Below are 57,671 nucleotides of genomic sequence, written 5' to 3'. Positions count from 1 at the left end.
ATCCCGATATCATCCTTCACAATGGCCGCGTCACGACGCTGGATCGCGCCAATCCCAATGCGACGGCCATTGCCATCAAAGACGGTCTGTTTGCGGACGTGGGCAGCGATGGCGATGTCATGGCACTTGCCGGACCGGACACGAAGATCATCGACCTCAAAGGCAAACGCGTCCTGCCCGGGCTGATCGACAACCACACCCACGTCGTGCGCGGCGGGTTGAACTTCAACATGGAACTGCGGTGGGATGGCGTCCGCTCGCTGGCCGATGCCATGGATATGCTGAAGCGGCAGGTGGCAAACACCCCTGCCCCGCAATGGGTGCGCGTGGTTGGTGGTTTCACCGAACATCAGTTTGCGGAAAAGCGCCTACCGACAATCGAGGAAATCAACGCGATTGCGCCGGATACCCCTGTGTTCCTGCTGCACCTTTATGACCGGGCGCTTCTCAATGGTGCCGCCCTTCGCGCCGTTGGCTATACCAGAGATACGCCCAACCCGCCGGGCGGCGAAATCACCCGCGATCTCAACGGCAATCCGACAGGGCTGCTGCTGGCCAAGCCGAATGCGGGCATTCTCTATTCCACGCTTGCCAAGGGTCCGAAGCTGCCGCTGGACTATCAGGTCAACTCCACGCGCCATTTCATGCGGGAGCTGAACCGACTAGGCATCAGCGGCGTCATCGATGCAGGTGGTGGTTTCCAGAATTACCCCGATGATTACGAGGTCATCCAGAAACTTTCCGACGAAAACCAGATGACGGTTCGTCTGGCGTATAATCTGTTCACTCAAAAGCCAAAGGAAGAGAAAGAGGACTTTCTCAAATGGACATCCTCGGTCAAATACAAGCAGGGTAACGATTACTTCCGCCACAATGGCGCGGGCGAAATGCTGGTCTTTTCAGCAGCCGATTTCGAGGACTTCCGTCAGCCGAGGCCTGAAATGGCCCCGGAAATGGAAGACGAGTTGGAAGAGGTCGTGCGGGTTCTGGCCGAAAACCGCTGGCCATGGCGCCTGCACGCCACCTATGACGAAACAATCACGCGAGCACTGGACGTTTTCGAAAAGGTCAACAAGGACATTCCGCTGGAAGGCCTGAACTGGTTCTTCGACCATGCCGAAACGATTTCGGATCGCTCCATCGACCGGATCGCGGCGCTCGGCGGCGGCATCGCCACCCAGCATCGCATGGCCTATCAGGGCGAATATTTCGCCGAGCGCTATGGCCACGGTGTCGCCGAAGCAACGCCTCCGATCCGCAAAATGCTGGACAAGGGCGTCCATGTCTCAGCCGGTACCGATGCCACCCGTGTCGCCTCCTATAATCCATGGGTGTCGCTGTCGTGGATGGTGACCGGCAAGACCGTTGGCGGCATGCAGCTTTATCCGCGCGCAAACTGCCTGGACCGTGAAACGGCACTGCGCATGTGGACGGAAAAGGTCACATGGTTTTCCAATGAGGAAGGCAAGAAGGGACGCATCGAAAAGGGCCAGTTCGCCGATCTCGTCGTGCCGGACAAGGATTTTTTCTCCTGCGCTGAAGACGAAATCTCGTTCCTGACCTCAGACCTCACCATGGTCGGCGGCAAGATCGTCTATGGTTCGGGTGACTTCAAGGCGCTGGATGAAAACGACGTGCCGCCAGCCATGCCGGACTGGTCTCCGGTTCGAAAGTTCGGCGGTTATGCCGCCTGGGGCGAACCGGAAGGTGCCGGTCAACGGTCGCTGCGCCGGACTGCCATAAGCTCCTGCGGCTGCGCCAGTGACTGCGGTGTTCACGGCCATGACCACGCAGGTGCATGGACGTCGAAACTGCCGATTGCCGATCTCAAGGGCTTCTTCGGGGCGCTGGGTTGCTCGTGCTGGGCGGTGTGATTGCCCCTGCTTTGGCGAACGGGCGTCGCCGCTCGTTCGCTCCCATAATTACAAAAAATGCAATTAAATCGAAACTATTGATGCAATTGTTGGCAGCAATGTTTCGGCGCAAGATCACTCCATCGCAAGACGACAGCCCGTCAAACCGGGCCAACCTGCAGGAGCAGCCATGACCTACCAAACACACACCACCAATCGACTGAAAACAGGTCTGGCGGGCATCATCGCGACGCCAGCGGTGCGTACCGTTGCGCTACTAGCGCTCTGCGCCGCCTATATTCAGGGGCCACTGACCAAGATATTCGATTTCAACGGTGCCATGGCCGAGATGGACCATTTTGGCCTGCATCCAGCGGCAGTCTTTGCAGTCATTGTCATCATTTTCGAGCTGACGGCGTCTGCCATGGTGATATCAGGCGTTCTGCGCTGGGCAGGAGCACTGGCGCTTGCGGGCTTCACGTTGATGGCCACATTCATCGCGCTCCGATTCTGGGAAATGGCTCCCGGCATGGACCGCATGATGGCAACCAACGCTTTCTTCGAACATCTCGGCCTTGCCGGTGCGTTCGTCTTCGTTGCGGCTTATGACCTCACCAAGGGAGCGAAGTGATGACCGCCCGCATATCATCCACCGGCGGAAGCTTCGCGCCGCTGCGCCAGCCTGTCTTTGCAGTCCTTTGGGCGGCAACGGTTCTGGGCAATACCGGCAGTTTCATGCGCGATGTCGCCAGTTCCTGGCTGATGACCGATCTTTCCGCCGCGCCCGCAGCCGTCGCTCTTGTTCAGGCCGCCGGTACGCTTCCGATCTTCCTTCTGGCGATCCCGGCTGGCGTCCTTTCCGACATTCTCGACCGCCGCAAATTCCTGATCGCCATCCAGCTTCTGCTTGCCAGCGTCAGCATATCGCTGATGACGCTGTCCTATTTCGGCATGCTCTCAGTCAGCGCATTGATCGGCCTCACATTTCTTGGCGGCATTGGCGCGGCCCTTATGGGGCCGACATGGCAGGCCATCGTTCCTGAACTTGTGCCGCGTGAAGATGTGAAAGGCGCTGTTGCGCTCAACTCGCTTGGCATCAACATTGCCCGGTCCGTCGGACCTGCGGCGGGTGGTCTGCTGCTTGCGGCGTTCGGGGCTGCTGTCACCTATGGGGCCGATGTTGCCAGCTATATTCTAGTCATAGCAGCCCTCATCTGGTGGCCGCGTGCCAAAAATGCCGACGACGCTTTATCCGAAAATTTTCTCGGCGCATTCCGTGCTGGACTGAGATATACCCGCGCCAGCAAACCGCTGCATGTCGTGCTGTTGCGCGCCGCTATCTTCTTCGCCTTTGCCAGTGCAGCCTGGGCACTCCTGCCCCTCGTCGCCCGCCAGCTTCTCGGCGGTGATGCCAGCTTCTATGGCCTTCTGCTCGGCTCGGTCGGTGCAGGCGCCATTGGCGGTGCGCTGGTGATGCCGAAACTGCGCGAGCAATTTGACTCCAACGGCCTGCTTCTTGGCTCTGCCATCGTGACAGCCCTCGTCATGGGCATTCTCTCTCTTGCCCCGCCGCAATGGTTGGCCATCGTCATCCTCCTGTTTCTCGGCGCATCCTGGATCACGGCGCTGACGACTTTGAATGGCGCAGCACAGGCCGTTCTGCCCAATTGGGTCAGAGGTCGGGGACTTGCGGTTTATCTGACGGTCTTCAACGGCGCGATGACCGCCGGCAGCCTTGGCTGGGGTGCAGTGGGTGAAGCCGTAGGTGTACCAGCAACGCTGCTCATCGGAGCCGCCGGATTGCTAGTCGCGGGGTTCATCATGCACCGCGTCAAGCTTCCCGCAGGCGATGCGGATCTCGTCTCTTCCAACCATTGGCCGGAGCCGCTGGTTGCCGAGCCTGTCGCACATGATCGCGGCCCGGTTCTGATCCTGATCGACTACCATGTCGAGAAGCACAACCGCACCAAGTTCCTGCATGCGCTCGATGAGATGTCATCGGAACGACGTCGCGATGGTGCATATGGTTGGGGCGTTACAGAAGACTCCGCCGACCCCGAGAAGATCACCGAATGGTTCATGGTGGAATCCTGGGCAGAACATTTGCGCCAGCACAAGCGCGTGTCCAATGCGGACGCGGATGTTCAGAGCAAGGTCATCGCATTCCATACCGGTCCGGACAAGCCCGTGGTTCGGCACCTTCTGACAATCAACAAGCCGGGCAAAGCAAAATGACGGCATTATTGCAATTATCGAAATATATTTGAGAGTTTTATTGCGATTGTTAGCCGTTCGTTTTCGGCGCATTCTCTTCACATAGACAAACGCACTGCACACGAAACCACTTCGAACCAACAGGGAGCCGTCATGGCCGACCACAATTTTCCTATGAGCCGCCGTGATGCACTTCTTGTCGGCGCTGCCATGACTGCGGGTGTGCTGCTTCCAACCCGCCCGGTCCATGCTGCACCGGCTGCCACACATCCAAATCCAACCACAGGAGACACGACAATGGGCTTCGTTAAAACCACAGACGGCACCGACATCTTCTACAAGGACTGGGGGCGCAAGGACGCACAGCCAATCGTGTTCCATCACGGCTGGCCTTTGTCTTCCGACGACTGGGACGCGCAGATGCTGTTCTTCCTCGCAAACGGCTACCGCGTTGTGGCCCATGATCGTCGCGGCCATGGTCGCTCGGCGCAGGTCTCAGATGGCCATGACATGGACCATTACGCTTCCGACGCGTTCGCCGTTGTCGAAGCCCTTGACCTGAAGAACGCCGTTCACATCGGCCATTCCACAGGCGGCGGCGAAGTTGCCCGCTATGTCGCAAAGCACGGCCAGCCTGCCGGTCGCGTTGCAAAGGCCGTGCTGGTCTCCGCCGTTCCGCCGCTGATGCTGAAGACAGAAGCCAACCCTGAAGGCCTGCCGATGGAAGTTTTCGACGGCTTCCGGTCAGCCACTGCTGCCAACCGCGCTCAGTTCTTCCGCGATGTTCCCGCCGGCCCATTCTACGGCTTCAACCGCGAAGGTGCGACCGTTCATGAAGGCGTGATCCAGAATTGGTGGCGTCAGGGCATGATGGGCAGCGCAAAGGCCCATTACGATGGCATTAGGGCCTTCTCGGAAACCGACCAGACCGAAGACCTGAAGGCCATCACCGTACCAACGCTGGTTCTCCACGGCGAAGACGACCAGATCGTGCCGATTGCAGATGCGGCTCACAAGGCCATCAAGCTGCTGAAGAACGGTACGATCAAGACATATCCTGGTCTCCCGCACGGGATGCTGACCACCAGTGCCGATGTCCTGAACGCCGACCTGCTGGCCTTCATCAAGGCGTAAGCCAACTCAACATGATGCCGACGGCCAAGTGTCGTCGGCATCATCAGCCTAGTGGCGGTTGCGCGAACGCCATTCGTCCGGCGTGATACCCACGGAATGCGCAAAACTTTCAATGAAGGTTGCTTGGTCGCTGAAGCCACAGGCATCCGCAACCTGATCGATACTCTCGCCTGTCTTGGTGAGGTAGGCCTTTGCCCTGGCAATCCGGCTTGCCAACAGCCACTCGCCGATGGACTGTCCTGTCGTCTCTTCAAAGCCGGAGGACAGCTCTTCCACGGAAAAGCCGCTGGCAATGGAGATATCCTCAAGGCCGATATCGCGGGAAAGATTGGTGTTGATATAGGCTTTGATCCGCTTTTCCTGCAGGGAGGTAAACTGCCCGGACGCCGAAAGATGTTGAGCGGGAGACCGGCCATATTTATGGGCAAGATGCGCGATGAAGGCGAGACCGATGTGGGGAACGAGCGTATCCCTTACCTCATCCGGCATGTCGAACATGGGCATAAGCGCTGCGCCCATATTGCGGATCACCTGATCATGCAAACCGCGACAGGTTAGGAAATCATCGATCTGCGGCTCGCCTGCTTCCTCGGTCAGTTCGGCAAGATGTGAAAACGGAACATGGAAGGCGAGCACATCCAGCCGACCGTTGATGGAAATCGCCGCACCCTGTTTGAGGCTTACAAGACAGATGGAGGCTTTGGGATAGATCTTGATCGGCTCTAACCGCTCGTCCAACCCAATATCGGAATGCTGGGCATCCTCAAGATATAGCATGACGAGGAATGCGTTGTCCGGCTCCAGAATGACGCGGCTGTTGCCATGCTCATACCATTGCTGAAGATGCACGACGGTGAGTTGGGCATCCCGTAACGGCCTGATGACCAATGCCCTTGCCGCTTTTACGCCAAAGCTCTCTGCAATTTTTTCACTGACTGCCAACCATTCACTCACATTCGTATCGTTCTTGCATAAACTACGTTGCAGGCCTGATTGCGGATCATCTATCGCAGTTTCCTACACATAATTTGTCACGCTATCTTGTATAAAAGCATTCTTGTAGAGTGGTAAGGGTCCGCAAACTGATTGCAATGCAGGAACCCGTTGGGCCTATCAACGAACACCGTTGCTGCAATCAAAAGGAAGGTGGGTTTCATGAGTGCCGGTCCAGACGATAAAGGCCTCCCCCTCCCCGGCAAAACCTCCGACAAGTTCGGCTGCACGTTGACGCAACTGTCGATCAACCAAAGCCTGTCATCCTCGAACATAGATATTTTCCGCAAGGCGACGCAATCCACCGCACTTGACCAGGTGAAGACATCGGCCAGCAATCAGGGTTTCGTGGTTGGAGTGTCATTGCTCGCGGGTCACGAGCGGAGGATTTTTCACGACAATCATGCGACCAGCCATGATTTTTCCGAGAACGCGATCTACATCCGAGATCTCTCCGACAATTACAAAGCCGATCTCAGCACGCCTTTCGATTTCATGCTGTTTCAGATTTCATCCTCTTCCCTTGCAAAGATAGCGGAAGATGCGGATGTGAGTGGCGTAACCCTGCTGACGACGGAAACAGCATCCAAAGACATCGTCCTCGCCAACCTGGCCCGCGCTCTGCTCCCCGCGCTTCACCGTCCAGAAGAAGCAAATGCCTTGTTCGTTGACCAGATGACGACGGCCATCGGCACCTATCTGGTGCAACGTTACGGCGGAAAGACCGCACCGACCGCCAGCAAAGCGCCGACATTGTCTCGCGCACATCTGGAGATGGCGAAATCGATCCTTCTAGAGCATCTCGAAGGCGAGGTATCGATTGCCGACGTCGCCGAAGCCTGCAACCTCTCACGCGGCTATTTCATTCGCGCCTTCCGCGAAGCAACGGGCATGACGCCCTATCAGTGGCTCCTGAACCAACGCATTGATCGCGCCCGGCACATGATCAGCGCCACCAGCACACCGCTCGCCGAGATCGCCGTGGCTTGCGGCTTTGCGGACCAGAGCCACTTCACACGGGTGTTTTCAAATATCGCAGGAACAACACCCGGCACTTGGCGTCGCAATTCATAAAATGCTCAGAGTAAATATAAGTCTCAACCCTTGAGTGACGGCCTGCCTGATGTCGCTCTAAAGCGCATGCCTGATTTCTGTATCAACCCATTCCAGTGCACGACCACCGACGGAAAGTAATTGAAGCGGTGCGACCGGGTCTTTTGTCTCGCTATCCACCAAAACGGAACGCCGTTCGTCGGCTCGATACAGATGCGCTTCGCCCCATTGCCTGAGCGCGACGATCACCAGAAAGAGGTTCCGCCCTTTTGTGGTGAGAACATATTCCCGGTAGGCGCTGCCATCGGAGGCAGACACCAGCTTAAGCACACCGGCTTCAACAAGATCGCGCAAACGCGATGACAGCATACCCTTTGCGATTCCGAGATTCTTTTGGAAATCGCTGAAGCGCGTGATGCCATCGAAGGCATCGCGGACGATCAGCAGTGACCACCAGTCGCCGATTGCATCAAGCGTGCGCGCCACAGGACATTCCGCTTCTCGAAAGCTTTTCCTTTTCACTCCATCACCTCCACTAAACTGGTTCTAAAATAGAACTAGAACACGTGTGTCGCAAGTGGTCTTATGTTGAGACCGGACTGGAGCATATCGATGGAAAAGATGACAGCAACCAAGCAGCCGCCTTACGATGAAAGAATGGAGCTACAGGCAACACCGGCACTGTTGCCAAGATGGCTGGTCATGATTTTCGCTGTCACCTGCGGCATCAGCGTCGCCAATATCTATTATGCCCAGCCGCTGCTCAATGCGATCGCCTCCGATCTAGCCATAAACCCGGCAAAAATCGGCCTCGTCGTGACGCTGACACAGATCGGCTACGCGGCGGGTCTTTTCCTCGTCGTGCCGCTGGGTGATCTTGTCGACCGCCGCAAGCTCATCCTTTCCCAGACCATCTTGTCGGCCATTGCACTCGCCCTTGTCGGTCTTTCGCCCAGCGCCAGCATTTTCTTTAGCGCAATGATAGCCGTCGGCCTTCTCGCAGTCGTCGTTCAAGTGCTGGTCGCCTTCACCGCAAGCCTCGCGGCTCCGGCAGAGAGGGGTCGCGCCGTCGGCCTGGTGACGAGCGGAGTGGTCACTGGAATTTTGGCTGCCCGGTCTATAGCCGGACTAATTGCCGACTTCGGAGGCTGGCGTGCCGTCTACCTCACATCAGCTACGCTGATGCTCGTGATGGCGACAGTCCTCTTCCGCGTTCTGCCTCGCCAAAAGGCGTCCAAGACCTCTGACACTTATGCCACCATCGTGAAATCCATCCCCGCGCTCTTCCTGCATGACGGTCTGTTGCGCCAGCGCGCAATATTCGCCTTTCTTACATTTGCAAGCTTCAGCACGCTATGGACAGCCATGGTGCTGCCGTTGAGTTCAGCGCCCTACGAGTTGTCGCACACCGAAATTGGCCTGTTCGGACTGGCCGGACTTGCTGGTGCATTGGCCGCGAATGCAGCTGGCCGACTGGCAGATCGTGGATTTGCGCGGTGGACGACAGGACTGTCGCTCGCTTTGCTTACCCTATCCTGGCTTGGGATCGGCTTTCTGCCTCAATCTTTGCTCGCCTTCCTCGTCGGCGTCATCCTTCTAGACTTCGCAGTCCAGGCCGTCCACGTTACCAATCAAAGTCTGATTTTCGCTGCGCGCCCTGACGCCCACAGCCGGCTGGTCGGCGGGTACATGATCTTCTATTCACTCGGCAGTGCGGTCGGCGCCGTCGCCTCGACAACCATCTACGCCAGCTGCGGATGGACCGGCGTTTCCATCCTCGGCGCCGCATTCAGCGGCACCGCTCTGTTGTTCTGGCTCGTGAGCCTGCCGCGTGCTGGACGAAAATTCCGCTCCTTTCCTAACTCTTGAAAAGATGCGCCTTACCAAGAATGGAAACGGAAACGGCTTCTCCGCTACCCATTGTTTCATGAGATGGAAGGTTCACATGGAAGGACGCACCAGTGCTGTTAAGCGTGACCCTTGCGGTGAAAGCTGGCCCGCAGAAGCTCACGTCATTGATTGTGCCAGATGACTGCTTGTTGCTGGTCGCTCTCGTTACGACAATCTGTTCCGGGCGGATCATGATCTGGGCTTTGCCGCGATAGAGGTCATCCTCGACAGGCAGCCGACCGAGCTCACTATCGGCATGGCCGTCAGCAACATCTGCCGAAACAATAATTGCCTCCCCTAAAAACGTTGCGGTCGCGGGATCGACCGGGCGGGCGTAAAGTTCTTGGGGCGAACCGACCTGAGCAAAACGGCCTCTTTGCATCACCACCAGCTGTTCGGCAAAGGCAAAGGCCTCACTTTGGTCATGCGTGACGAGGATGGTCGGAATGCCTGCGGCGGATAGAACCTCGGTAACCGCTTTTCGTGTGGCGACCCGCAAACCGGTGTCGAGCGCGGAAAAGGGTTCATCCAAAAGCATTAAGCGCGGCTTTCTCGCCAATGCACGTGCCAGCGCGACACGTTGCTGCTGGCCGCCCGAGAGCTGGTCGGGTTTGCGCGACAGCATCGCGCGGTCAAGCCCAACCATGTCCATCAACTCGGCTGCCTTGCTGTGTCTGACCGCCTTCTCGGCATTCACGCCAAAGGCAATATTGTCTGCGACCGACAAATGCGGAAACAGGCAGCCGTCCTGTGCAACTATGCCGATATTGCGGCGATGGGCCGGGACTTTCTGGCCATCACCGGCCATGACTTCGCCATCAAGGGTAATCGCCCCTGAATCGGGAACGTCAAACCCAGCCACGAGCCGCAGCAATGTGGTTTTTCCGCAGCCGGACGGGCCGACGATGGCGGTGCGGCTGCCAGCCTTCACGGAAAGATCGACGCTATCCAGTGCGACGACCGAACCATAGGATTTGCGGATGGCTTGAAGCTTCAGAAACGTCATCGCCCTGAGATCTTTCGAGATTGATTATGGAGCAGAAAAGTCATGGGCAAAGAAAAAAGCACCATCAGCAAGGCATAGGGCGCAGCGCCCGCATAATCGATTTCATTGGTCATCGACCAAAAGGCCATTGCAAGAGTGCGGGTGCCGTTCGGCGCCAGCATTTGCGCGGCAGTCAACTCGTTCATGATACCGAGAGCTGCAAGAGCAGCACCTGCCGCTGCACCCGGGGCCGCCAGCCGCACGGTCGTAGACCAGAGTGCGCGGGCTGGCGAACGTCCGAGACTTGCCGCAGCCTGTTCTAGCTCCACCGGCACCTTCGCTATTCCCGCGCGAAGGCTGACCAGTGCGCGGGGCAAAAACATGACGACATAGGCAAGAACGATGGTGGTAACGGTCTGATAAAGCGGCAGAATGACCCGAACGGTCACCGTTACAAGCGCCAGCGCAATGACTACACCTGGCATGGCGCTTGCCAGATAATAGCATTTCTCCAACAGGGCAGAGGCCCGCGTCGAACGACGGACCGAAAGCCACGCGATGGGCACTGCTGCGGCAGTAACGACCACACCGCCGATGAGGCAAATCTCCATGGTCTGCCAGAGTGCAAGGCCGATTGTATCTACCTTCCACACCCCTGCCCCACCCGCAATGAGCCAACGCCCGAGCGTGAGAGCCGGGATGCCAAGCGAGAACATGGAAACGATGATGAAAAGGGCAAAGGCGGGATATTTCCATCGCCCGAGCGGAACCAGCCCGTTGCGACCGGAAACGCCTGAACCCACACGCGCACTGCGACTTTTGCCACGCAACTTGGCCTCGAGGGTGAGGAGCAGAATGCAGCAGAACACGAGAACAACCGCCAGCATATTTGCTGCCGCGCCGCTATAGGTCGATTGGAACTGATCCATGATCGCCGTCGTGAACGTATCGAAGCGGATCATGGCGTAGAGCCCATATTCGGCGAGCAGATGCAGACCAACCAGAAGCCCGCCGCCACAGATTGCTAAGCGGAGTTGTGGCAGCACGACACGGCGAAACACCGCAAGCCGGTTCAGCCCCAGTGATGCTGCACAATCTTCAAGGGCTGGATCAAGCAATCTGGTCGCAGCCGACACAGGCAAATAGACAAATGGAAAATACGCCACAACCGAAATGGCAATACCGGCAGGCAGCCCGTTGAAGCTGGGCCACAGACCAACCCAGGCGTAAGAATGCACAAAAGCAGGCACCGCGAGCGGTGCAATGGCCAGCCATGACCAGATTCTAGCACCGGGAAGATCGGTGCGCTCCGTCAGCCAGGCCAGCGTCACGGACAGGAGTATGCAGATGGGAAGGGTAAAAAGGATCAACAGCACGGTGTTGACCATCAGACCGCCGACGCGGGCGCGGAAAATCAAATGGGACGCCGTTTCCCAGCCGGTTTCGATGCACGCCCACAAGACGAAGCAGAATGGCAAAAGCGCCAGACATGCAACAAAGATTGCGATCAGGATCGTCCAAGGCACATCGACCACCAGACGTGGTCTGAATATGGAAAAATGACCGGTTTCTACGACAGATTTCATCCGTGCCTCGAAAATCGAAAAGTCATCGCAGGCAAGCTGCGATGACTTTTGTCTGAGTTGAGGATTTAGAGCAGGCCAGCTGCCGTCATCAGATCGGTGACTTTGGCATTGTCGAGCGTAGATGCCTCTACCTTCGGCGCCTGAAGATCGGCAATCGGCACCAGCGCCTTGTTGGAGGCCTGACCGTTGCCAACAGCATATTCGAAGGAATCGCCGTCACGCAGGATCGTCTGGCCGCCCTTGCCGGTAACCCACTTCAGGAAAGCCTGGGCCTGTTCCTTGTGCTTTGAAGAGGCGAGAATGCCGCCGCCAGAGGTCGAGAGAAACGCGCCCGGGTCCTGATGTTTGAAGTAGTGCAGCGCGACATTCTTACTGTTTTCGCCAGTCTTTGCCTGATCGCCGAAGTAGTAATAGTGATAAATCAACGCACCTTCGACTTCACCAGCATTGACGGCCTTCATGGCTGTCGAGTTGCCGCGATAGGCCTTGAAGTTTTCCTTCATGCCCTTGAGCCATGTAGTGGCCTCCGCTTCACCCTTCAGCTGTACCAGTGCACCAATAATGGCCTGAAAATCCGCACCGGTTGGAGATGCAGCCCAACGGCCCTTCCATTCCGGCTTTGCGAGGTCCAGCATTGACTTTGGCAATTTGTCTTCTGTGAGCTTGGTCTTGTCATAGGCAAAAACGGTGGAACGAGCAGCAATGCCGACCCAATGACCATCCGCAGGGCGAAACTGCTCGGGAACCTGCTCAAGCGTGTCCTTAGCGACCGGTTCGAACAGGCCCTTGCTATCGACCAGCGCCATGGCTGGCGAGTTTTCCGTCAGAAACGCATCCGCTGGTGAATTGGCACCCTCTTGTACGATCTGGTTGGCAAACTCCATGTCGCTGCCCTTGCGGAGCGTGACCTTGATACCCGTTTGCTTCGTGAAAGCTTCTGCCCAGGCGATGCCCAGTCCTTCGTGTTGCGCGTTATAGACGACGATTCCATCGGCATCCTGCGCATGCACGGTGCCAGAAAGGCACGTCGCGGCAAAGGCAGCCGCTATCAAAAGAGTTTTTCCAGATAGTTTAGTCACGTATGTCTCCCGATCAAAACAGGCCGCGATGGACCATATTTTCCGTGCGATTTGAGCGTCCGAACGTGCGCCTGAAATGCGCTTAAAACTATTCGGATAAACTCCACTTATACCTGCGAAACGGTTCGAGCTATGGGGACTAAAGTCCCTATCGGGAGATGTGCTGAGAGGTCATTATCCCCGATCAGTCTTTTGATCGGGCTTCGCGCAGATAGATCGCAGCCTCGGTTCTGTTGCGCAGTTTCAGCTTCTGTAGAATGCGCGTCATATTGTGTTTGATGGTCTTTTCCTGAAGGTTCAACAGCCGGGCAATTTCCTTATTGCTGTTGCCAGCGGCCACGAGTTCAAGAATCTGCTCCTCTCGGGGCGTCAGATTGGCGAGGGCTTGCGCAGGGTGCCTGACGCTTTCCAGCGCCGCCACGGCATCTCGCGTCGAAAACGACGCGGCACAATCTTCACCAGCAGCAACGCCCGAAATCACTGCAACAAGCTCGGATACACCGACGCCTTTAAGAACATAGCCCTTTGCTCCCTCGGCAAGGGCTTGCGCGATATCGGCATCATGTTCCGAGGCCGTCAGAACGATGACGGAGGCAGCAGCGTCTCGCCTCAGAATGACGCGCAAAGCGGAATGTCCGCCACCGGGCATGGAAAGATCCAGTAGCAGGATGTCCGGACGGTGCTGGTCAAACAGCGAGATCGCATCGGCAGCACTGGCGCCTTCTCCAACCACTTCAAAACCCGGCTCATCTTCCAGACTGCGCGACAAGCCGCTTCGAAAAATCGGGTGGTCGTCCACGATCACGATTCTGATTACACCCGGCTTCATGCGTTAGCACCCCTGGGCAAAGTCATGGAGATCGATGTGCCCGATCCTACCTTGGAGACAATCTCAAGCCGTCCGCCAAGTCCTGCGACCCGCTCTTCAAGACCCGCCAGACCAAGGCCGTCCTCATCATCACGCCGAACAAAACCGATACCGTTATCGCGGACACTGATAACGATTTCGCCATTCTTTTCGCAAGCGGAAACAGCGATGTTAGCGGCCTGCGCATGCCGGGTGGTGTTGCTGAGAGCTTCTTGGAGGAAGCGATAAGTGCAGATTTTCATGGCCTGGGAAGTAATCTCCAGCGGAGCGACATCCGCTTCTACAGATCGTCCAGAATGCTTTTCGTGAGTGGAAATCACACGGCGTACCACATCCTCACCGGAAAGCCCTTCAAGCTCCGGCAAGGTCAGGCCGCGGCAGATACCCCTGATCTCTCTCACCGCTTCATCGATGGAATGTTGCACCATGGCTTCGTCATCGTCTCTTGCCCGTCCGGCGCGGATAGCTTCCAGCCGTAACGCGGCAAATCCCAATAGCTGGGCCGGGCCATCATGCAGCTCGGCAGATATTCTGCGCAGATAGCGCTCGTTGAGTGCTGCGGTGCGCTGCGTTGCCTGATCGATACGTCGGCGTAAACCTTTGTTGACCTCCAGCATGCGCGATAGTTCCGTTACCTGCAGATGCAGAGATCGTTTCTGCTCCTCGATCAAGCGGCTCCCTTTCGCGACGATACCAAACAGCAGCAGCAACATACCCGCTGTCACGCCAGCGACGACCAGCCAACTCTCGTAACGCACATTATCAAGCTCCGACATGAGATCGGCAGAGCGCTCATAAAATTCCGCAACGGCGATGACCCTGCCGGACACGGCATCGCGAATGGGGCTGTGAATTTCCAGCAGCATCTGGCCGCTTTGCTTCTCCTCGGCATGTTCTTCACCTTCAAGAGTATCAAAAGCGGCATGAACCGTGCCATTGAAGGCGGTGGAAAGCCCGACCGAACCGTCAAACCTCTTGCCGATCAGGCTAGGCTCGCTGCTGAAGACTATCGTGTTGTCCTTGCCCCATATTTTAAAGGAGAACAGTTCACCTCTCAAAGGCCCCTGATTGAGTGTGTCAAGGATTTTGCCTCGTGCATCGTCGCTGAGCGTCGAACCGGTCGCTAGTTCCTGCGTCAGCGGAGAGACGATGCCGGCAACATAGAGAGCCGTTCCGCTTGCCATGTTGCGCACGGCTGCGTTCTCGATTTTGGACGTTACCCATAGCCCGATCAGGATCATGCCGAGCAAAAGAACGACCGTCCCAGCCAAGGCGAATTGCCAGGCTAGCGTTGGCCGACGTCCAGACAGACGAAGAAACTGGCGTACAGCAAAATACTTCATGGTCGTTCCGGAGCCGCAGCGTACATCTTCGACTTTCTGTTCCAGAAGGCCGCCGATTGCAACGCTCCAAATGTTTGGAAACGGAAGCACCCTTTGCCACCGTGCCGAAAGGGTGCTTTTTGCCTGACTTATCTGACGCCGGACACAGGTGAGATCAGTTCGGCGTATTTACCCTCTGCATCTGTCGGCAGAGTTGCGATAGGTCCGATCGCCTCCATTGCCTCACGAGTTCATTGGCATCCACTGCATTCGACAGAAAGCTCCCGAGTTCGCCGCCGATCTGAATTTGAGCATCGGTAATCCTGCATGCTCTTTCGTCGATTGAAACGGCCACTGCGATTTCCGCCTGCATCGGTGGCGTGTTAAAAAGCGCATCCGGCGGACTTTCGCATGTCACGAAGGCAGTCGCTCTCAAGGAGGAATTCAGATCCGCGCTGCGACACAATTCTGCTGACTGTACGCGAAAACTTTGCGTGTGATTGGGCCCGGCTGGAAGCTGCTCGCAAACCTTCGCTGACGACAAAGCCCGCGCAATCGTCGGCCATTCGGGCCGTCCAACCAGCGAAACGCAGTTTGCCCATGCGGGAGCAATGGAGGCGGAGAGCGACACGGCGCACATAAACAGCGTTGCAAAAAGGTGTTTCACGGATCACGCTCCTCACTGTCGTTCAGACGCTCGTAAACCCGCTTTGCGACTTTTTTGCTTCGAACAAAGCACGTCGTGTCTCTGCTACATCACCCTTCGGTCACAAAAGCTCCTTCAGGCACGACGTTATCAACGCGTGATCTTCGACATCAGGCAGACCACTGACACCCACCGATCCAATGAGCGTTCCGCCGTTTAAAACCAACGGAAATCCGCCACCGCTTGCCACGTAGTGACTGGTTGGCAACCCGAATTTCGTGTTGAAATCATAGCCCTTCGCTTCCGCTTCAAGCCGGACGCGCAAAGAACTGCGGTGGAACCGATGGACAACAGCGCATTTGCGGCTGGTCCACCCAAAATTATCGATTGTCGCCCCCGGAAGAAGGGTCGCGAATACCACATCAGCGCCATGCCTGACTTCGATAGCCACTGGCAGTTTCAGAGACGCCGCTCTTTGCCTGATATGGCTGCCCAACATCCACGCAAAATCATAGTTGAAGCGATCCAGTTTAAGATTGGCTTCTTCGGCCAACACGGCTTCTATACTAGGCGTTTCTACGGCCATGTGGCTCCCCTAACATGATGATATCCTTACCAACCTCCATTCAAACGCCCGAAAAGTCAAAGGCTGGGTGGGTTGAGCACCCCTTTTGCGCTCACTAGGGCTGCAAGCCCGCACAACGCGCCGTGTTGCGAATATGCGCCTCCATTTCGCTACGGGCCAAAGCTCCGTCGTTTGCCCTCAAAGCTGCAATGATGCGGCGGTGTTCTGCAATGGATTGCCGCATCCGTTCCGGGTCGGTGATCGGGATCGGCTGGCGCTGGGTTTCGGTCACCTGATCCCGAACCGTTTGGTAAAGCGCTTTCAGCATGGTGTTGGAGCAGGCAGACACGATGGTGCCATGAAATTCCAGATCGGCATCGACATTGGCGAGCAAATCCTGATTGGCCCAGCAATCCTCCATGATCTTGGTGGCCTTTTCCATCTTTTCCAACTGTGTCTGGGACAATCGCCCGGCGGAAAGCCGCGCAATCTCGCCTTCCAGCAGAATACGGGTCTGGAAGACGTCGAAGACGGAATAGCTTTCGGAGTAGCGCCATGGCGCCATGCCCGATTGGCCAGCCGCCCCATCACCAGCGGCCACGAATGTCCCGCGCCCGGCCTCCGTTTTCAGCAGACCTAACGTCTCAAGCGTCAGCAAAGCTTCTCGTAGGGATGCCCGGCTGATACCAAATTTCTGGGAGAACTCGCGCTGTGACGGGATTTTCTCGCCGGCCTTCAATTGCCCAGCTTGGATCATGGCCTGTATTTCGCGGGCAACCGATTGTGGCACAAGCGTTTTGTTGAGCATTCGATCCCTGTTCCCTGAAAGCCGCCACCGGCTCTTCCGATATATTTTTTAAGTAACATCTTGCAAAGCACAAAAGCGCGTGCTTGTTTGGTCGGACTGGTCTGACCAGTTAGACCAACGTAGATTGGCTTAAAACATAAAACAAGGGGTTCTCGCATGCTTCACGTTTCGCGCATCAAAAGCACATTTCTCGCCGGGCTGGTCTCAGCACTCGGCGTGTTCAACGTTCAGGCCGCCGATCTGACGGTCGGCGCCAATATCGGCAACGTTCCATGGGAATTCGAAGATGCCAGCGGCAAGGTCACCGGCTTCGAAGTCGATCTCGTCAACGAAATCGCCAAACGCCTCGGCAAGTCGGTGGAATTCGTCAACACGCCGTTCAACGGCCTGTTCCCCGCCGTCCAGTCTGGCCGCATCAACATGGCGATTTCCTCGATCACCATCACCGAAAAGCGCCTGGCTTCCGTCACTTTTGCCCAGCCCTATTACGATAGCGACCAGTCTTTGACGGTGACAGCCGCTTCCGGAATCACCGGCCTCAAGGGCATGAGCGGCAAGGTCGTCGGCGTCGATACGGGATCGACAGGCGACATGTGGGCCGAAGCCCATAAGGGCGAATACAAGCTTGGCGAAATCCGCAAGTTCGAAGGCTTGCAGCCCGCCATGCTCGATCTCGTGGCCGGTCGCATCGATGGCTATATCTCTGATATTCCTGCCCTGCTCTATTACGCCAAGGACAAGCCGGAGCTCAAGGTTGTCGAGCGCATTCCGACCGGTGAAAAATACTCGATCATGTTCAACAAGGGCGATCCGCTCGCCACTGAAGTCAATAAGGTCATCACCACGCTGAAGGGCGAAGGCTTCATTGCCAAGCTGCATGAGACATGGTTCGGCGCGAAAGCCGAGGACACGACCTCGACGGTTGCCGTTCTTGATATGCCGAAGGCCAAGTAAGGCTTGAACCGCATCCGGCGGGGCCAATCGCGCCCCGCCAGATTGCCAAGGGAGCCACTCCGGCATGAATCTCATCAATACCTTCTTCAATGTTCCCGTGTTCCTCAACAGCCTGCCACAGCTGTTATGGGGTCTGGTCGTCACCACCCAGATCGGCATCACCAGCATTCTCTGCGGCCTCATTGGCGGCCTGTTTCTGGCGGTGGCACGCCTTTATGCACCGGCTTTCTTCAAGCTATTGATCCGTGGCTACATCGACATCTTCCGGTCGATCCCGCTATTGGTGCTGCTGATCGTCGTCTATTACGCGCTGCCCTTCGTCGGCATCCGACTGTCGCCATTCCTGTCCGCTGTCACCGCACTATCGCTGGTATCAGCCGCCTATACCGCCGAAATTTTTCGTGCAGGCATCGAAGCCGTTCCGCACGGTCAATTCGAGGCATCCGCAGCCCTTGGTCTCTCCAACCGCAACACGATGGTCGATATCATCCTGCCACAGGCCATCCGCATCGTCATTCCGCCGCTCACCAACAATTGCATCAACGTCATGAAGGACACCGCCCTTGCCTCAGTTGTTGCCATGCCAGACTTGTTGAAACAGGCAACGCAAGCACAGGCGCTGAACGCAAACCCCACGCCGCTGATCGGTGCTGCGCTCATTTATATCGCGCTGCTCTGGCCGATGGTTGCCGTCGTGGCACGCCTTGAAAAACACTTCCGCCGGGGGAAACGCTGATGGAAAAGACCGCATCCCCCCTCATTTCCATCCGTGGACTGACCAAGGCCTATGGCACCTTCACCGTGTTGCACGGCATCGATCTCGATGTGGCCGAAGGCGAAGTCGTCTGCGTGATCGGCCCTTCCGGGTCGGGCAAATCGACGCTCATCCGCTGCATCAACCATCTGGAAGCCTTTTCGCCAGATAGCACCATCACCGTTGATGGGATTCGCGTTGCACCCGGTCCGGCCCTTGCCAAGGTGCGTGCGGAAGTCGGCATGGTGTTTCAGTCCTTCAATCTGTTTCCGCACATGACGGTTCTCAGAAACGTCATGATTGCGCCCATGCGGGTGCGAAAGACGCCGGAGGCGGAGGCAGAACGCAAGGCGCGCGAGCTTCTAGCCCGTGTCGGCATTTCCGAGCAGGCGGAAAAATTTCCCGGCCAGCTCTCAGGCGGCCAGCAGCAGCGTGTGGCCATTGCCCGGGCGCTTGCCATGGAGCCGCGCGTTCTGCTGTTCGATGAACCAACATCGGCGCTCGATCCTGAAATGGTCGGCGAAGTGCTGGACGTGATGCGCAAACTGGCTGGCACCGGCGTGACGATGGTGATTGTCACCCACGAGATGGGCTTTGCCCGTCAGGTCGCGGACCGCGTCATCTTCATGGATGGCGGCAGACTGGTCGAATCCGGCACGCCTTCAGACATTTTCGACAATCCACAAGAGGCAAGGACGCGCGGCTTCCTTCGCGCCGTCCTCAACCATTGAGTAAAAGACCATTCGGGAGACACCAGGAATGACCACCCCTTCACCGCTTAACCTCGATTATGTGCGCAGCCAGTTTCCAGGCCTGTCCCGCGGCTGGACGTTCTTCGACAACGCCGGCGGATCGCAGATCCTGAAAGGCGCGCTGGAGCGCATCAATACGTTTCTGATCGAAAAAAACGTGCAGATCGGCGGCTCCTACGCGGTTTCGCAAAGTGCGGCCAATGCACTTTACGAGGCACGGACTGCGGCCATGCATCTGGTCAACGCGTCGAGACCGGAAGAAATTGTTTTCGGCAGTTCCACCACGGCGCTGCTGCAAAACCTTGCGCGCGCCATGCAAAGTCAATTGTCTGCGGGCGATGAAATCATCGTCACCGTCAGCGACCACGAATCCAACATCGGCCCCTGGGACCGTTTGCAGGACGCGGGCGTCACGCTCAAATTCTGGCCGCTGAACAAGGAAACGCTGACGCTCGATCTGGCCGATCTCGCACCGCTGATGAGCGAACGCACCAAGATGGTCTGCGTCACCCATGTCTCCAACATTCTCGGCTCGATCAACCCTATCAGAGAGATCGCCGACTTCGTGCATGCGCGCGGCGCAAAGATTTGTGTCGATGCCGTGGCCTATGCCCCGCACCGCGCCGTCGATGTGCAGGCGTTTGACGTCGATTATTACGTCTTCAGCCTCTACAAGACCTATGGCCCGCATTATGCGCTGATGTATGGCAAATACGATCTGCTGCTCGAGCTTGATACGCTCTACCATTATTTCTACGGCAAGGACAAAGTACCGGGCAAGCTGGAGCCGGGAAACCCGAACTATGAACTGGCCTATTCCACCTGCGGCATCGTCGATTACCTGACCGCACTCGGTGAGCAGGCGGGCGAGACCGGGACGGTGCGTCAGAAAATCGAGGCGGCATTTGCAGCCATCACGGCGCAGGAGAACCTCCTGACCGAACGCCTGCTAAGCTACCTGCGCTCCCGTAACGATTGCCGGATCGTTGGGCAGACCAGCAACCATGATGAGACACGCGTTCCGACGATTGCCTTCCGCTTCGATGGTCGCGAGGCAGGCGATCTCTGCAAGGCGATGGACGGCGAAAACATCGCCATGCGTTTCGGGGATTTTCATTCGAGACGGCTTGCCGAATATCTTGGACTCACCGACCATGGCGGCATGCTGCGGGTTTCCATGGTGCATTACAATACGCTGGAAGAGGTCGATCGCTTCACGGCAGCGCTTGACCATATTCTGGCTGGCGATGCGGGATTTGCGAAAGCAAGCTGAGCTGTGAACGACAGGAAGGACAGAGAATGATGTGTTTCGATACGGTGATCAGGCACGGAACCGTGGTGACGGCGAGCGACACGTTCGTCAGCGATGTCGGCATCAAGGATGGTCGTATCGTCGCACTTGCCGCTGAACTGACCGACGCCGACGAGGTGATCGACGCCACCGGCCTCTTCGTCCTGCCCGGCGGCATCGACAGCCATGTCCATCTCGACCAGCCCTCCGGGGATGGCATCGTCATGGCCGATGATTTCGACAGCGGCACTCGCTCCGCCGCCATTGGCGGCAACAGCACAGTTCTAGCCTTCTGCATGCAGGAAAAGGGTCAGTCCCTGCGCGAGGCGTTGAAGGTCTATCACGCAAAGGCCGAAGGCAAATGCCATGTGGACGTTTCCTTCCACCTCGTCATCACCGACCCGACTGCCGAAGTTCTGGGGCAGGAGCTTCCGGCGCTGGTTGAGGATGGCTACACCTCACTGAAGGTTTTCATGACCTATGAGGGCTTGCGGCTCCGCGACGATGAAATCCTCGCCACGCTGGATACGGCCCGCCGTACCGGCGCTCTCGTGATGGTTCACTGTGAGAATGAGGACGCCATCCGCTACCTCATCGGTCGCCATGAGGAAGACGGCAAATTCGAACCGAAATACCACGCCACAACACGCCCCATTGCCGCCGAGCGAGAGGCGACGCACCGGGCGCTCTCGCTTGCAGAGATCGTCGATGTCCCCATCGTCATCGTTCACGTCTCCAACCGAGAGGCGATGGAAGAAATCCGCAGAGCCCGTCAGCGCGGTCAGAAGATTGTTGGCGAAACCTGCCCGCAATATCTGATGTTGACCGCCGACGATCTCGACCAAAGCGAGATGGAAGGTGCCAAATATGTCTGCTCCCCGCCGCCGCGCGACAAGGCGAGCCAGGATGCTTGCTGGGAAGGCATCGAGCAGGGCGTGTTCGACCTGTTCTCCTCCGACCACTGCCCGTTCCGCTTCGATGACCCGGAGGGAAAACTGAACGAGAAAGGCAAGCGGCATTTCCGCTGGATTCCGAACGGCATCCCCGGCGTCGCCACCCGCCTGCCCATCCTGTTTTCCGAAGGCGTGATGAAGGGCCGGATAGACATCAACCAGTTCGTCGCCGTCACTTCGACCAATCACGCCAAACTCTATGGCCTCTACCCGCGCAAAGGCACGATTGCCGTTGGGGCGGATGCCGATATCGCCTTATGGGACCCGAACAAGCGCGTCACGCTCACCAATGACATGCTGCACCATGGCGCCGATTATACGCCTTACGAGGGGCTGGATATCCGGGGCTGGCCGGTGCGGCTGCTGTTGCGCGGCAAGACCATTATGGAGGACGGAGCTTTTGCCGAACCCACCCCCCAAGGAAACTATCTGCCGCGCGAACAATCGTCGCTTACGAAGCAGCGTTCCGAAGCGTTGAACTGAAATCGCAAAGCATCAGGCGGATTTCTTTGCCAGCAGGTGCTCGGCATATGCCATCATCAACGGACCCACGCCCTTGGCATCGTCACTGACCACTGGCTCGGTCAGATAATATTCCGGTGAGCCATCGCGATAATTACCATCGAAACCACCGAGACCAGCAACGTGGACTATGCCGCACAGCTGTGATCGTCCGTACTGATCTTGCTCAAGCTTCGTCTCGATCAAGGCATTCAAGGCCCGGCTTCCCGCTTTTAGCGCGCTCGCTGCTTCATCTGCATCCAACACCTTCAACCGCGATCCCCGCAGCAGGGCATATGCGAACATGGCAGACGCTGATGTTTCTTCGTAGTTGCCAACTAGATCGGGGGCGTCGAAGACCTGCATCCACAGGCCATTCGCAGTCTGACGGTCCATGACGTCCGTCAGAAGTATCCGCGTGCGTTTTCGCAGCGACGCGGTTGCCTCATCGTCTGGTAATATCGTCAGGCAGTCTACAAGGGCCATGGCCAGCCAACCCAGAGACCGCCCCCAAAGGGCTGGAGATCGACCGGTCACCGGGTCGGCCCACCTCTGGTCGCGGCTATCATCATAGCCATGAACGTAAAACCCACCAGGATTTTCCGTCAGCGCCAGCGCCGTCGAAAGCTGTTGCAACGCGTCCGCAATGAGTTCGGCGCGACCTGTTGCCTGTGCATATTCGATCTGGAAGGGTAACCCCATATAAAGCCCGTCTAGCCACAGCTGGTGCGGATAGCGCTTCTTGTGCCAGTAATTTCCAGCAGGAATTCTGGGATGCGTCTTAAGCTGGCCCGCAAGATGATCGGCCGCCTTTAGGTATCGGCTGTCTCCCGTTGCGGCGGCCAAAGGAAAGAGAACGCGCCCCGCCAATATGTGATCGATGTTGTATTCGAGGGGGTCGTAACCCGCCAGCGCACCATCCTCCGCAATCTGCTGATCCGCCAGACGATGCAAATGATCGTCCCAGCGCTTCTCACCCGTTGCGTCATGGAGAAGCTGCAAGCCGCGATAGATGCAGCCATCCTCATAGCACCAGCTTCCACCCTTATAGTGCTGATAGCGGCTGATGAATTGCTCAAAATAGTCGATGACTGTCATCTGTGGCTCAATCGGCTTGTGAAACATTGGAAATGGGAGCGCGGCTTAGCAGTGCGGGATCATCGCAGGATATGTTGGCATGCTCGCCGACGATCATCTCATGCCGCATGGCCCGCACTTGGTCCGCCATGATGGGCGCTGTCGCCACCGCATCGGGATCAAGAGACACGACCTTGAGTCTTCTGATCTCGACATCGCGGATAGGTGCTTCGGGAAGCCCGAGAAAAACGCCCACAGCATGGGACAAATTTCGAATCTCGATATCTTCCACCAGGATTTTCTCGATTTGCGGCGTGCCGCTATCGACCTCGGCGGGCAGTCTCGATTGTACCCGGTCGCTATGACCATCGGCGTCGCAGTGATAATGCGCATTGGCCGAGAGGGCCGTTTGGACACCGTCCAACAACACGCGGCGCATCGTGATATTGCTGACGGTGCCGCCGCGTCCGCGTCTCGTCTTGAGGCGCAAACCGCGATCCGTTCCGATCATCTCGCAGTCCTCCATCGTCACATCGTGAACGCCGCCGGACATTTCCGAGCCGATCACCAGCCCGCCATGGCCGCGCTCCATGAGGCAGTGGCGGATACGGATCGCCCGTGTTTCTGCCAGATGACCCTCTTCGCCACTGGAGCCGCGCTTGCCCGCCTTGACTGCGATGCAATCGTCGCCAACGGAAAAGCGCACGCCAGCAATCTCAATGTTGCGAGAGCTTTCCGGGTTGAAACCATCCGTGTTCGGACTGTCGTGAGGTGCCATGATGGAAAGGCCAGCGGCCACCAGACCGTCGCAACCCTGCGGGTGGATAGTCCAGGAGGGCGCGTTTTGAATGGTGAAGGCGAAAAGCTTCACATTTTCGCAGGAAACGAGATGCAGGCCGCGCGCTCGGCGCGCGCCGTCGCGGCTTTCCTTGGGCCATATCCACCAGTCCCCCTTGTCGCCGGAACCATCCAGAACACCCTCGCCTTCGATGACAAGGTTCTCTGCCGCGATGGCATGGAGAGGAGCAGCAAAACAGGCATCCGGCAGTCCTTCCCAGCTGCCCAGCATACGACCGTCGGCGTCACGCGCCGGTAGGATCGGCCAGCCAGCGCGGGTGGAGGGCGCACGAAGTACCGCACTCTTGGCCAGATGCAGGGTCATGTCGCTCTTCAGTCGCAAAGGGTAAGTGGTCCAGATACCCGCCGGTATATACAAACTGCCGCCTTTCGGAACGGCTGCAACGGCTTGCGCGAAAGCATCCGCATTTTCGCGTGCGGCGTTAGCGTCGTCTAGTGCCACATCGGGTGAAATAGCAAACGACGCTGCATCCACGAGACCAACGCAAGGCATCGTGCGGAACTCGAGACTTTCGAAACCATCCGCCTCGAACCGGTACTGCGTATCAGGCTGCAAATCATGCAACAGCATCACGACCGTATGGGTGTGGCCAAACCGTTCGCCATGATCGACGTCAGGCGAGGACAGCCGCCAGGCAATCGCCGCGGGGAGATGATAGCGCGAGCCGGGAACGGGAAGGCATAGCGCTGCCGTTCGTGCAGAATGCGCGATGAGCGATGGTCGGTTCATGTTTGGTCTCGTGTTGTACAAGCCCCCGCCATGAACGTCGGCGAAGGCAGTGCTTGGTCAGCAAAGAGTGGCTGGGCCGCTGTGATCGACAACGGCCCGGCCGCATCAGTCGAATTTCGCCAGAACATCGTTGGTGGAATCGATGATCTGCTCTGCGGCCTCCTCAGCCGTAAGCTGGCCATAGGCATATTCTTCCAGCGTATCGATGAAGGCCGAGCGGATTTCCGGGTGTTCGTTGAAGGGCGATACGACGGGGCCGGAGGCTGCCATGACGATGGCGTTTGCCGCACGAACCTCCGGCTCTCCCTTCTCGCCGAGACGCTGCGCCGCTGCCTTGGATGCAGGAAGACCACGCGAGGTGCCGAGCGCATCGATGCCTTCCGGTTCGTTCAGCAGGCAATTGACGATTTGCGCCGCAGCGTCAGGGTTCTTGGAGTTGCGCGAAATCGAAAACACCATGGACGGCTTGCGATAGACGCCTTCGGTCACGGCATCAGCCTGCTTCAACATCGGCACGGGCTTCAAGACCTGACCCTCCTTCAAAGGATCGGCATATTTCGAATAGGTCGAGTCCCACTCATACGAGCCGGCAATACGGCCTTCCGACCAGGAAGGTTTCTCGTAGAGATTGACATTGCCGTCGCTCGCCTCTTCCTTCTGAGACCGGATGGCACCGCTTTCAACCAGTTTGCCGAGGAAGGAAATTGCGCCCGCAAGTTCCTCCGGCGTCCATGCAACCCGGTTGGTCCTTTCATCGACCAGATCCTTGCCGGTCTTCTGGACGACTGCGAGCGTGACTAGAAGCTGGGCTGTCTCTTTCACGGCATTGAAGGTGTAGTAGTCCTTGCCGAGCTTTTCCTTGATGGTCTTGGTGGCGGTAAAGAACTCGTCCCAGGTTTTTGGAATGGCAACGCCAGCCTTTTCAAAGGTCGTGGCATTGAAGAAGAACACGCGGCCCGTCGTGGACACCGACAGTCCCTGCAACACGCCGTTCATCGATCCGGCCTCTAGGTCGGTTTCGGCCCACTGCGACAGATCGAGCCCTTTGAGCTGTCGCAGATCCGCAAATCCCTCGCCATTCTTGGAAAAAAGCGGCAGCCATGGCCAGTTGACCTGAACGATATCGGCCTCCGTCTTGCCCGCCATCTGCGTGGTCAGCTTTTCCAGATAGCCATCAAAACCGGTGAATTCGCCCTTCACAGTGTGCCCATGCTTCTCACCGCAGGCGGCAATCGCCTTCTGGGTCGCAACATGTCGGCTATCGCCGCCCCACCAGGACATGCGCAGTTCTGCGGCACTGGCCACAGGGGCCACAGCCATCGTGGCATAGGCACCGGCAGCCAGCAGGATCGCGGTTCTTTTCAGCTTGCTCATTGTGTATTCCTCCTCCTCGAAAACTTGAAACTTCTCGCCGCGCTCATATCGAGACGTTGCGGCCATCGGCCTTGTCGAAAATGTGCAGCTTCTCAGGGTCCGGTTTCAGCCGCAGATCCCCTGACTTGCCAAGCTCCTCAAACTCGGCAGCGCCAACGACGCTCACCACCTTCTGGCCGCCAAGATCGGCGTGAAGGTAAACCTCGTGTCCCATGAACTCCGCATTGGTGAGCTTGGCCTGTAGCGATGGCCCCTCATCCTTCATCGCAAGAGAAAGATGCTGAGGCCGGATGCCCACGACGGCATCCTTCGGTCTGGCAGTCAGGCGCTTTTCCAAATGATCGCCAATCGGCAGCCGCTGGCCCGCAATCAGGAAATCGGACCCTTCTATCGCGACGTCAATCAGGTTCATTTCCGGCGAACCTATGAAGCCAGCGACGAAAAGATTGGCCGGCTGGTTATAGAGTTCCTTCGGTGTCGCGACCTGCATGATGCGACCGTTCTGCATGACGCAGATGCGGTCCCCCATGGTCATGGCTTCGGTCTGGTCATGGGTCACATAGATGACAGTCGAAGACAGACCATCCGCCTTCAATTGCCGGTGAAGGTCCGTGATACGCACGCGCATCGAAGCACGCAGTTTGGCATCCAGATTGGAAAGAGGCTCGTCGAACAGAAACACGCCGGGCTTTTTGATCAATGCGCGTCCAAGCGCCACGCGTTGCGCCTGCCCGCCGGAAAGCTGCTTCGGCAATCGGTCCAGAAGCGGCTCGATCTCCAGAATGCGGGCAACGTTGTCGATTGCCTTTTCGATCTCAGGCTTCGCAACGCCTGCGATTTTCAGTCCGAAGGCCAGATTTCCGCGGACCTTCATGTGCGGGTAAAGCGCATAGTTCTGGAACACCATGGCGATGGATCGCTTGCCCGGCGGCAGATCATTGACCCGCTGGTCCCCGATCAGGATTTCGCCTGCGGTAATTTCCTCAAGCCCGGCGACCATGCGAAGGGTGGTGGACTTGGCGCAGCCGGAAGGCCCGACAAACACCATGAACTCGCCGTCCTCAACCTCAAGGTTGATGCCATGGACCGCTTTGAAGCTGCCGCCATAGACTTTTTCGAGATTTTTCAGTTGTACGCTTGCCATGTTCAGCCCTTGACCCCGCCAGACGAGATCCCTTCAATGAAATACCGTTGTGCTGCGAAGAAGACGATGAGCGCGGGCGCGATCGTCAGGACCGACATCGCAAGGATGCGGTTCCACTCGAAGGCTTCAGTGGTATCGATGGAAAGTTTGAGCGCGAGGCTCACCGGATATTTTTCGACCGAGGACAGATAGATCAAAGGCCCCAGAAAATCGTTCATCGTCCACATGAACTGGAACAGGCAAACCGAAATCAGGGCCGGTGCCAGCATGGGAACAACAATATAGATCAGCGTTTGCAGACTGTTGGCGCCGTCAACGCGCGCGGCCTCTTCCATATCCGCAGGCAGCGACCGCAGAAACTGCACGAGCATGAAGACAAAGAAGGCGTCGCCCGCGAATGCCGAGGGCACCCAGAGCGGCAGGAAACTGTCGAGCCAGCCGAGGTCACGGAACAGGATATATTGCGGAATACGTGTCACGACATTTGGCAACAGCAGAATGGCAATAACAGAGCCGAACAGGATTTTCTTAAATGGAAAATCAAAACGGGCAAAGGCATAGGCGGCCATGGTGCAGGAAATTGCCGTGCCGATGACCTTTGGCAGAATGATCAGGAACGAGTTCCAGAAAAACCGGCCGAACGTATAGGGCGTCGAAGTTTCCCAACCGCGTATATAGCCATCGAGGGTCGGGTTTTCGGGTATGAAGCCCGCGCCTGAAAAGATTTCCGAATTCGTCTTGAAGCTTGCACCCACCAGCCAGATCAGCGGGTACAGCATGATGAGACCGACGGCGAACAGGAACACATATCGAACCGTTGTCGATAGAAGCCTTACCCGTGCGCGGCGCGCAGTCTGAAGGTCGTTTAGGGTTGCGATATCCGTCATGGCATCAGTTCCGCTTGTCGCCAGCGTAGTAGACCCATTTCTTCGAGGACCAGAAGGCCACGAGAGTCAGTACGGTGATGATGGTGAAGAGGATCCAGGCAATGGCAGAGGCATAGCCCATGTTGAACTTCTTGAAGGCCTCGTCGTAAATGTAGAGGGGCAACAGGTAAGTCGATTTCAGCGGTCCACCCTGGGTGATGATGTAGGGGCCGTTGAACTCCTGAAACGCCTGGACCATCTGCATGATGAGATTGAAAAAGATCACCGGCGTCAGAAGCGGCAGGGTTATGAAGAAGAATGTCCTGACCTTGCCCGCACCATCAATGGCCGCAGCCTCAAAGAGCGATTTGTCGATGGATTGCAGGGCAGCAAGGAAGATCACCATTGCGGAGCCAAACTGCCAGCAGCGCAGAAGCGTGATGGTGAAAAGCGCATTGCCGGGATCCCCGAACCAGTCCACCGGCGACAGTCCGATCGCCGCAAGCCCCATGTTTGCCAGCCCCTCCGAAGCGAAGATATAGCGCCAGAGCACTGCAATCGCGATGGAGCCCCCGAGGATCGAGGGAACGTAAAAAGCCGTCCGGAAAAAGTTGATGAACTGCAGCTTGTAATTGAGTATGGCCGCAATAAAGAGCGCGAAGGCGAGTTTGATGGGAACCGTCAGAAACACGTAGAACAGGGTCACGTTCAACGATTTCATAAAGGTGCGGTCACGGGTGAAAAGGCGCTCGTAATTGGCCAGCCCTGTCCATGTCGGGTCGCTCATCAGGTCATAGCGCGTGAAGCTGAGATAAAGAGAGCCGAGAAATGGTATCGCCGTGAATATCAGCAGGCCGATGATGTAAGGCGCCAGATATCCCAGGCCCAGAAAGCGCTGAGATTTCACAGCCTCCCTCCCCGCGCCCCGGAGAAGCGCGAATGATAGAATACGATTTTGTACAAGTGTCTCTCCCAAGTCGATCAAGGCGCGCGCGACTTTTGTCGCTCCCGCAGCCAAAACCGATCTCCTCCCTCAGTGTTAAGCGTCGTGTCGCAAGTTGTAGCGTGACAAAATCAAAATTTGCGACCAAGGTGAATTAACAAAGTTGAGGAAAAACATGGACGAAATTGAAGGTGGCATATTGTCTTCCATTCCACCAGCCGCCCTGCAGCTTAACTTGACGCGCGCCACCATCCGGATGGAGCATTCCCGGACATGGCAGATCGACAAATCCAATCAGGTAGATGATCTCATCATCTGCCTGGAAGGACAGGGCCATTATCTTGTGGATGGCGAGGCACGGGTTCTGGAACCAGGCGACGCCATGCTGATCTATCGTGGACAGCGCTTCGTCGGCTGGAATGAGCAGGCCACGACCTACAGGGGTGTCGCCCAGCATTTCTCGCTGGACATCTATGGCAGACACAACCTTGTCGCGCAGATGGAATTGAGGCCCAAGATTCGTCTGAGCCGATGGGCGCTTCTTGAGCCTCTGGTGCGGCACTACCGTCAAAGCGCGCCCCCCTCTTCCGTCACGCTCGGCCAGCATCATCTGTTCATGGTGCTGTTGATCGCCTTCATCGACGATGCTTTCCTTGGATGGACAGACCGCCCGAGTTTTCAGTCAGACGGAACCGAGGCCCTGGATTTGGCCGTGATGAAAGCCGTCACGATGATTTCGGCGAATCCCCTTGACCCTGACATTGCTGGCAAAGCCACGGATGCCGCACCCTACAACCGCGATTATTTCCTGCGGGAATTCCAGAAACGCGTCGGACGAACCCCACGCAAATACCAGGAATTCAAACGAATGGAGCGCGCAATGCATTTCCTCGAGGCGGGACAATCAGTTGCTTCCTCGGCAGCCGAGGTCGGCTACTCCGACCCCTTTTATTTCTCCCGCATGTTCAAGCGCACGCTGGGCTTGAGCCCCAGAGACCACATGCGTAAACTTCGCCGCAGCCAGCACGGCAATCTATTGGGCTTTGACGAACATGAGCAGGAGCAGCTTCTTTCGGCACAGCCCGATGGCCTTGGCGAACAGCGTTAAATCCTGTCAGCTTCAGGTGTGCCGACGAGCTTTGCTGCGGCTGCATTTGCTTTTTGAAGCGCCTCGTTCATCGTTTTGTCGGACGCAATTTCTGCAGCGAGGACGCCGATGAACTCATCTCCCGCCCCATGCGTGCTTTCGACCTTCACCTTGACGGCTTCGATGGCAATTTCTTCCCCGTTCTGACTGACATAGGCAACGCCTGAACCGCCTGCGGTGACAACGACCTCTGGATAGACCTTCGCGAGCTTCCTTGCAGCTTCAAGCGCGCCTTCAAGCGTTTCCACGACCGGAACGCCCGCCAGCATTTCTGCTTCGATAGCATTGACGACGAGGATGTCGATCAGCGGCTGGAGATCTCTGGACAAGGGGCGCGCTGGCGCCGCGTTGATCAGCACCCGGCCACCGGCCTGCTTGACGGCCTTTGCACCTAAGACATTGGCCGCATCGGGTATCTCGTTCTGGAGGACGAGGAGTGTCGTTTTGGACAGCAGTTCGCGAGCCGCGCTCACATCGGCTTCACCGAGGGTCAGGTTGCTGCCGGAGACGATAACCGCACCGTAATCGCCCTCGTCATCAAAAATGGCGACACTCATGCCGGTGGATTGGGAGGCGTCTCGCCGGACGAAGCTGTGATCGACGCATTTGCGTGCCAGATTGGCAAGCAGAAACCGCCCGAAATCATCATCTGCGACGGCTCCGATCATCGAGGTCGCCACGCCAGTGCGGGCTGCCGAGACCGCCTGATTGCCGCCTTTGCCGCCGCTCTTGGGGTGCCATGACGTACCGGTCACCGTCTCGCCCTTGCGTGGCCGTGATGGCCCCATGACGGCAATATCGTAATGCAGACTGCCGAAAACGGTGACGAGAGGCGAGGATGTCATGAAGGTTTATCTTTCCGTTTGGATTTGACGGCAGACATGGTCCGGTCAAGATTTCGTTCGGCCGATTGATAGTCGCGTTGCGCCACTGCCATGAAAACGGCATCGAGAATATTCAGCTGTGCGATGCGTGCCGCTGCGTTTTCGCCCATGAGCGGCGAGCCCTGTGCCGTGGAGCAAAGGACGACATCGGCGGCTTGCGCCAAGGCGGAGGAGTTATAGTTGGTAACCGCAATCGTCTGCGCGCCATTGCGCTTGGCAACTTGAAGTCCCTCGATGATGGCCGTCGTGTTGCCCGAATGGGAAAAGCCAATGGCGATATCGCCTTCGGACAGCAGCGCTGCCGACATCAGCATCATGTGCACATCGTCAAACACGCTGGCGCGCACGCCGATGCGCAGGAATTTATGGGCGACATCCCGTGCGATCTGCGCCGAACCGCCGACACCGTAAAAATCCCGGTGTTTTGCACCGTGAATGAGGTCTGCGGCTTTTTCGAACGCGACCATATCGAGGATCGAGAGAGTTTCTTCCAAGGCGTGGATCGATGTCCGGAACACCTTCTGCACGATCTCCAGCGACGTATCATCGACCGAGAGTTCCTGGTGCATTTCCGCTGTCGGCTGGCGGTTATACTGGCTGACGGCCGTGCGAAAATCGCGATAACCGGCAAAACCCAGTTTCTTGGTGATTTTCACCACCATGGCTTCTGACACACCGGCATCGTCTGCGATCTGTTTCAACGATGTCTCATCGCTGAAATCACGCATGGCGAACACGGTATCGACAACCTTCGCTTCGAGTGGCGTCAGCAATGGCATCATCATGCGGATGCGTGGGCCGACGGCCTTTGTGTCGAAGCTTTCGGAATTCATTCTCTTCCCCTTGTCGCACGATCAATCATCATGGCAACGAGGATTATAAGGCCAGTGGCGAGCAGTTGATAGAAGGCCTGAACATTCATCAACGTCAAACCATTGCGCATTGCACCCAAGATGATGGCACCCAGAATGGTCCCGAGAATGCTGCCCTTGCCGCCCATAAGCGATGCACCGCCTATCGCTGCTGCCGCGATGGCATCCAGTTCCCACAGATTGCCGAGAATGGGCTCGGCTGCGCCAAGGCGACCGATGAGGATAAGTGAGGCAAGTGCGGCCAGACCGCCGGAAATGACATATGCCGTGATCTTGGTGCGGGCGATGGGAACGCCAGCGACATAGGCCGCCTCTTCATTGCCGCCAACTGCCATCAGATATTCGCCAATGGGTGTCTTCTTGAGCAAAATCCACGCAGCAATGGCGACGACAGCGACGATCAGAACAGGGGTCGGAATGCCGAAGAGATTGCCGTTGAACAGCGAACGGAACCCGGCGGGAATGCCAAGAACGGGATTGCCGCCCGTATAGATCAGCGCGATGGCCCGGTAAGTGCTGAGCGTGCCGAGTGTCACAATGAAGGGTTGCAGGCCAACATAGGCAACGAGCGCGCCATTGACGAAGCCGCAAAGGACGCCAACGCCGAGACCTGCGAGGATTGCCAGCGGTATCGGCGTCCCCGCGACCAGCAGGCTGGCGGTGACGACCGCCGAGATCGCAGCTGTCGGGCCAACCGACAGATCAATGCCGCCGGAGATGATGACCAGCGTCATACCGAGCGCAAGGCAGGCATTGATGCTGGACTGCTGGAGAATGTTGACGAGGTTACGCTCGGAAATGAAGCCGGGAACGAGGGCCGCAAACACCGCCATAATGACGATGAGGCCGATCAACGTTCCCGCATCGCGCAGCGAAAACGAGAAGCGGCGGAAGGCCGGAGCGGAGGTAGCGGGCGCATTTGAAGTTCTGGTCATGGGTTGTCCTGTAGGTTCACACGGGTCGCGCAATGCGCGCGTCATCCGCATCGGCATTCGCCCCGGGAATGGCATGCGCGACAATCGCGCTTTCGCTCAGTTGATCACGCTCAATGGTCGCAGCAATCCGCCCTTCGCGCATGACCAGCACGCGGTCAGACAGACGGATGACTTCCGGCAGTTCCGAGGATACGACGATGATGGAATGGCCCTCACGGGCGAGGTCTTCGATCAGATGATAGATTTCCGACTTGGCACCGACATCGATGCCGCGGGTGGGCTCATCAAACAGCAGGATTTGCGACTTGGCCGCCAGCCAGCGCGCGATAATCGCCTTTTGCTGGTTACCGCCGCTGAAAAGGCGAATGGGACGATCCAGCTGGAATGGCCGCAGATTGACGCGCTTCAGCAAATCCTGCGCGGTGGCGCGAAGCTTGGAATTGTTGATCACACCGCCGGACGAGAAACTGCCGAGGGAGGCCAGTGCCATATTGGTGGCGACGGGACGCAAGGGAATGATGCCTTCGCGCTTGCGCTCTTCCGGCACCAGTCCGATACCGGCGGCGATGGCATCACGCGGATTGGCGAAACTCTGCTCCTTGCCGTCGATACTGATCGATCCCTCGCTTAAGCGGTCGACACCTGCCAGCAGACGCAGGAGTTCCGTGCGACCAGAGCCGACAAGCCCGGCAATGCCGAGAACTTCGCCCTTGTGCAGCGTGAAGGAGACGTCGCGAATTCTGGTGGCCGAAGACAGATTTCTGGCTTGAAGCTTAACGGTATCGGTGACAAAGGAATTATGCTCTTCCTGCATCAATTCGCGACCGACCATCTTGGCGATCACATCGGTTTCAGACACCTTGGCAAGATCAACGATGTCTACCAGCTTGCCATCGCGCATGATGCTGGAGCGTTGGCAGATGCGGAACACCTCATCCATCTTGTGCGATACGTAGATAATGGAAACACCGCTTTGCGACAGGCTGGCGATGACCTCGGCCAGACGATCGAACTCACTGGGTGTCAGGCTCGATGTCGGCTCGTCCATGGCGATGACCTTCGCCTTGTCGAGAAGCGCGCGACCGATTTCGACGATCTGGCGCTGCGCAACCTTCAGCGACGATATCGGTGCCGAGGGATCGATTGTTTTGTCGATCATAGCAAGTGCTTCAGCGGCGCGGGCTTCCTGTTCGCGGCGGGAGACGAACATGCCGCCCATATGCGTCAGCGAATGTCCGAGAAACATGTTCTGGGCGACGCTCAAATGCGGCACCTGCTGAAGCTCCTGATGGATCATCGCGATACCGGCGGCACGCGCATCCATCGGCTTTTTGAAGGCAACGGCCTCTCCGTCCACGAAGACGGTGCCGGATGTGGGGCGAAACACGCCCGAAAGAATGCGCAAAAGCGTGGATTTGCCAGCACCGTTTTCACCGAGAAGTCCGTGGATTTCGCCGGGAGCCACGTCGAAGGAAACGTCCGTCAGCGCGTTGACGCCGGGAAAGCTCTTGGAAATCGTCTCGAATCTCAGTCGTGGCGTCATCGTTCCACCTCTTGGCTAATGGAGATGCCGAGGATACGTCGGCATCTCCCTGAGCGTTGGTTACTTGGCAGTCTTGGCGTCTTCCATCAGCACGGCGCGCACATCGACGCCCTCGCCCTGATAGCGGCTGAGATTATCCGAAGTGATCAATGCCTGCGGGGTGGCGACCACGCGCGGCAATTTCTGACCGGCGACGAGACGCAGCGCAGTTTCGAGTGCGACTTCGCCCGTCAGAACCGGGAAGCTGTCCACCGTGCCGGTGAGTTCGCCTGCCTTGATGGAGGCATAAGCGTCGGAGATACCATCAGTGCCGAAGACTGCGACTTTACCAGCAAGACCGGCAGCCTTGACTGCTTCAACAATACCCAGCGCCATGCCGTCATTATTGGCGTAAAAGCCGATCAGGTCAGGATGCTGGTTGAGAATGTTGGTGGCCGCATCGTAAGATGTCTGACGATCCCAATTGCCGGGGACGCTGGCAACGACCTTGAACTTGTCGTTCTGGGTGATGGTGGACTTGAAACCGTCCGTGCGCTGAACGGCAGCGTAAACGCCAGCCTGACCTTCGACAATGGCAACCTTGCCGCCCTGCGGACGGTTTTCGATAAACCACTTGGCAACGCGCACACCGTTATCGCGCTGAACGTTGCCGACATAATGTTCAGCCTGCGGAATGACGGCATCGTTGACGTTGACGACAGGGATATTGGCGGCCTTGGCCTGCTCGATAACGGGCTGAAGATTGGCATCCGTCTGCGGCGAAACCAGCAGAACGTTATAGCCCTGCGTGATCATGCCCTCGGCAATCGTCAGCTGACCCAGTTGGTCGCCTTCGCTCTGTGCGGCCTGATAGGCGACGGGAACGCCGACCTTCTTGCCGAAGGCTTCATATCCCAGACCCAGCGAGCGCCAATATTCATTGGTCAGCGTCTTGGAAACCGCACCTGCCTTGGTGCCCTCAGGTAGTTTCGGGAAAGGCCCGAGCTTGGCTTCCAGCTGCGACCAGTCCATGCGGTCCTTTTCCGTATCGGAATTGAGCGGCGCAAGTTCCTGCGCGAAAGCTGCGCTGAACAGGAAGCTGGCGGCAAGCCCGGCAGCCATTGTCGTCTTCAAAAAGGTTTTCATCGGTTTCCTCCCAGATGGAATGTGTCGGCACGCCTTCGGCATGCGTTGTGACGAGGTTTTTGGATTTTCTTGCGCAGATCAGCCGAGTATAAGCTCCTGAATGACGGCCTGCGCGGAAACGGCATCCTGACGTTCAATGGCACCAGACAGGCGATTGTCCTGCTCGATCCGATCCACCACTTTCAGCATCCGCTTGACGGTCTGAATATTGACTTCGCATTCGTGAACCGGGTCGAGGCCCGTCATGTCAGGGAATGTGTCGAAATAGATTGCGCCATCATAACCATCCTTGCGTATCTGGCGCAGAAGCTCGATCGTCTGCTGCGTGTGAACAGCGCCGACCATCAGGCCGTCATCACGCTTGGCGTAACCGTCATTGAGGTGGACACCGAGAACGCGACTGTAACGGGCAATCAGGGCGGCAGCGAAAGCAGGCTGCTCATCAGCGTAGAGCACATGAGCGAAGTCCAGCGTCACGCCAAGGTTGGGCATATCCACGTCTTTAATGGCTAGAAGCGTGGTCGCGCAATCGGGCATCAGGCTATAGGAACGCGGCTCGTTCGGCTTGTATTCGATGCTGACGAGACAATCCGGATCATGCGCGCAAACTTCACGAATTCCATCAATCTCGTGTTGCCACAGCGTGTGGTAATCGGCCTGGAAGGCGTAGTCGAAACCATCCTGCCCCAGCCACAGCGTCATCAGGTTGCTGCCAGCAGCGCGCGCGGCATCGATACCCTTCTTCGTCAGATCAATCGCTTCACGCCGCACAGCCGCATCAGGATTGGTGAAAGCACCGATCTTGAAAGCCGGATTGGTGTAGTAGCGCATGGCAAAACCATTGATCGCAAGACCGAGATCGCCGATCTGGCGTGCAAGAAGTGCCGGATCATCGGCCACATGGTCGGGATAATTGAGGTCGAGATCCGTCAGACCATCAACCTTTGCAGCACGCTTTGCCATCTGCAGCATGGTTGGCTTGCCGGAAAGTTCAGGCCACTCGGCAGCAGGCTTCGAGGCGAAGGAATTCAGTCGGGTGGCGAATTTCAATTGGGTCACTGGTCTTGCTCACTTCGGTCGTTGTTGGCGCAACTTCACAAATTAAAACTATTTTGTAAAGCTATATATGTTGTGCATCGCATCAATTCGTTTTGGGCACGCCACTTTTCGACCTTGTTCCGCGCCCTCAAGACGCGCGAAATCCAGCCGCCAGAATTCCGGCAGCCCTCAATGGTTCAGGCATGACAAGGGCTACGAATTGCGCAACCAAATCGGGTGGCGTCAGCGCGCCATCACGGCCTCGATTTCAGAAAGCATCGGCATTGCGGGGGCCGTGCCACGCCGAGTCACGGCAATACCGGCAGTCGCACAACCGAATCGAACCGCCTGAAGCGGCCCGGCACCACGTGAAAGGGCAGCCGCAAAACCACCCACAAAAGCATCCCCCGCGCCGGTCGTATCGACGGTCGGACCACAGGAGACGGCGGGCACATGCACCGATTGCCCCGGCGCATGAAACAACACGCCCCGCCCGCCAAGTGTGATGATGGCCACACCGACTCCGCGAGACAGGAAAATGTCGCCAGCACGTTCGGCATCATCAAGCGTATCGATGGGAAAACCAACAAGTGCTGCGGCTTCCGTCTCGTTGGGAATGATGAAGTCGCAAAGGCTGTAGATGTCTTCCGGGAAGGCCTCTGCCGGGGCTGGATTGAAAATCGTCGTGACATTGGCACTGCGTGCGATTTCCAACGCATGGTGTGCAGCCGCGACCGGCTGTTCCAGCTGGGTGACGAAAACGGCAGATTGCGCAATGGTATCGCGTGCCGCCTCCACATCGCCAACGCCGATCGTACCCGCGGCTCCCGCATAAACGATAATGGCGTTATCGCCGGTGCTGTCATTGACGTAGATAAACGCAGCCCCGGTCGGCTGATCATCCATGACCTTCAGCTTCGCCGTCACTCCGGCCTCTTCATAGGTCTTCAGTGCCAGATCGCCGAATGTGTCGCGGCCAATCTTGGAAATGAACGACACCTGCGCACCGGCCCGCGCCGCCGCAACGGCCTGATTGGAACCTTTGCCGCCCGGACCAACCGAGAAGCCGCTGCCTGTAATGGTTTCTCCCAAAGCGGGCATACGTGGTGCGAGATAAGCGGTATCGGCAACAAAAATACCAAGAATGGAAACGCCAGATTTCATTCCAGACCTCATTTTACGGCCCCTGCGGTGAGACCCTTCACAATGTAACGCTCTAGGAAGATACCGACGAGAACGAGCGGCATGATGGCAGCGGTCGCAATCGCTGCCATCGACCACCAGTTGATACCCTGCGACCCCGTTTGGCTCGCCACCATGACCGGCAGCGTCTTGGCATTCGAACTCGTCAGCAGAGCTGCGAAGAAATATTCGTTCCAGCACAGAATGACCGACAGAATGAAGGCCGCAACCATGCCGGGCAAGGCGATGGGCAGAACGATGCGCAAAAATGCACCCCAGATCGAGCAGCCATCCACCAGTGCTGCCTGCTCCAGCTCCACCGGGATCGTGTCGAACTGATCGCGCATGATCCAAATGACGATGGGTAGCACCATCAGCGTGTAAACGAGGATAAGGCCGACCAGCGTGTCGAGTAGCATCAGATGCTTGTAGAGAACCAGAAACGGCATCGCCAAAACCACGGGTGGCAGAATGAGCTGCGACAGGAAGAAGAAGGAAATGTCCTTGTTCTTCATCCAGAGGAATTTGTAGGAAAACCGGCTGAGGCCATAGGCCGCCAGCGAGCCGATCAGCACCGCCAGAAACGATGCGCCAGCGGAGGCAACGACACTGTTGAGAAAACGGCGAATGAATTCGTCGCGAACCGTCGATTGCACAAAGATCGTATCGGGCGAGAGACCCAGTGAGCGCCAGCCCTTCCAGTCCGGCGTGAAGTCAACAAAGGGAATGAGATGGCCCTGCGTCACATTCACCGCCGTTTTGAAGGATGTGGTGATGGTCCAGTAAATCGGAAACAGCGACACGAAAGCCCACAACACCAAGGCAGCATAGATCAGCAGACTGCTGGTCAGGAACTGCGGACGGCGGGACCAGAGGCTTGGTCGTGGGGTGGATGTTTCAACATGTGTAGCCATCGGCTTCAGCCTCAATTGTCGCGTTGCATCCACCGGCTCGCCCCTTTGAGGATGAGCGCGACGAAAATGATGATGATGACGAGATAGAATTCCGCAAGCATCGTGCCGTAACCGACATTGGAGCGATCGCGATATTCACGGAAGATGAAGCTGGAAACGGTATCGGTCGCCCCGCCCGGTCCGCCCGCCGTAACGTTGATGACGATATCGGCCAGCTTCAACTGGAAGATGATGCGCAGAATGATGACGGTTATGCTGACCGGCAGCATCAGCGGAAAGGTGATTTCCTTGAAACTCTGCCAGCCGGAAGCACCATCCACCTTCGCCGCCTCCTTGATTTCGGAAGGCAAGGCCTGAAGGCCTGCCAGCAGCAGGATCATCATGAAGGGAATGGAGACCCAGGCATCCATGGCCATGATCGAGGTCCGCGCCAGCCATGGTGTCGAAAAGAATGCCGGATTGTCCCAGCCCAGATGTCGCGCAAGCGTGGCCGCCGGTCCGAAACGATATTCCATCAGCGATTTGCCGATCATCCAGCTGACGGCAACGGGGCTGAGCATCAGCGGCAGCAGAAACGCTACACGGAAGAATTTGCGCGCCCTGATCTCCGCGTTCAGCAGCAGTGCCAGCCCGAAGGCAATGGCATATTGGACCAGCACCGACAGAACATAATAGACCATGTTCAGCAGCGCATTCCAGAAATAGCGATCCGCAAACAGTGTGCGAAGATTATCCAGCCCGTTGAAACGGCGTCCCGCCACGGCACTCAGGTTCCAGTCGGTAAAAGCGATATAGAGGCCAAAGACGGTGGGAAAGACCACCATGGCGACGGTAAAGAGAACAGCAGGCAGAACAAAAGCCGCTCGTTGCCCGGCCTCACCGCGGATCATCACTTGCGCTGCGCAAAGTGCCACCGCCCAGATGATGTAGGCAAACAGCAGCGGTCGCCAGCTGACGAAACCAAAGGCCGTGATGCCCGCCACGTCAGCTATCTGTGCGAGGAGGACGCCAAACAGCAGCACCGTAGCCGCCACCAGCAGAAGCTTTCCGCGCCGTGCGGAGCTGGGTGGAACGATGGTCCGCTCCACGGGGCTGATGGTTTGCGTAATCGTATGCGACATGGGCAGACCTCTGGGCTGGTGAGCCGAACGGAAGACTTAGTGACCCAGGCGGCGAAAACCCCGCCGCCTGAGCTATTGCAAACTAAAAGCCCGCGACGGGCATCATGCCCCGAGCGAGGCCTTGTAGAGTGCAATCTGCTTGTCGCGCCCAAGCTGATCCGTCAGCTTTTCCCACGCCGCAGCGATGGCGTCCGCTCCAGCCTGAGCGCTGGCCTGACCGGCAAACACCTTGGCAAGCTCATCTTCTGCGATGCTGTAATATTGGAAGATGCCGGGAATACGTGGCTCGATGGCAGCATTGGGGTGGTTGTAGGAGTTGGACTGAGACGCGAGGTAGTTCGAAATGAACGCCTCGTCATAACCCGCCGTCACCCATTCCTTGATGTCGAACTGGCTCTTGCGATAACACTGGAAGCCGGATGGATAGGCCGCCGTCCATAGCGCGATGTCCTTGCCGCCCAGATGGGCTGCTGCGCTCCAAGCGGCCTTCTTCTTTTTCTCATCGCTATCGACCCTCGACATGACGTAAACGCCCCAGCCGAGATAAGCCATGTTCGGCGCATGGTTCGGGCCGCTGGCAAGCTTTTCCCATTTGCCGGTCTTCGAATTATAAACATCGTCAGAGCCCGGCAGAATATCAAAGCCGATGGTATCGCCCACGACAGAACTATCGCTGGTGCGTGCGGCAGCCCCCACATCACCCCACCACGAGACCATCGAGCCTGTTCCAGCCAGAAACTGCTGGAAGGCCGTGGTGCCGGGGTCGGCGTTCAGCTGGTCACCCGCTTCCGATGGCAGCGCATCGATAACGTCCTGAATGGCGCGAACCCAGGCAGGGTTGTTGATGCGCGGCTTCATCGTGTCGGCGTCGAACAGCCACGCCTTGTCATCCGGATGTTTGGCATAGGCGGTGGCACGGCTGCCGAGGAAGTAGAATCCAAAACCACCCCAAGCCTTCGGCGCATCGAGATAGCCGATGGCATCCCCACCGGCGACAGTCTTGCCCTTAAGGAATTTGGTGACTTCCTGAACCTTCTGCCAGGTTTTCGGCACACCCCACTCGCCCTCATGGCCCTCGTCCTTCCAGGCTTTGGCAAGGTCGGCATCGGTGAAGTAATCGGTGCGGTAATTGAAGTTGTGGCAGTCGCCATCGACGGACACGCGGTAGGTCTTGCCATCCCACGTCCCGACGGGTGCTTTCAGGTAATCGACATAGTCATCCATGTCGATCTGGGCCTTGACCCAATCCGGCATTTCTGAAGCCAGCCCCTTGCCGCAGACATCGCCTTCGAACGGCGCGCCCATCTCCAGAATGTCGAAATCGACCGTGCCGGTAGCGATGGCCTGTTGCAGACGCGGATTGTAATCCGCCTGCGCCAGATCGATCCAGGTGATCTTGGCACCGGTATAGTCTTCCCATGGCTTCAGGAAGCCGCGGAACAGAACGTTGTGAAGGTTCTGGTTATTGAGGCCCATGAAGGACAGTTCGACACCAGCAAATTCGCCCTGCTTGACGTTCTTCTTCGTAGCCTCCAGGCACATCTCGCCAACCTTCTGCCAATCGGCATCGGTTGGAGAGCCCTTGCCAACACCCGGCACCTGCAAAATCTGCGTGCGCAAAGATGCACCCTGCGCGTAAGCTGCTCCGAACGGCCCCAGCATACTGCCTGCGGCGGCCACAGCACCAAGGCTTGCGCCCGTCTTCAAGATGGTACGGCGGCTTAAGCCGATCGCCATCATTCTCTCGAAATCACTGACTTTCATGCGGTTCTCCTCCCGTTGATTTAGAAATCGTCGCGTTTCTCCTCCCGCGACGAAAAGACTTCACTCCAGCCTCAGCCCGCTTTCCCCATCGAAAAGATGGACCAGCGCAACATTTGGCGTCATCGCAATCGTGCCGCCCGCTGGCTCTTCCACGCGGTCGCGAAACACGCCGATGATCTTCTGCTGGCCGAGCTTGGCAAAGACCTGCGTTTCCGAGCCGGTCGATTCCACCACCGTTACCTGCGCGCTAACGGCACCGCCGAGCATGAAATGCTCCGGCCGAATACCGTAAAAGGCAGACTTTCCATCAGACCCGGCAGGTACGCGTGACAGCGGCAGGCGAATGCCATCATCCGTCTCGAAATAGGGTTCAGCGACACCGCGAATGTGGCCCTTGATGAGGTTCATGGATGGAGAGCCGATGAAACCGGCAACAAAGGTATTTGCGGGTCTATCATACAGCGTCAGCGGCGAGCCGATCTGCTCCACGCGCCCATCGCGCAGCACGACGATACGGTCGGCCATGGTCATGGCCTCAACCTGATCATGCGTCACATAGATCATCGTCGTTGCAAGGCGACGCTGCAGTTCCTTGATCTCAGCCCGCATCTGCACACGCAGCTTGGCATCGAGGTTGGAAAGCGGCTCATCGAAGAGGAACACCTTGGGATCGCGAACAATGGCGCGCCCCATCGCCACACGCTGGCGCTGGCCGCCGGAAAGCTGGCGGGGATAGCGTGCCAGATAAGGCGTAAGATCAAGAATCTCAGCGGCCTTATGCACGCGTGCATCGATATCCGCCCTTGTTTCTCCACGCATTTTCAGCGCAAAGCCCATATTCTCGGCCACGGTCTTGTGTGGATAAAGCGCGTAGCTCTGGAACACCATGGCGATATCACGATCCTTCGGAGGCAGGTCATTGACTACCTTTCCGTCAATCTGGATATCCCCGAATGTAATTGGTTCGAGCCCCGCCACCATGCGCAACAGGGTCGATTTTCCGCAGCCGGACGGTCCCACCAGAACGACGAATTCGCCGTCGGGTATTTCAACGGAAACGCCATGGATAACCGTCAGGCTTCCATAGGCTTTTCCGACATTGACGATGTTCATCGATGCCAAAAGCTGCTCTCCTCCCACGGCGTCGCACTCCCCGCGACACTGCGCCTCCCTGCGAACAGGCGAGTACAGCCCGCCAGCCATACTCGCCATCATCATGTTATCCTTGGGAGGACGCATCCGTTAGCGAACTTCACACATATTTGCATTTTTGTAAATTATAGTTTTGCTAACTTTTCGAGAATTCTTTGAATTCTCCAGGGAACAGAAATTTTTTTAGAGAATTAACCGAAAACAATACTCACACAGCGCGATATTGCCGCTGCCGCTTGCGCATCTTGATCTAAAGCAATTGCAGACATTACAAATATGATATAGTTCGTGAAGAATAAGTCTGCAGTTCCTGGGAGGAGAAAGCAGTGCTCAAAGGGATCGACCCCATTATCAACGCGGAACTGATGCATGCCCTGATGTTGATGGGACATGGCGATCAGTTGGTTTTATGCGATATCAATCATCCTGCACAAACCATCGCGCGTCAAACAACTTATGGCCGCCTGATCGATGTTTCCGGCTGCGGCCTGAAACGTGCCGCAGAAGCCATTTTAAAGCTTTTCCCGCTGGACACATTCGTCGATGCACCAGTCAAACGCATGCAGGTCGTCGGCGACCCCGACGGCCAGGTTCCGATCTTCGCAGCCATACAGGCGGTCATCGACAGTTCCGAGGGCAACCCCGTTTTGATAGAGCCGCTGGAACGCTTTGCGTTCTACGAAGCCGCCAAGAAATCCTTCGCAATCGTCAGAACTTCCGATCCCGGGCCATACGGCTGCTTCATTTTCAGCAAGGGCGTTTGCTAGGCTTCGGGTTTATTGGTCAGCACTTACTTCCTCGCGCGACTTCTAAGGTTTTCGCAACGTCGCTTGTGCAAATCCAGTAAGATGAACCGCTTGTTCGAACTTTACTCCTTCAACCGATAGGCAAGCGGCGGTACGTGGCGTACGCCGTCATCCACCCGCGCCCTGATACCGGCGCTGGCAGGCTTTCCACACGATGGAAGCGACTAGGACGGCTGCTGGACCTGCCAAAATGGAGGCCAGCGGTGCAGCCTCGCCAATGAGCGGCACGGGCTTCCCCAGCAATGATGCGACCGGCACGTAGGCCATGTAGCCGAGAGGCACTACTGATAAGAGGAGGAACTGGAGGGGGAGCGCAAAAATGGTCAGCGGATAACGCGACAGTTCCCAGAAGTCAAAATAGATGCCGAACAGATAGCGTGAGCGACTGAGCACCAGTGCCATGGCGCCGACCATCGTTAACATCGCACCGGTTAGCAGCGCTGCGCTGATGAGGCTTGCGGCGAACTGCAATACTGTCAGCACGGACCAATCTATGGCCAGTTGCGGCAGCGCCCACACCATCAGTCCGATCCCAAGCGCAATATGGCCCCCATATTCGATATTGATGCCGGAAAAAGCCAGAAACGCCCAAGGGCTGACCGGCCGCACAAGTAATGTATCGTATGTGCCCAGCCGCACCAGTTCTTCCATATTGCGCAGCTGTACCAGAGTAAAAACAGCCCCAAGCGCGTAACCGAGAACATGGAAGCCAAGCATGAATGCAATTTCTGGCCAGACCCATCCTCCCAGCCTCTCAAACCGGCTGGCGATGATCCAGATGGTCGTGTAGACGCTGGCATAACCGAAGGCCTGTGCGACCCAGCCGATGACGAGGTTTCCGCGATACTGCAGCCGGGTGCGCAATTGCATGCGCATGATATGCAGATAGAGCGAAAGCGTATGCCCCATCTCAGCCTCCCTGCACGACCATGCGGCGGCAGGCTGCCCGCCACATAAGGCCCACGATGCTAATCAAAAGCACAGCCCAGATCGCGCCGTAGAAAAGATGCAGCACACTTGCTGCCAAATCCAGCTCACCGAGATAGATCGCCAGCGGATAGAAAGTGATCCAGGCAAAGGGCAGATAAAGGACTGAGCTGGCCAAGGCATCTGGATAAAACCACAGGGGCACGAGGCCGCCGGAAAACAGCGCAAGTGTGCCACGCAGCAACCATTCCAGCGACAACATATCCATAACCCAAAAGCCAATCATGGAAACGGCAATGGAGATCGTGAACAGCAGCACTAGCGACAGTGCAATAGCAATGACGAACAGGGCGGCATGGCCTATGCTTGCTGGTGGCTGTACGCCGTAGATTATGCTCATCAGAATGAAAACGGGGATACCAACCATCAGCATTTCATGACCACGTACGCCCAGCTGACGCGCGAACAGCGAAACAGGGTAGCTGTAAGGTCGCATAAGCTGGCTGATAACATCGCCGCTGCGGATATCCGCGCCGATCTCTCGCAAAATCTGGTTGGCATCCCAGGTCGAAAACATGGTTGCGCCGAGGATTGAATAGGTGATCATCTGCTGAAGGCTGATATCGGTCGAGGCCGCACCGTGGGAAAGCACCGCCTGCCAGATCGAGACGCGGGCGACCACGTTCAGCACGCCCCCGAACAGCTTGAACCAGAACTGCGCCCGAAAACTTGCCTGAATGCGAAAGCCAGCCGAAGCAAAAGCGAGAAACATGGTGCTACCCCGCACGCTTTGACATCAGCACGGACTTGGCAGCGTCCGGTTTTGCCGATGCCTCCCGGGACTGATAATAGGTGCGGATGACCTCTTCGATGTCAGGTTCATGCAGGTGCACGTCTACCAGCTTGGCGTCGGCCACAAGTGTGGTGACGATATCGACCAGCGAGCGATTTGCATCCGTCAGCCAGAATGTGCGAACAATCCCCTCGCCACCCGCCGGCTCGGCATTGGCAAGCCGCACCGTTCCGGGATCGGTGGCGAATTCCAGCGTGAGTTTGCGCCGTGCACCAAATGATGCGTTAAGGCCTGCTAGCGGCCCATCGAACAACAGCTTTCCATCATCGACCATGATCAACCGAGGGCATATTTCCTCGATATCACGCAGATCGTGGGTGGTCAGAATGATCGTCGTGCCACGCTCCCGGTTGATACGGGCCAGCAGTTTGCGCACCACATCCTTCGCCACGACATCGAGGCCGATTGTCGGCTCGTCGAGAAACAGGATTTTGGGCTGGTGCAACAGCGTCATGGCAATCTCGCCGCGCATGCGCTGACCGAGGCTCAGTTGCCGCACCGGCCTATCGAAAAAGGGGCCGATCTGCAGCATATCGACAAGGTCAGCCTGAGCTTTCTCAAATTGCGCCTGTTCGATACGGTAGATGCGCCGATGCAGCTCGAAACTTTCAAAAAGTGGCAACTCCCACCAAAGCTGGCTGCGCTGGCCGAAAACCACGCCGATGTCACGCGCGTTGGCGATACGATCAGCATGGGGCACACGGCCAAGCACCTCGACGGAGCCGGATGTCGGCACCAGAACACCCGTCAGCATCTTGATCATGGTGGACTTGCCCGCGCCATTGGGACCGAGATAGCCCACGGCCTCTCCAGCTTCGATGGCAAAGGATATGCCATCCACCGCCTTGACCTGCTTCGTCACGGGCGCAAGAAAGTTACGAAGCGCCCCGGAAACGCCCAGCTGCGGCACCCTTTGAGCAAACCATTTTTTAGCATTATCTGCATGAATGATGGGAGGCATGACAGCGAATCCGGCGGGAGGAAATCAGCAGGTACACGCCCAGTATGACTGTTATACGACGACCGGCAATGCCGAATTCAACGTGACTTTTTCCACGTCACAGAACGGCTGTGAAGCTATACGGCTCCGCACTTCTAACCCTGACGTCGAGGCCAAACACTCAGCCCGCAGAGCCCGTCGCCTGTGGCTGTGTCAACGGACGTGGCTTGGGAACCGGCACGTCAATTGCTGTGTCGCTCGCCCATGTGATGATTGCGCGGACCTTGGCTTCGATCTGGTCGTTCAGATAGGTCTCGTGGCCTGGCAGTCCCATCGGGTAAAGCGCTTCACGCTCGGCTTCGTAAGCCACGCTTTTGTCGGTACAGAGACGGATGCGCATATCCTGCGGCGCGACATCCGTGCGGTTCTGCACGGCCTCCACAGAACCAGAAGGGTTCAAGCGACCTTCGAAGGCCTCAGTCAGATATTGCGCGGATCGTTCATTGCGTTCGCGCTCCGTCGTCGCGCCCAGCATCACCACCATCACGCGCTTCCCGTTGCGCGTCGCAAGGCCGACATAGTTGCGGCCAGATGCGCAGAGGAAGCCGGTTTTCATGCCGACCGTACCGCTGAAACGCGTCAGCAGGGCATTGTTGGATTTGATTTCCTTGCCGTCAATCGTGACGGCAGAATCCTGAAAGAAGCGACTATATTCCGGAAACGCGCGGTCGATTTCCATGCCAAGCAGCGCAAGGTCACGCGCGGTAGAATAGTTGGTGCGGCTGAACAGGCCATTGGGGCTGGCGAAATGCGTTCCTGTCATGCCAAGGCGTGCAGCCTCGGCATTCATTCTTTGAACGAACGAGGCTTCGTCCGATGCCACGGCTTCTGCCAAGGCGACTGCGACATCGTTTGCCGAGGCGGTCAACGCTGCAAAGAGCGCGTCCTCAAGCGTCATCGTCCGGCCGAAGGTGAGGCCCGATTCCAGAAAGGCCTGTTTCGTGGCATTGCGCGTCATCATTACGGGCGTCGTCAAAGTGACGTCACCGGCTCGCAGCGCTTCGAAAACAACGAGCGCCGTCATGAGCTTGGTTGTCGATGCCGGATACCAAGGCACTCCCGCATCCTCCTGATAGAGGACTTGGTGACTTGCAGTGTCCACGACCAGAACAGGCGTAGCGTTGGCAGTGCCGCCTGCAAAAACGGATGCTCCAAACGCCAGTCCTGCCCATAAATGTCCGGCCACGATGGTTCTTATCATTGTTCAGTCTCCACGGCTTGTGCCCTCATGACATGAGAGGCCTTGCGGGCACAAGCCTCTGCTAAGGCGTGACTTTGGCAAGTCAAGGACAAAGCAGCGGCTTGGTGTATGGATTTGAGACGTTCACGAAGAGTTTTTCGACGATATGGCAATCACCGTCGCTCTGCGCGTGATGCGACATTCCTATCTCTAGACGCACAACCCCTGATCTTCCAAGCATTTCAGCGTTACGGAATCTTCTCAAAACTGTCGCAACACCGTCATGTAGCGGCTTCATACGCGCCTTCGAAAAGGAGCGCAGAATGCAGCCTCAATCGCTAAATATTTCGGGAATAGGAAAAGGCTTTGGAGCAGATGATGTGCTCAAAGGCATCGACCTTTCCATTCGTCCCGGCGAATTTCTTTCGCTCGTGGGCATGTCGGGATGTGGCAAGTCCACATTGCTGCGAATCATCGCAGGCCTGGAGGCGGCAGATCGCGGCAGCGTTTCCATCGGCAGCCGCGATGTGACGGATGTCGATCCGGCGGATCGTAACCTTGCCATGGTGTTCCAGTCCTATGCGCTTTATCCGCACATGACCGTGCGCGACAACATTGCGACGCCGCTGCGCATGCGCCGCCTGTCGTTCTGGGCAAGATTTCCATTGATCGGACGCATGGTTGCCAATGCCGAGATATTGCGCGAGATCGACGCCGCGGTCATGGATGCGGCAGATGTTCTGCAGATCAGCCATTTGCTTGATCGCAGGCCCGCCCAGCTTTCCGGCGGACAGCGCCAGCGCGTGGCGCTTGCCCGCGCACTTGTGCGTTCGCCTGCTGCCTTTCTGATGGACGAGCCGCTGTCGAACCTTGATGCCAAGCTGCGCGCCCATATGCGCGGGGAACTGACCAATCTGCACAGCCGCCTTGGCGCGACATTCATTTATGTCACCCATGACCAGATCGAAGCGATGACGATGTCTGACCGCATCGCGCTGATGTCGGAAGGCCGCATCGAGCAACTGGGCACGCCGGATGAGCTTTACCAGCAGCCTGCTACGCTGACCGTCGCGCGGTTCATCGGCACGCCGTCGATCAATCTGCTGCCTGTCGAAACGGATGCCTCGGGCGAGATCGTCCTTTTCGGGCGCAAACTCGGTCTTCGCGCCACCCACATTGCCTCTGGCCCGGCAACGCTTGGCCTTCGTGCCGAAGACATTTTTCCTGCGGCCGATGGCATTGAAGCGCGTGTTCTGCGCACCGAAACGCAAGGCGCTGACCGTTTCGTGACCTGCCAGTTGAGCGATGACGACTCCATCCATCTCGTCATGCGCCAAAGGGCTGGCGATCAACTGGGCGCTGGTAGCGAAGGCAAAATTCGGCTTGGCTTTGCCAAGTCCAATGCGCATCTCTTCGGCTCCGACGAGAAGCGCTGCGAGATCACGGTTCACGAACAGGTGCCAGCGTGAGCATGGCCACCCCGATCACAGAGACTGCTTCCGAGACGAGGTCGCAAAGATCATCGACGGCGCGGCGCATGGCATGGCGCGGCATTCTGTTCGTCTTTCCCGCAGTTCTGCTGCTGTTGGCGATCTATATCATCCCGATGATCGTCCTCGCCGTCTTCTCGGTCACCGACTATCAACTCGGCGCGCTATCGACGAAATTCATCGGCCTCCATAATTTCCAGAAGGCATTCAGCGATCCCGTCTTTCTGCGTGCTTTGGCCAATACCGTTCTTTATGCGGTCATCGTCATTCCTGCAGGCGTGTTCCTCGCGCTCGGCATCGCGCTTCTGGTTTATAACCGCAAGCGTAGCCGTGCTTTCTGGGAAATCGCCTACTTCCTGCCCGTCACGGCGACGCTGGTGGCCATGGCCACGGTGTTTCAGTTCCTGCTGCACCCATCGCTTGGTCCCGTCAATGCAGCGATCAAATGGATGGGTTTCGAGCCCGTGGGCTTTCTGTCCAACCCGTCACTGCTCATTCCGACCATGGCCATCATCGGCATCTGGCAGGTGCTAGGCTTCAACATGGTTCTGTTTCTGGCTGGGCTGACGGCCATTCCCAAGGATTTGCATGAGGCGATCCGGCTCGATGGCGCGAAGAACCCCTTCGACCGCTTCTTCAAGGTCACATGGCCGATGCTGGGGCCGACCACGATGTTCGTCGTCGTCACCACTTCGATCTCCGCCTTCAAGGTTTTCGAGACGGTGGCGGTTCTGACCAAGGGCCGGTCCGGATCGGAAGTGCTGCTGTTTGCGCTTTATCTCGAGGGCTTCGAATATTCCAACACCGGTTACGCAGCCGCCCTGACGCTGATTTTCCTCGTCATCGTTCTGGTTCTGTCAATTGGCCAGACGCTGCATATGGACCGGAAGGTGCATTACTGATGGTCGCGCTTCGCAAATACCTTCCCCATGTCATCCTCACCGCAGGCGCATTCGTGATGCTCCTGCCGTTCTACTGGATGTTCCTGACCTCGATCCGCTCCCCTGCGGAAATCTTCAGCGTGTCGCTCTGGCCGATCCCGCAGAATTTTGATGCGGTGGATAATTACACGCGCGCCGCCAGTCAGGTGCCTATGCTGCGTTTCATGATGAACGGCGTCATTGTCTGTTTCGGCATTCTGATCGTGCAGGTTTTGACCGCTGTTCCGGCGGCTTATGCCCTGGCGAAACTGCGTTTTCCCGGTCGCAAGCTGCTGCTGACACTGGTGATTGCCGCGCTCTGCGTACCCATCCAGGCGCTGGCACTGCCGCTATTCGTTGGTCTGGCAAAGGCGCAACTGCTGAACACCTATTTCGCGATGATGATGCCGTTCCTGCTTTCCGTCTTTGCCATCTTTCTCTTCAACCAGTCGTTTCGCAGTTACCCCGATGAAATCATCGAGGCGGCACGCATGGACGGGTTTTCAGAGCTGGAAATCTGCTGGCGGCTGGTGCTGCGCGGGTCGCTGCCTTCGCTGGCCGCCTTTTCCGTTTTCTCGCTCGTGGCGCATTGGAACGACCTTTACTGGCCGATGATCGTCGTTACCGATACCAATCTGGCCCCGCCCCCACTTGGCATGCTGTTCTTCTCGGATGTCGAATCCGGCGCGAATTACGGTGCGCTGATGGCGGGCGCAACAATCATCACGGCACCCATGGTCATCTGCTTCCTGCTGGCCAGACGACATTTCATCGCGGGCATCACCATGACCGGCGTGAAGTAACTTCCCTCTCCTCCTCCCCAACCGAACTCTCTGGAGACCGACATGAAAATCAACCGACGGACCGCTCTTGGCGGCCTGGCCCTCAGCCTCGCTCTCGCTGGCGTTTCTACGCCAAGCTTTGCTGCCGATATAACGCTCAACGTGCTTTACAACCTGCCGGGCTTCACCAAATTCCATCAGCCGCTGGCCGATGAATTCATGAAGAAAAATCCGGATATCAAGATCAACTTTCTGGCTCCGGCACCGGGCTACAATGAAGGCCAGCAGCAGGTGCTCCGCGCTGCCGTCACCGGCAATCTGCCGGACGTCTACTTCTCCGGTTACAATCTGACGGCGGAACTGGTGCACACGCTTGCGCCGCGCAACCAGATCACGGATCTGGCTCCCTTCATCGAGGCAGAAGGCGGTCAGACGTTTCTCGACAAGAACTATACGCCAAACATGGCGGCTCTCGGCAAGATCGATGGCAAGCAGTACGGTCTTCCGGTCAACGCTTCCTCGCCGATCATCTACATCAACGCCGAACTGGTGCGCAAAGCCGGTGGCGACCCAGACAACATGCCGAAGACATTCGATGGCCTGATTGCGCTCGCCAACAAAATCCACCAGCAGGACAGCAAGATCGCCGGCATGGGCTATGACATCAACCTGTGGCCGGATGACTGGTTGTGGCAGGCGCTGATCTTCCAGCAGGGCGGCAAGCTGGTGGACGAAGCCACCAAGACCGTGGCCTTCAACAATGAAATCGGCCTCAATGCCCTTAAGCTGACGCGCCGCTTCGTCACCGAAGGTGGCCAGAACCTTCTCGATTGGGACCAGTCCCGTCAGCAGTTCGGCGCAGGTCTCACAGGCTTCATCTTCTCCACGCCTGCCCATGTGCAGACCGTGGAAGGACTGGTCGGCAACCGCTTCGAGCTGAAGACCTCGACCTTCCCGCTCGACAATCCGGAAAAGGGTGGCGTACCCACGGGCGGCAACTCGGCTGTCATGCTGACGCAGGACAAGGCCAAGCAGGATGCAGCCTGGAAGTATCTCAAGTGGATCACCGGCCCGGAAGCGCAGAACGTCATCGTTCGCATCACCGGCTACCTGCCAACCAACAAGCTGGCCACTGGTCCAGACTTCCTGGCGCCTTACTATGCCGAGCATCCGAATGTGAAAACTGCTTCCTTGCAGGCTGAGCGCTCGCTGCCATGGGCCGGTTATCCGGGTGGTGATTCCGTCCGCATCTGGCGCACACAGCGCGATATCATCGGCACCGTCATGCGCGGCGAAGTGACGCCGGAAGACGGTCTGAAGCAGATCGTCGAGCAGACCAACGGCCTGATGAAGTAACCATCAGCTAAATCACCCACGGCCGCGGAGTTTCACTTCGCGGCCAGTTTCAATGCCGGAAATCCCCATCATGAAAATCATCCAGATCACCGATACGCACCTCATGCTGTCCGGTCAGTCCGTCAACGGCGTCGATCCCGAAAAGCATCTGCGCGCGACCATGGCCGATATCCTGGCCAAACATGCGGATACTGATCTGCTTGTTATGACCGGCGACCTTTGCAATTACGGTGATCCGGAAGCCTACGACATCCTGCGCGATATTCTGGCCCCGGCACCCTTCGATGTTCGCCTGATGCTCGGCAACCATGATGACCGGGGCAACTTCATCGCAGCCTTTCCCGACCATCCCCGCGATAGCAAAGGCTATATCCAGTCTTATCTCGATACCGATTTCGGACGGCTGATCTTCCTCGATAGTCACGAGGCTGGCGTAATCGGCGGTATTTTTGATGACGACCGGCTGGCCTTCCTCGCAGATGCGCTAGCGGGCGCTGGCGACAAGCCCGTCACCGTCTTCATCCACCATCCGCCGATGGATTGCGGCATCGCCCATTTCGACAAGATCGGCATGCATGATGATGGTGCTATGATGCGTGTCCTCGCTGCGCATAAGGGCCGCGTCCGGCACATCGTCTTCGGCCACATCCATGTGCCACTGGCAGGCACCAGCGCGGAAGGCATCGCCTTCAGCTCGGGTCAGGCCTGCGCGCATCGCTTCATCACTGATCTGACCAGCCCCACACCGTTCTGGACCAGCGGCAATCCGTGCTACCGCATCATCACGCTCGATGCGCAGGGCTTCCGCGCCTATAGCGTCGAGGTGGGTGAGGTTGTGACGGGACAGGCACCGGTCTGCGACGGGCCTTAATTCAAGGGTGCAAGGACGACGCCGGACCGGCGTCAGCCTTTGCCGAAATGATCAACCGAACGCTTGGCTGGCAAGCGCCCAGGTTTTTGGCCGCAATGCCTCCTCCTCGTCCTGACCCGGCATCCAGCGCCCGTCGAGCGACATGGTGGTGACTGTGTCGAATACGGCCAAGCCCGATTGTGCGAGATAATGCGCGAAAGCGCCGCTTTCCTCGCGCGTATCAAGTCGCAGGAAGTTACCCGCATGCTCCACGACATGTGGATGGGTGACTGCGATTGCATCCTCTTCGTTCGACGCGACGACCGGACCGATCAGCGCGCCACGCCCGAAACGACGACACAGCGAGAAGGCTTCGATGCGCTGGCCGCGCACAAGCACCAGCCCTTGGGAGACGGGTAGCAAGGCGTCGAACAGCGTCGCACGATTGGCGCCGAATGCTTTCTCATCGAGCGCGAGAATGGCATCGACATCGCCGGGTGTCAGAGCCCTCAACTCCGCACCACCGGAAACAACTGGTGCCGCAATGGGTGTTGCTTCGCCCTGACACTGGAACACCGTCTTTTCAATCGTAAAGCCCATGGATTGATAGAGCCGCTTTGCCGCGCGTGTGGCGTTGAGGCCGAACCGTCGTTTGCCGGCCTGCTGCATCACATGCAGCATCATCCAGCTTCCAGCCCCCCGCGCCTGAAGCCGGGGCGGGATGATGACCATGCCGATGGTAGAAAAGGCCGCGCCGAAATCGAACCACATGGCAGAGCCCGCCAGCCGTCCTATGGCGTCCACAGCTACCACGCCCCTGCCGTTTTCCAGCAGCATCTGCCAGTCCTTGGGCCGGTGCGGCCAGCCAACGCCGATGGACAAGGCATGCAGCTTTTCGATGTCGACATCGGCAATGTCCTGAAGCGTCAGCTCAAAGGTTTCCAGCTGTATGGTGTCATGATTGGCCACAGCGCCCCCCTCGCAGGTTTCTCGCCATGGCGAACCTGCCTCTTCCGTCTGCCCGGATTCTAAAACCCGTTTTCAAGCTTTAAGCGATCCCCAGCAAATATTTCACTCGAATCCGGCGCAGTTTCAGCAGTTTAAGCTGAAACGAGCGTCGTTTTGGCGGAAATTGGAGCGAGCAGGCCTTATTTTGGCGAAAACGATGAGAGGCGATCATGACGGCACAAGACATCCTGGAACGCTTGGTTTCTTTCGCCTCGGTGGTAGGCACGTCCAACGCCGATATCGTTGCCTGGATTGCCGATTACGCGCAAAGCCATGGTGCGCATGTCACGACAGCAATCGGCCCGGAAGGGGATCGCGCCAATCTCTTCGCAACCATCGGTCCACGCGATGTGCCGGGCGTCATTTTATCTGGTCACATGGATGTCGTTCCGGCAGGCGAAGCGGACTGGTTGAGCGACCCGTTTTCCCTGCGTGCCGATGGCGACAGACTCTATGGACGCGGCACCAGCGACATGAAAGGCTTTCTGGCCTGCGCACTGGCCGCCCTGCCGGAATTTGCGACAATGCCCTTGAAGCGGCCCATCCACTTTGCCTTTTCGTACGATGAGGAAGCCGGTTGCAAGGGTGTGCCGCATCTTATCGAACTCATCCCAACGCTGTGCGCACTTCCGGACATGTGCATCGTCGGCGAACCAAGCGGCTTGCGTGCCATTCGCGCCCATAAGGGCAAGGCAGCGGCACGGATCACTGTCCGGGGACGTTCCGGCCATTCCTCGCGACCCTATCTTGGCCTGAACGCCATCCATGCGATGACTGAGATACTCACAAGCGCTGTGAATGCCGCCAATGCGTTGACGCATGGCCCTTTCGACAGCAATTTCGAGCCACCCTACTCCTCGCTTCAGGTCGGCACTATCAAGGGCGGGCAAGCCGTCAACATCATTCCCGATCTCTGCGTCGTTGATATCGAGGCAAGGGCAATTTCCGGCGTCTCGCCCGCCAGCCTGCTCGAACCACTGCGCAAGGCGACAGCAGCGTTGCAAGCGGATGGTTTCGACGTCAGCTTCGATACCTTGAGTGAATACCCGGCCCTTTCACTCGCAGCAAGTGCACCTCTAACCGCTCTCATGCGAGACCTGACCGGCATCGAGCCATTGGCTGCCGTCAGTTACGGCACCGAAGCCGGGCTTTATCAGGCCGCCTGCATCGACAGCATTATCTGCGGTCCCGGTGATATCGCACGCGCGCACAAGGCAAACGAGTTCATTACCCGCGATGAACTCTCCGCCTGCCACAACATGCTGCGTGAGCTTGGAACGCGATTGAGCGCCTGATGCGGCCAAATCGGTCAGATGTGCTGCGATCCATTGCCGCTTCAGTGCATCCTGCCGTTTGAAATACGCCAACTTTACGTGACTGAAAGACGAGGGCTGGCGCATGACATTTCTGTTCAATTCCGACGCAGCACGCGCGAAAATCTTCGCCGAGCACTTTGCGCAGGAGCTGCCAGAGGTGCCCTTTGCCTCCGACCCGGCCTCCGTCGATCCCGATAGCGTGCGCTATCTCATCACCTGGACGGCCCCTGCCGACCTTGCGCGCTATAAAAATCTGGAAATCCTGTTTTCCATCGGCGCCGGTATCGACCAGTTCGATACATCGGTCCTGCCAGCCCATGTCAAACTGGTGCGCATGGTGGAAGACGGCATCATCAGAATGATGCAGGAATACGTGACGCTCGGCGTTCTGGCACTCCACCGTCGCCTGCCCGATTATCTTGCACAGCAGGCGAAAGCCGAATGGAAAGCGCTGCCGGTAAAACAGGCGCATGAGAGGCGCGTTGGCGTGCTGGGTCTCGGCCATCTCGGCAAGGCGGTTCTGGAGCGGCTGAAACCCTTCGGCTTTCCGCTCTCTGGCTGGAGCCGCAGCGCACATACCATCGATGGCGTGACCTGCCATCATGGCGCAGATCAGCTCGATGGCTTTCTGGCGCAGACAGACATCCTCATCTGCCTGCTGCCGCTGACGTCGGAGACGCGCGGCTTTCTGAACGATGAACTCCTCGCAAAGCTGCCCGCTGGTGCGGCCCTCATTCATGCCGGGCGTGGGCCGCAGCTCGATCAGTCCGCTCTGATAGACGCGCTCAACAGCGGCCATCTGTCCGGGGCGGTGCTTGATGTGACCGACCCTGAACCGCTGCCTGCTGACCACCCGCTGTGGCAGCACCCCGGCGTCATCATCACCCCGCACATCGCCTCCGTCACACAGCCGGAAACGGCAGCGAAGGCCGTTGTCGACAATATCCGCCGCCACACAAACGGCCTCGACCCCATCGGCCTCATCGACCGCAGCCGCGGCTACTGAACAGCACAGAAAGGACATTCCATGTCGCTCATCACCCGTATCGATACCAACCCGCAGACGACGCCGAAAGAAGCGTTGCCTACACCTGAACGGCTCATTGCCGGCAATCCATCCTTCAAAACATGGGCGCTGGACGATTGCCGCGATGGCACCGTTCACACCGGCATCTGGGAAGCGACACCCGGCGAAACCCATTCCATCAAAGGCACGACTTACGAGTTCTGCCACATCATCTCCGGCGTTATCGAGCTGGAAGAAAAAGATGGCGACACCGTCACCTATCGCGCAGGCGACAGCTTCATGATGAAGCCCGGCTTCGTCGGCATCTGGCGCACCATCGAGACGGTTCGCAAAATCTACGTGACCGTGACGGACCCGGCATAAAGGCGGCAAGGCGATGACGCTCAGCTTCGATCCAGACACGATTTTACTGCCGCATTATCACTTCATCGGTGGTGAGAAAGTGGATGCCAGCGAGGGCATTGCCATGCACCGCCCTTCGGATGGCGTGGCATTCGGCGATTGCCCGGTCGCCAGTGCCGATCTTGTGGATCAGGCCGTTCAGACCGCCAAAACAGCGCTCAAAGCCAGCAATTGGGGTGGTGTGCGCCCGCGTGACCGTGTCAGCGCCATGCAACGCTGGGCGGATTTGATCGAACAGGACGCGGAATATCTGGCAAAGCTGGAAGCGGTGTCATCCACCCGCCCCGTCGGGCATCTGGTCGCTGGCGACATCGCCGTCACCGCCGAGCAAATCCGCTTCTTCGCCGAATTCGCCGACAAGGAAGGCAGCGATCTCGTTCCCACCTCCGACGCCAGCCTCGGCATGATCATGACCGAACCCTACGGTGTCGTCGGTGCCATCACACCGTGGAATTTTCCGCTGTCGATGGCGGGCTGGAAGCTGGGCCCGGCCTTGGCGGCAGGCAATGCCGTGGTGCTGAAACCGTCCGAAATGACGCCGTTTTCAACGCTGCGCATTGCCGAGCTTTCGGTGGAAGCGGGCATTCCGGCCGGGCTCATCAATATCGTTCTGGGCGATGGCATGGTCACCGGCAATGCGGTTACGGGCCATGCGGATATATCGAAGGTCAGCTTCACCGGCTCCACCGCCGCCGGTGCCGCTATCATGCAGAATATCGCGCGCACCGGCATCAAACCGATGACGCTGGAACTTGGCGGCAAGAGCCCGCAAGTGGTCTTTGCCGATGCCGATATCGAGCGGACTGCGAAGGCCGTGGCACAGAGCATCATCTCCAATGCGGGTCAGGCCTGTGTGGCGGGCTCACGCCTCATCCTCGCCAAGG

General features: G+C 57.6%; 53 protein-coding genes (2 of these 53 cut by a window edge). 22 read left to right on the top strand and 31 right to left on the bottom strand.

Going from position 1 to position 57,671, the window contains the following annotated elements; genetic code table 11:
• The 4 genes from ABUK73_RS19495 to ABUK73_RS19480 all read left to right on the top strand — a co-directional run.
• Nucleotides 1-1,874 carry the 3' portion of an amidohydrolase gene (locus tag ABUK73_RS19495; protein WP_353578747.1) on the top strand. The gene continues 4 nt to the left of window position 1, outside the view, so only the last 1,874 of its 1,878 coding nucleotides appear in the window; its start codon lies off the left edge, out of view; its stop codon occupies nucleotides 1,872-1,874.
• 169 nt (nucleotides 1,875-2,043) lie between these two features.
• The gene (locus tag ABUK73_RS19490) at nucleotides 2,044-2,484 is read left to right on the top strand and encodes a DoxX family protein (RefSeq protein WP_353578746.1); all 441 of its coding nucleotides are present in this window, start codon (nucleotides 2,044-2,046) and stop codon (nucleotides 2,482-2,484) included.
• On the top strand, nucleotides 2,484-4,088 hold the full coding sequence (locus ABUK73_RS19485; RefSeq protein ID WP_353578745.1) for an MFS transporter: 1,605 nt from the start codon (nucleotides 2,484-2,486) through the stop codon (nucleotides 4,086-4,088). The genes ABUK73_RS19490 and ABUK73_RS19485 overlap by 1 nt, the downstream gene beginning before the upstream one ends.
• Nucleotides 4,089-4,364: 276 nt before the next feature.
• Nucleotides 4,365-5,201 carry an alpha/beta fold hydrolase gene (locus ABUK73_RS19480; RefSeq protein ID WP_353578760.1) on the top strand — a complete coding sequence of 279 codons (837 nt, stop codon included), beginning with the start codon at nucleotides 4,365-4,367 and terminating at the stop codon, nucleotides 5,199-5,201.
• A 48-nt stretch (nucleotides 5,202-5,249) separates the two neighbouring features.
• On the opposite strand, the gene ABUK73_RS19475 is transcribed toward ABUK73_RS19480, so the two are convergent.
• Complete coding sequence (locus ABUK73_RS19475; protein ID WP_353578744.1) at nucleotides 5,250-6,155, bottom strand: helix-turn-helix transcriptional regulator; 906 nt, start codon at nucleotides 6,153-6,155, stop codon at nucleotides 5,250-5,252.
• A gap of 279 nt (nucleotides 6,156-6,434) precedes the next feature.
• Between ABUK73_RS19475 and ABUK73_RS19470 the strand changes: the two genes are divergently transcribed.
• The gene (locus ABUK73_RS19470) at nucleotides 6,435-7,268 is read left to right on the top strand and encodes an AraC family transcriptional regulator (protein WP_353578759.1); all 834 of its coding nucleotides are present in this window, start codon (nucleotides 6,435-6,437) and stop codon (nucleotides 7,266-7,268) included.
• A 57-nt stretch (nucleotides 7,269-7,325) separates the two neighbouring features.
• On the opposite strand, the gene ABUK73_RS19465 is transcribed toward ABUK73_RS19470, so the two are convergent.
• Nucleotides 7,326-7,769 carry a winged helix-turn-helix transcriptional regulator gene (locus ABUK73_RS19465; protein ID WP_353578743.1) on the bottom strand — a complete coding sequence of 148 codons (444 nt, stop codon included), beginning with the start codon at nucleotides 7,767-7,769 and terminating at the stop codon, nucleotides 7,326-7,328.
• A 135-nt stretch (nucleotides 7,770-7,904) separates the two neighbouring features.
• Here ABUK73_RS19465 and ABUK73_RS19460 point away from each other — a divergent pair, with 135 nt between their 5' ends.
• Nucleotides 7,905-9,116 carry an MFS transporter gene (locus tag ABUK73_RS19460; RefSeq protein ID WP_353578758.1) on the top strand — a complete coding sequence of 404 codons (1,212 nt, stop codon included), beginning with the start codon at nucleotides 7,905-7,907 and terminating at the stop codon, nucleotides 9,114-9,116.
• On the opposite strand, the gene ABUK73_RS19455 is transcribed toward ABUK73_RS19460, so the two are convergent.
• From ABUK73_RS19455 to ABUK73_RS19425, 7 genes are all read right to left on the bottom strand, one after another.
• Nucleotides 9,106-10,143, bottom strand: coding sequence for an ABC transporter ATP-binding protein (locus ABUK73_RS19455; protein ID WP_353578742.1), 1,038 nt, complete (start codon nucleotides 10,141-10,143; stop codon nucleotides 9,106-9,108). The genes ABUK73_RS19460 and ABUK73_RS19455 overlap by 11 nt on opposite strands.
• Complete coding sequence (locus ABUK73_RS19450; RefSeq protein WP_353578741.1) at nucleotides 10,140-11,708, bottom strand: ABC transporter permease; 1,569 nt, start codon at nucleotides 11,706-11,708, stop codon at nucleotides 10,140-10,142. The genes ABUK73_RS19455 and ABUK73_RS19450 overlap by 4 nt, the downstream gene beginning before the upstream one ends.
• Before the next feature lie 65 nt (nucleotides 11,709-11,773).
• Nucleotides 11,774-12,787, bottom strand: coding sequence for an iron ABC transporter substrate-binding protein (locus ABUK73_RS19445; protein ID WP_353578740.1), 1,014 nt, complete (start codon nucleotides 12,785-12,787; stop codon nucleotides 11,774-11,776).
• A 184-nt stretch (nucleotides 12,788-12,971) separates the two neighbouring features.
• On the bottom strand, nucleotides 12,972-13,616 hold the full coding sequence (locus ABUK73_RS19440) for a response regulator transcription factor (RefSeq protein WP_353578739.1): 645 nt from the start codon (nucleotides 13,614-13,616) through the stop codon (nucleotides 12,972-12,974).
• Nucleotides 13,613-14,998: a sensor histidine kinase gene (locus ABUK73_RS19435; protein ID WP_353578738.1), complete on the bottom strand. Its 1,386-nt coding sequence runs from the start codon at nucleotides 14,996-14,998 to the stop codon at nucleotides 13,613-13,615. Before ABUK73_RS19435 ends, ABUK73_RS19440 begins: the two co-directional genes overlap by 4 nt.
• 746 nt (nucleotides 14,999-15,744) lie before the next feature.
• Complete coding sequence (locus ABUK73_RS19430) at nucleotides 15,745-16,209, bottom strand: heme-degrading domain-containing protein (RefSeq protein WP_353578737.1); 465 nt, start codon at nucleotides 16,207-16,209, stop codon at nucleotides 15,745-15,747.
• 94 nt (nucleotides 16,210-16,303) lie between these two features.
• A complete protein-coding gene (locus ABUK73_RS19425) occupies nucleotides 16,304-16,996 on the bottom strand; it encodes a FadR/GntR family transcriptional regulator (RefSeq protein WP_353578736.1) in 693 nt (230 codons plus the stop codon).
• A gap of 156 nt (nucleotides 16,997-17,152) precedes the next feature.
• Between ABUK73_RS19425 and ABUK73_RS19420 the strand changes: the two genes are divergently transcribed.
• From ABUK73_RS19420 to hydA, 5 genes are all read left to right on the top strand, one after another.
• A complete protein-coding gene (locus tag ABUK73_RS19420; protein WP_077106409.1) occupies nucleotides 17,153-17,950 on the top strand; it encodes an ABC transporter substrate-binding protein in 798 nt (265 codons plus the stop codon).
• Between the two features lie 64 nt (nucleotides 17,951-18,014).
• Nucleotides 18,015-18,686 carry an amino acid ABC transporter permease gene (locus ABUK73_RS19415; protein WP_353578735.1) on the top strand — a complete coding sequence of 224 codons (672 nt, stop codon included), beginning with the start codon at nucleotides 18,015-18,017 and terminating at the stop codon, nucleotides 18,684-18,686.
• Nucleotides 18,686-19,435, top strand: coding sequence for an amino acid ABC transporter ATP-binding protein (locus ABUK73_RS19410; protein ID WP_353578734.1), 750 nt, complete (start codon nucleotides 18,686-18,688; stop codon nucleotides 19,433-19,435). Before ABUK73_RS19415 ends, ABUK73_RS19410 begins: the two co-directional genes overlap by 1 nt.
• 28 nt (nucleotides 19,436-19,463) lie before the next feature.
• A complete protein-coding gene (locus ABUK73_RS19405; protein WP_353578733.1) occupies nucleotides 19,464-20,729 on the top strand; it encodes a cysteine desulfurase-like protein in 1,266 nt (421 codons plus the stop codon).
• A gap of 29 nt (nucleotides 20,730-20,758) precedes the next feature.
• Nucleotides 20,759-22,183 (top strand): dihydropyrimidinase, encoded by a 1,425-nt coding sequence (gene hydA, locus ABUK73_RS19400; RefSeq protein WP_353578757.1) that lies wholly within the window; start codon nucleotides 20,759-20,761, stop codon nucleotides 22,181-22,183.
• Between the two features lie 12 nt (nucleotides 22,184-22,195).
• Here hydA and ABUK73_RS19395 read toward each other — a convergent pair whose 3' ends face one another.
• The 6 genes from ABUK73_RS19395 to ABUK73_RS19370 all read right to left on the bottom strand — a co-directional run bounded on the left by ABUK73_RS19395 (nucleotide 22,196) and on the right by ABUK73_RS19370 (nucleotide 29,157).
• Nucleotides 22,196-23,299, bottom strand: coding sequence for a glycoside hydrolase family 88/105 protein (locus ABUK73_RS19395; RefSeq protein ID WP_353578732.1), 1,104 nt, complete (start codon nucleotides 23,297-23,299; stop codon nucleotides 22,196-22,198).
• A 7-nt stretch (nucleotides 23,300-23,306) separates the two neighbouring features.
• Complete coding sequence (gene pglA / locus ABUK73_RS19390; RefSeq protein WP_353578731.1) at nucleotides 23,307-24,866, bottom strand: polygalacturonase PglA; 1,560 nt, start codon at nucleotides 24,864-24,866, stop codon at nucleotides 23,307-23,309.
• A 105-nt stretch (nucleotides 24,867-24,971) separates the two neighbouring features.
• On the bottom strand, nucleotides 24,972-26,240 hold the full coding sequence (locus ABUK73_RS19385; RefSeq protein WP_353578730.1) for an ABC transporter substrate-binding protein: 1,269 nt from the start codon (nucleotides 26,238-26,240) through the stop codon (nucleotides 24,972-24,974).
• 43 nt (nucleotides 26,241-26,283) lie between these two features.
• Nucleotides 26,284-27,384 carry an ABC transporter ATP-binding protein gene (locus tag ABUK73_RS19380; protein ID WP_353578729.1) on the bottom strand — a complete coding sequence of 367 codons (1,101 nt, stop codon included), beginning with the start codon at nucleotides 27,382-27,384 and terminating at the stop codon, nucleotides 26,284-26,286.
• A 2-nt stretch (nucleotides 27,385-27,386) separates the two neighbouring features.
• A complete protein-coding gene (locus ABUK73_RS19375; RefSeq protein ID WP_353578728.1) occupies nucleotides 27,387-28,271 on the bottom strand; it encodes a carbohydrate ABC transporter permease in 885 nt (294 codons plus the stop codon).
• A 4-nt stretch (nucleotides 28,272-28,275) separates the two neighbouring features.
• On the bottom strand, nucleotides 28,276-29,157 hold the full coding sequence (locus ABUK73_RS19370) for a carbohydrate ABC transporter permease (protein WP_353578727.1): 882 nt from the start codon (nucleotides 29,155-29,157) through the stop codon (nucleotides 28,276-28,278).
• 211 nt (nucleotides 29,158-29,368) lie between these two features.
• Here ABUK73_RS19370 and ABUK73_RS19365 point away from each other — a divergent pair, with 211 nt between their 5' ends.
• Nucleotides 29,369-30,301: a helix-turn-helix transcriptional regulator gene (locus ABUK73_RS19365; protein WP_353578726.1), complete on the top strand. Its 933-nt coding sequence runs from the start codon at nucleotides 29,369-29,371 to the stop codon at nucleotides 30,299-30,301.
• Here ABUK73_RS19365 and ABUK73_RS19360 read toward each other — a convergent pair.
• From ABUK73_RS19360 to ABUK73_RS19310, 11 genes are all read right to left on the bottom strand, one after another.
• Nucleotides 30,298-31,185 carry a ribokinase gene (locus tag ABUK73_RS19360; RefSeq protein WP_353578725.1) on the bottom strand — a complete coding sequence of 296 codons (888 nt, stop codon included), beginning with the start codon at nucleotides 31,183-31,185 and terminating at the stop codon, nucleotides 30,298-30,300. The two genes, ABUK73_RS19365 and ABUK73_RS19360, sit on opposite strands and share 4 nt — an antisense overlap.
• A complete protein-coding gene (locus ABUK73_RS19355) occupies nucleotides 31,182-32,057 on the bottom strand; it encodes a MurR/RpiR family transcriptional regulator (RefSeq protein ID WP_353578724.1) in 876 nt (291 codons plus the stop codon). The genes ABUK73_RS19360 and ABUK73_RS19355 overlap by 4 nt, the downstream gene beginning before the upstream one ends.
• Nucleotides 32,054-33,031: an ABC transporter permease gene (locus ABUK73_RS19350; protein ID WP_353578723.1), complete on the bottom strand. Its 978-nt coding sequence runs from the start codon at nucleotides 33,029-33,031 to the stop codon at nucleotides 32,054-32,056. Before ABUK73_RS19350 ends, ABUK73_RS19355 begins: the two co-directional genes overlap by 4 nt.
• A gap of 16 nt (nucleotides 33,032-33,047) precedes the next feature.
• Nucleotides 33,048-34,574 (bottom strand): sugar ABC transporter ATP-binding protein, encoded by a 1,527-nt coding sequence (locus ABUK73_RS19345; RefSeq protein ID WP_353578722.1) that lies wholly within the window; start codon nucleotides 34,572-34,574, stop codon nucleotides 33,048-33,050.
• A gap of 60 nt (nucleotides 34,575-34,634) precedes the next feature.
• The gene (locus ABUK73_RS19340; protein WP_353578721.1) at nucleotides 34,635-35,699 is read right to left on the bottom strand and encodes a sugar ABC transporter substrate-binding protein; all 1,065 of its coding nucleotides are present in this window, start codon (nucleotides 35,697-35,699) and stop codon (nucleotides 34,635-34,637) included.
• Between the two features lie 78 nt (nucleotides 35,700-35,777).
• Nucleotides 35,778-36,749, bottom strand: coding sequence for a sugar phosphate isomerase/epimerase family protein (locus ABUK73_RS19335; RefSeq protein ID WP_353578756.1), 972 nt, complete (start codon nucleotides 36,747-36,749; stop codon nucleotides 35,778-35,780).
• Between the two features lie 231 nt (nucleotides 36,750-36,980).
• Complete coding sequence (gene rbsK, locus ABUK73_RS19330) at nucleotides 36,981-37,901, bottom strand: ribokinase (RefSeq protein ID WP_353578720.1); 921 nt, start codon at nucleotides 37,899-37,901, stop codon at nucleotides 36,981-36,983.
• A gap of 8 nt (nucleotides 37,902-37,909) precedes the next feature.
• On the bottom strand, nucleotides 37,910-38,833 hold the full coding sequence (locus tag ABUK73_RS19325) for a carbohydrate ABC transporter permease (RefSeq protein WP_353578719.1): 924 nt from the start codon (nucleotides 38,831-38,833) through the stop codon (nucleotides 37,910-37,912).
• A gap of 11 nt (nucleotides 38,834-38,844) precedes the next feature.
• Nucleotides 38,845-39,954, bottom strand: coding sequence for a carbohydrate ABC transporter permease (locus ABUK73_RS19320; RefSeq protein ID WP_353578718.1), 1,110 nt, complete (start codon nucleotides 39,952-39,954; stop codon nucleotides 38,845-38,847).
• Nucleotides 39,955-40,056: 102 nt separating this feature from the next.
• A complete protein-coding gene (locus ABUK73_RS19315) occupies nucleotides 40,057-41,718 on the bottom strand; it encodes a substrate-binding domain-containing protein (RefSeq protein ID WP_353578717.1) in 1,662 nt (553 codons plus the stop codon).
• A 60-nt stretch (nucleotides 41,719-41,778) separates the two neighbouring features.
• Nucleotides 41,779-42,840 (bottom strand): ABC transporter ATP-binding protein, encoded by a 1,062-nt coding sequence (locus tag ABUK73_RS19310; RefSeq protein WP_353578716.1) that lies wholly within the window; start codon nucleotides 42,838-42,840, stop codon nucleotides 41,779-41,781.
• 356 nt (nucleotides 42,841-43,196) lie between these two features.
• Between ABUK73_RS19310 and ABUK73_RS19305 the strand changes: the two genes are divergently transcribed.
• Entirely contained in the window at nucleotides 43,197-43,637 is a 441-nt protein-coding gene (locus ABUK73_RS19305; protein WP_353578715.1) for an RbsD/FucU family protein, read from the top strand.
• 147 nt (nucleotides 43,638-43,784) lie between these two features.
• Here ABUK73_RS19305 and ABUK73_RS19300 read toward each other — a convergent pair whose 3' ends face one another.
• From ABUK73_RS19300 to ABUK73_RS19285, 4 genes are all read right to left on the bottom strand, one after another.
• Nucleotides 43,785-44,585 carry an ABC transporter permease gene (locus tag ABUK73_RS19300; protein WP_353578714.1) on the bottom strand — a complete coding sequence of 267 codons (801 nt, stop codon included), beginning with the start codon at nucleotides 44,583-44,585 and terminating at the stop codon, nucleotides 43,785-43,787.
• Nucleotide 44,586: 1 nt separating this feature from the next.
• Nucleotides 44,587-45,375, bottom strand: coding sequence for an ABC transporter permease (locus ABUK73_RS19295; protein ID WP_353578713.1), 789 nt, complete (start codon nucleotides 45,373-45,375; stop codon nucleotides 44,587-44,589).
• A 4-nt stretch (nucleotides 45,376-45,379) separates the two neighbouring features.
• Complete coding sequence (locus tag ABUK73_RS19290; protein ID WP_353578712.1) at nucleotides 45,380-46,417, bottom strand: ABC transporter ATP-binding protein; 1,038 nt, start codon at nucleotides 46,415-46,417, stop codon at nucleotides 45,380-45,382.
• Nucleotides 46,418-46,577: 160 nt separating this feature from the next.
• Entirely contained in the window at nucleotides 46,578-47,657 is a 1,080-nt protein-coding gene (locus ABUK73_RS19285) for a D-alanyl-D-alanine carboxypeptidase family protein (RefSeq protein WP_353578711.1), read from the bottom strand.
• A gap of 302 nt (nucleotides 47,658-47,959) precedes the next feature.
• On the opposite strand from ABUK73_RS19285, the gene ABUK73_RS19280 reads away from it, so the two are divergent.
• The 5 genes from ABUK73_RS19280 (at nucleotide 47,960) to ABUK73_RS19260 (ending at nucleotide 53,055) form a co-directional block, all read left to right on the top strand.
• Nucleotides 47,960-49,105, top strand: coding sequence for an ABC transporter ATP-binding protein (locus ABUK73_RS19280; RefSeq protein ID WP_353578710.1), 1,146 nt, complete (start codon nucleotides 47,960-47,962; stop codon nucleotides 49,103-49,105).
• Nucleotides 49,106-49,107: 2 nt separating this feature from the next.
• Complete coding sequence (locus ABUK73_RS19275) at nucleotides 49,108-50,028, top strand: carbohydrate ABC transporter permease (RefSeq protein ID WP_353578709.1); 921 nt, start codon at nucleotides 49,108-49,110, stop codon at nucleotides 50,026-50,028.
• Nucleotides 50,028-50,849 carry a carbohydrate ABC transporter permease gene (locus tag ABUK73_RS19270; protein WP_353578708.1) on the top strand — a complete coding sequence of 274 codons (822 nt, stop codon included), beginning with the start codon at nucleotides 50,028-50,030 and terminating at the stop codon, nucleotides 50,847-50,849. The genes ABUK73_RS19275 and ABUK73_RS19270 overlap by 1 nt, the downstream gene beginning before the upstream one ends.
• Nucleotides 50,850-50,891: 42 nt before the next feature.
• Nucleotides 50,892-52,184: an ABC transporter substrate-binding protein gene (locus ABUK73_RS19265; protein WP_353578707.1), complete on the top strand. Its 1,293-nt coding sequence runs from the start codon at nucleotides 50,892-50,894 to the stop codon at nucleotides 52,182-52,184.
• A 70-nt stretch (nucleotides 52,185-52,254) separates the two neighbouring features.
• Nucleotides 52,255-53,055 carry a phosphodiesterase gene (locus tag ABUK73_RS19260; RefSeq protein ID WP_353578706.1) on the top strand — a complete coding sequence of 267 codons (801 nt, stop codon included), beginning with the start codon at nucleotides 52,255-52,257 and terminating at the stop codon, nucleotides 53,053-53,055.
• A gap of 51 nt (nucleotides 53,056-53,106) precedes the next feature.
• On the opposite strand, the gene ABUK73_RS19255 is transcribed toward ABUK73_RS19260, so the two are convergent.
• Nucleotides 53,107-54,003 carry a GNAT family N-acetyltransferase gene (locus ABUK73_RS19255; RefSeq protein ID WP_353578705.1) on the bottom strand — a complete coding sequence of 299 codons (897 nt, stop codon included), beginning with the start codon at nucleotides 54,001-54,003 and terminating at the stop codon, nucleotides 53,107-53,109.
• A gap of 209 nt (nucleotides 54,004-54,212) precedes the next feature.
• Here ABUK73_RS19255 and argE point away from each other — a divergent pair, with 209 nt between their 5' ends.
• The 4 genes from argE to ABUK73_RS19235 form a co-directional block, all read left to right on the top strand.
• Entirely contained in the window at nucleotides 54,213-55,337 is a 1,125-nt protein-coding gene (argE, locus tag ABUK73_RS19250; protein WP_353578704.1) for an acetylornithine deacetylase, read from the top strand.
• 103 nt (nucleotides 55,338-55,440) lie between these two features.
• Nucleotides 55,441-56,364 carry a 2-hydroxyacid dehydrogenase gene (locus ABUK73_RS19245; protein WP_353578703.1) on the top strand — a complete coding sequence of 308 codons (924 nt, stop codon included), beginning with the start codon at nucleotides 55,441-55,443 and terminating at the stop codon, nucleotides 56,362-56,364.
• A 21-nt stretch (nucleotides 56,365-56,385) separates the two neighbouring features.
• Nucleotides 56,386-56,748 carry a cupin domain-containing protein gene (locus ABUK73_RS19240; protein ID WP_353578702.1) on the top strand — a complete coding sequence of 121 codons (363 nt, stop codon included), beginning with the start codon at nucleotides 56,386-56,388 and terminating at the stop codon, nucleotides 56,746-56,748.
• Nucleotides 56,749-56,761: 13 nt separating this feature from the next.
• Nucleotides 56,762-57,671: the 5' portion of an aldehyde dehydrogenase family protein gene (locus ABUK73_RS19235; protein ID WP_353578701.1), read on the top strand. Its footprint extends 554 nt past the window's final position; only the first 910 of its 1,464 coding nucleotides appear in the window; the start codon lies at nucleotides 56,762-56,764; its stop codon lies beyond the right edge, outside the window.

This window comes from Agrobacterium vacciniicorymbosi (genome assembly GCF_040427045.1).
Taxonomy (GTDB): Bacteria; Pseudomonadota; Alphaproteobacteria; order Rhizobiales; family Rhizobiaceae; genus Agrobacterium.
Note: the sequence above shows the minus strand (reverse complement) of the source record. Positions and strands in the feature narration are given on the sequence as shown.

Coding starts and splice junctions, on each gene's coding strand:
- ABUK73_RS19240 (WP_353578702.1), top strand. CDS start 56,386: ATGTCGCTCATCACCCGTATCGATACCAACCCGCAGACGACGCCGAAA.
- ABUK73_RS19315 (WP_353578717.1), bottom strand. CDS start 41,718: ATGAAAGTCAGTGATTTCGAGAGAATGATGGCGATCGGCTTAAGCCGC.
- ABUK73_RS19410 (WP_353578734.1), top strand. CDS start 18,686: ATGGAAAAGACCGCATCCCCCCTCATTTCCATCCGTGGACTGACCAAG.
- ABUK73_RS19260 (WP_353578706.1), top strand. CDS start 52,255: ATGAAAATCATCCAGATCACCGATACGCACCTCATGCTGTCCGGTCAG.
- ABUK73_RS19295 (WP_353578713.1), bottom strand. CDS start 45,375: ATGTTTCTCGCTTTTGCTTCGGCTGGCTTTCGCATTCAGGCAAGTTTT.
- ABUK73_RS19460 (WP_353578758.1), top strand. CDS start 7,905: ATGGAGCTACAGGCAACACCGGCACTGTTGCCAAGATGGCTGGTCATG.
- pglA (WP_353578731.1), bottom strand. CDS start 24,866: ATGAACCGACCATCGCTCATCGCGCATTCTGCACGAACGGCAGCGCTA.
- ABUK73_RS19265 (WP_353578707.1), top strand. CDS start 50,892: ATGAAAATCAACCGACGGACCGCTCTTGGCGGCCTGGCCCTCAGCCTC.
- ABUK73_RS19395 (WP_353578732.1), bottom strand. CDS start 23,299: ATGACAGTCATCGACTATTTTGAGCAATTCATCAGCCGCTATCAGCAC.
- ABUK73_RS19270 (WP_353578708.1), top strand. CDS start 50,028: ATGGTCGCGCTTCGCAAATACCTTCCCCATGTCATCCTCACCGCAGGC.
- ABUK73_RS19375 (WP_353578728.1), bottom strand. CDS start 28,271: ATGACGGATATCGCAACCCTAAACGACCTTCAGACTGCGCGCCGCGCA.
- ABUK73_RS19450 (WP_353578741.1), bottom strand. CDS start 11,708: ATGAAATCTGTCGTAGAAACCGGTCATTTTTCCATATTCAGACCACGT.
- ABUK73_RS19280 (WP_353578710.1), top strand. CDS start 47,960: ATGCAGCCTCAATCGCTAAATATTTCGGGAATAGGAAAAGGCTTTGGA.
- hydA (WP_353578757.1), top strand. CDS start 20,759: ATGTGTTTCGATACGGTGATCAGGCACGGAACCGTGGTGACGGCGAGC.
- ABUK73_RS19245 (WP_353578703.1), top strand. CDS start 55,441: ATGACATTTCTGTTCAATTCCGACGCAGCACGCGCGAAAATCTTCGCC.
- ABUK73_RS19385 (WP_353578730.1), bottom strand. CDS start 26,240: ATGAGCAAGCTGAAAAGAACCGCGATCCTGCTGGCTGCCGGTGCCTAT.
- ABUK73_RS19290 (WP_353578712.1), bottom strand. CDS start 46,417: ATGCCTCCCATCATTCATGCAGATAATGCTAAAAAATGGTTTGCTCAA.
- ABUK73_RS19455 (WP_353578742.1), bottom strand. CDS start 10,143: ATGACGTTTCTGAAGCTTCAAGCCATCCGCAAATCCTATGGTTCGGTC.
- rbsK (WP_353578720.1), bottom strand. CDS start 37,901: ATGAAATCTGGCGTTTCCATTCTTGGTATTTTTGTTGCCGATACCGCT.
- ABUK73_RS19485 (WP_353578745.1), top strand. CDS start 2,484: ATGACCGCCCGCATATCATCCACCGGCGGAAGCTTCGCGCCGCTGCGC.
- ABUK73_RS19300 (WP_353578714.1), bottom strand. CDS start 44,585: ATGGGGCATACGCTTTCGCTCTATCTGCATATCATGCGCATGCAATTG.
- ABUK73_RS19490 (WP_353578746.1), top strand. CDS start 2,044: ATGACCTACCAAACACACACCACCAATCGACTGAAAACAGGTCTGGCG.
- ABUK73_RS19430 (WP_353578737.1), bottom strand. CDS start 16,209: ATGGCCGTAGAAACGCCTAGTATAGAAGCCGTGTTGGCCGAAGAAGCC.
- ABUK73_RS19275 (WP_353578709.1), top strand. CDS start 49,108: ATGGCCACCCCGATCACAGAGACTGCTTCCGAGACGAGGTCGCAAAGA.
- ABUK73_RS19435 (WP_353578738.1), bottom strand. CDS start 14,998: ATGAAGTATTTTGCTGTACGCCAGTTTCTTCGTCTGTCTGGACGTCGG.
- ABUK73_RS19345 (WP_353578722.1), bottom strand. CDS start 34,574: ATGACGCCACGACTGAGATTCGAGACGATTTCCAAGAGCTTTCCCGGC.
- ABUK73_RS19480 (WP_353578760.1), top strand. CDS start 4,365: ATGGGCTTCGTTAAAACCACAGACGGCACCGACATCTTCTACAAGGAC.
- ABUK73_RS19365 (WP_353578726.1), top strand. CDS start 29,369: ATGGACGAAATTGAAGGTGGCATATTGTCTTCCATTCCACCAGCCGCC.
- ABUK73_RS19420 (WP_077106409.1), top strand. CDS start 17,153: ATGCTTCACGTTTCGCGCATCAAAAGCACATTTCTCGCCGGGCTGGTC.
- ABUK73_RS19325 (WP_353578719.1), bottom strand. CDS start 38,833: ATGGCTACACATGTTGAAACATCCACCCCACGACCAAGCCTCTGGTCC.
- ABUK73_RS19380 (WP_353578729.1), bottom strand. CDS start 27,384: ATGGCAAGCGTACAACTGAAAAATCTCGAAAAAGTCTATGGCGGCAGC.
- ABUK73_RS19440 (WP_353578739.1), bottom strand. CDS start 13,616: ATGAAGCCGGGTGTAATCAGAATCGTGATCGTGGACGACCACCCGATT.
- ABUK73_RS19320 (WP_353578718.1), bottom strand. CDS start 39,954: ATGTCGCATACGATTACGCAAACCATCAGCCCCGTGGAGCGGACCATC.
- ABUK73_RS19285 (WP_353578711.1), bottom strand. CDS start 47,657: ATGATAAGAACCATCGTGGCCGGACATTTATGGGCAGGACTGGCGTTT.
- ABUK73_RS19425 (WP_353578736.1), bottom strand. CDS start 16,996: ATGCTCAACAAAACGCTTGTGCCACAATCGGTTGCCCGCGAAATACAG.
- ABUK73_RS19415 (WP_353578735.1), top strand. CDS start 18,015: ATGAATCTCATCAATACCTTCTTCAATGTTCCCGTGTTCCTCAACAGC.
- ABUK73_RS19355 (WP_353578724.1), bottom strand. CDS start 32,057: ATGAATTCCGAAAGCTTCGACACAAAGGCCGTCGGCCCACGCATCCGC.
- ABUK73_RS19340 (WP_353578721.1), bottom strand. CDS start 35,699: ATGAAAACCTTTTTGAAGACGACAATGGCTGCCGGGCTTGCCGCCAGC.
- ABUK73_RS19360 (WP_353578725.1), bottom strand. CDS start 31,185: ATGACATCCTCGCCTCTCGTCACCGTTTTCGGCAGTCTGCATTACGAT.
- ABUK73_RS19405 (WP_353578733.1), top strand. CDS start 19,464: ATGACCACCCCTTCACCGCTTAACCTCGATTATGTGCGCAGCCAGTTT.
- argE (WP_353578704.1), top strand. CDS start 54,213: ATGACGGCACAAGACATCCTGGAACGCTTGGTTTCTTTCGCCTCGGTG.
- ABUK73_RS19350 (WP_353578723.1), bottom strand. CDS start 33,031: ATGACCAGAACTTCAAATGCGCCCGCTACCTCCGCTCCGGCCTTCCGC.